Source organism: Rhodococcus sp. IEGM 1372, from assembly GCF_030056835.1.
Lineage (GTDB): Bacteria > Actinomycetota > Actinomycetes > Mycobacteriales > Mycobacteriaceae > Rhodococcoides.
In genome coordinates, this window is the sequence record NZ_JASHKS010000002.1 from 342,834 (window position 1) to 400,504 (window position 57,671).

Consider the following 57,671-nt stretch of genomic DNA (forward strand, 5'->3'; position numbering starts at 1 on the left):
ATCGACCCCATGATTGCGGCACGCAACACACTCGGCGACGGCCTGGCCACGATCCCGAACGCAACGAGCACGACGAACGCCACCGCAACCGTCGCGCGGGGCCCGATTCCGATACCTCGCAACACCAACAGAACCGCGCCGATCACGATGGAAAAATTTGCTCCGGACACAGCCGTCAAATGCGTCAGGCCTGCCGCCCGGAAGTTCTCGGCCACCGTCTCGTCCAGCCGCGAGACGTCTCCGACCACGAGCCCGGGTAACAGACCTGCACGATCCGGTGGCATCGAATTCTGCGCTACCGCTGCCAGATTCGACCGGAACGTGCCGGCGGTAGCGGAGATCGCCCCGGGCTCGGTCACGGTGACGGGCGCACCCGACGTGCGGATGACGGCCACACTCATGTCCGGTCTGATCGGCGCACCGAGCCGGCCCCGCACGGTGACCTCCTGACCCGGCAGCAGTGCCGACCAACTCGACTCCGGAGCAACGATCGACACCCGACCACCGACGTGCAGTGCCTTGCCGCTCACATCGACGCGCGTCATCTCGGCCTTCACCATCACCGTCGACGGTCCGGCGGACGACAACCGGCGTGGGTCCTCCTCCAACAGCACAGACGCGGTGATCCACGCTCGGTTCTCCGCGGCCGCTGCGACGGGATGTTCGGCCAACGAGCGCATCTGAAGCCAGATCGCACCGCCGAAGCACAGCGCCAGCACGATCACCGCGACCGCACCGGACCGACTCGAACCAGGCAAGGCGCGCCGAATCGACAACCGGTGCAGGGATACTGCGATGAGCAGCACCACCGCAACCGCAGACGCGGTAGCAGCGAGAGCAGCACCCGGGCCTCCGAGAATTCCGATCGCGGTGATCGACCAGCACACCGCAGCGGCCGGGACCAGTCGCACATCGAAGGGCTGACGATCCTCGGTCTGCTCGGCACCGGTCGTGGCGGCCTCGGTGGTCATCCGACGTGCACCAGGTCTCGGATCTTCGCCAGTCGGCCGGGCCCGATCCCGTCCACCTCGGACAGCTGATCCACGGTTGCGAAGCGGCCGTTGGTCTCTCGCCAACCGACGATCGAGGTCGCGGTGACCGGCCCGACCCCGGGCAACGCGTCCAGTTCTGCGACGGTCGCGGCGTTGAGGTCCACCGTCCCATCGGGTGTGGACCCTCCGACACCGACCGGTGCGCCGCTACTACCGTCTGTCGGTGTGCCGATCCCGGATGTCGTACTGCTGACCGGTGGAGGGGCATCCGGCGGCACTGCTCCGACGACGATCTGATCACCGTCGGCGACTCGCGCGGCCATGTTGAGTGCCAGCAGGTCGGCACCCTCCACTGCGCCGCCTGCCGAGGCCAGCGCGTCGGCGACTCGCGAACCCGGTTGCAGCCGAACCAATCCGGGGCTCGTCACGAGCCCGACGACGCTCACCACGAGTTCGGCGTCGGCACTCGGCACCGGATCGACCACGTCGTCGGCATCCGCCGTGTCGTCGGCATCAGCCGTGCCGGTCGCGACCACAGCGAGCGGTGGCGCAGGTGCCGGGGTCGGTGCGTCTCGAAGCACCGCGAATCCCGCCACGAGCACGACGAACACCCCGGCCGCCGCCATCGCCATCGCCCCCGGTTTCCCGGGGTCGACGCGGGCAGATCGCCATCGCGACGGCAGCAAGGCCGACCACGGGGTGCCCGATCGTTCCGCTTGCGGCAGCAGCCAATCCGGTCCGGTGTATCCGGCGTCGGGCCGTGGATCCTCGGGCGCGACGCGATCGCGGTCGGAATCGTGTTGTCTGCGCACGGAGTTCAATCGCGCCACCGTGTGCGCCCGATCGTCGTTGCCGCCCATGCTCGAGGACGCTAGTGCCCGCGATCGGCTCACTCCCCGGTGATTACAGGTCGCCGATTGCCCTGTGTACAACCCGGAGGCTGTGGATGAACCGAGGGCCGGGCCCGGTTATCGGCGTCCCGGAGCCACGACGACACCGACCGCGCCGGGGCCGACGTGAGCACCGAGAACGGCACCGAAGGGGTAGACGTCGATGCTGGTCGAGTGCGGAATTCGGGAGGTCAGCATCGCGGCTACGTCCTCGGCTCGCTCCGGGCACAGCATGTGGTGCACCGCGAGCGCAACCCCCGATTCGTCACCGACCTCGGTCGCGGCAGCGACGGCTGCGTCGACCAGCTTGTTCAAAGCCTTGGACGAGGTGCGCGCCTTCTCCTTCAACACGAGTTTGCCGTCGCTGATGTGCAGTACCGGCTTCATGGCCAGCGCAGTGCCGAGCAACGCCGCGGCGGCACCGATTCTGCCTCCACGTCGCAGGTGGTCCAGTCGATCGACGACGATGAAGCATCGCGAGGTCGCCGACGCGGCGACGGCGTCGCGGTACACCTCGTCCAGTTCTGCTCCCCCGGCGGCCGTCGCGGCCGCAGCGAGCACCGCGAAGCCCAGTCCCATGCCGGCCGAGGCGGAATCGACGACTCGGACGGCCGAGCCCACGTGATCTGCGGCCTGGCGTGCTGCCTCCCACGTGCTCGACAGTCCCCGGGAAATGTGCAGGGCCACCACACCGGCACCTCGACTGCGTTCGAGAGCCGCGGCATAGACCTCGGTCAGCTCGCCCGGGGAAGCCCCCGCTGTGGTCACGGGCTTGCCCGAGGTGGTCTGCTCGGGAATGTCGTCTACGCCCTCGCGATGGTCGATTCCGTCGACCAGCACGTGCAGTGGCACCAACGCGATTCCGCGTTCGGCGGCGAGTATGGCCGGCAGACAGGACGAGGAGTCGGTGACGACGGCGACGGTCATGGCGATCCGGTCACCGATCCGGCGGCGACAGGTCGCAGCACCTCCAGCATCGCCTCGGCGACCGCGACATGGGCGTCCCATCCCCAGTGGATGCCGTCGGGGTTCGCGTTCTCGGACTCGATGTTCGGTCGGACGGCGTCGGCGAGGTCGACCATGGGGACGTTCTTGTCCACGCTCCATGCGCGCAGTGCGCGTACGGCTGGTTCGCGACCCGAGTGCACCTTGCCGTAGGCATCGCAGCGGTGCACCGACGGATAGGTACCGATGACCGGAAGTTCGGGGCGCACGTACGCCAGTGCCGCGCGGGTCTGTTCCAGATACTCGACGCTGAGCCGCGGCGGCAGCGCCACGGGCCAACCGAGATGCGACAGAACAGGTTGCACCGCTTGGTATCCCGCGCGAACCACGCGCCGAAGGGCAGGCGGTCGGACGTATCTGATCTGTTCCCGGAGCGCAGTCGGCAACGGCGACGGGAGTGAATCCATGCCGCCGATTCCGAGTACGACAGCACCGGCACGGGGAATGGCTGCCCACACCCGCGGATCCTGGGTCAGAGCCCACCACGCGTCCCGACTCGTCCAGCCGATGCGCGCAACCAACTCGACCGTCCAACCGAGTTCCGCTGCAACGAGATTGGGCCAGAGCCGCGGATCGTCCACGGGCAGTCCGCCCTCGGGTCCGTAGTAGCTCAGCGAGTCCGCGAGCACGAGCAGCGCGGGCTGCGCCGTCGTGTCAGAGGACGTCACTGGCCACTCGCGCCGAGGCGTTCCACACGTCCAGTCGCCAGGACGGGTTCTCACCGGGCCCGTGCGCACCGAGTTGCACCCAGCTGGTGTTCGCGAGGCCACCGAGCACCGGCCAGCGATCGGTCGGCAGATCGAGCAGCGCGGCGGTCAGTGCCGCGATCAGACCTCCGTGCGCGACGAGGACGAGCGGTCGCTCACTGCCGTCGGCACCCCACTCGGGCACGCCTGCTGCGAGTTCACGAACCAGCGGCACGCTGCGTCGCGCGACGTCGATGCGGCTCTCCCCACCGGGCGGGGCGACGGTGGCGTCGGCGCGCCAGGCCGGTCGCGCACCGGGGGCGATGTCGTCTACCTCGGTGTGGGTGAGTCCCTGCCACTGACCGAGGTGAGTTTCGCGCAGACGCTCGTCCACCGAAACCGCGACACCGGCTGCATCTCCGAGCGCGTTCGCGGTGTCGAGAGCTCGCCGCAGATCCGAGGAGACGATCTTGATCGGCTCACGCGTCGCGAGCTCGGCGGCGGCCGTCTTCGCCTGGCTGCGGCCGAGTTCGGACAGATCGGTGTCGAGCTGACCCTGCATGCGGTCGGTGGCGTTGTATTCCGTCTGACCGTGCCGAAGCAGGATGAGCCGTCTGATCATTGCTCCGATTCCGGAGCCGGATGCTGTCCGAGACCGGGAACCTCGATCGTCGGGCAGTCCTTCCACAACCGCTCGAGAGCGTAGAAGTTGCGCTCTTCGTTGTGCTGGACGTGCACGACGATGTCGGAGTAGTCCAGCAGTGCCCAACGGCCTTCCCTGGTGCCCTCGCGACGGACCGGCTTGTGTCCGGCCTCACGCAGCTGATCCTCGATGTTCTCCACGATCGCGTTGACCTGACGCTCGTTCGGTGCCGAGGCGATGACGAAGCAATCGGTGATGTAGAGCTGATCGGAGACGTCGAGAATCACCACGTCGCCGGCCAATTTGTCGTCGGCTGCGAGCGCGGCGATACGCGCCATCTCGGCGGCTTCGGCTGTTGCAGTCACTTCGGTGTACTCCCACTCGTATGGCTCGGGTTCGCGGTCATTGCGCTGGTGACCGACCCTGCCGGTTGCTTCTTCTGGGGCGCTGGTTCCGACATGGTGACGGATCCGTCGAGACGCTGAGCGCCTCGTGGTCTGTAGAGATTCCTCTTCGAGATGTATTGCACGACGCCGTCCGGTACCAGGTACCAGACCGGCCGATTCTCACCGGCTCGAAGTCGACAGTCCGTCGACGATATCGCGAGTGCAGGGATTTCCATCAATGTGAGAGTGTCCGCGGGCAACGACCGAAGGTGATTGGCGAGATGTTCGACGCCCAGCTCGAACCCGGGACGCGAGACACCGACGAACTTGGCGAGCTCGAACAACTCCTCCCAGTTCTGCCACGTGAGGATCGACTCGAGCGCATCCGCCCCGGTGATGAAGTACAGCTCGGCGTTGGGATGCTGCGACCGCAGATCGCGCAGGGTGTCGACGGTGTAGGTCGACTTCTCCCGATCGACGTCCACCCGACTGACCGAGAAACGCGGATTGGACGCGGTCGCGATGACCGTCATCAGGTAGCGATCCTCTGCCGGGCTGACCGTCTTGCCTTCCTTCTGCCACGGGTTTCCGGTGGGGACGAAGATGACCTCGTCCAGACGGAACTTGTTCGCCACTTCGCTGGCCGCGACGAGGTGCCCGTGGTGAATCGGGTCGAAGGTGCCGCCCATCACGCCCAAACGGCGGACGGACTGCCTACCGGTGTCGTCGCCGGGGTCGGATTCGCGCTGCACAACCACCGATTCTACGGCCGGGGTGCCGCCGGCCGTCACACGCATCACACCGGCAGCAAACGCGAGACCACGGTGGCGAGCTGCTGAGCCGATCGGCACTCGTGCATCGCGATCACGTCGGAGTACACCTTGGCAGCCGAATCGCCGGAACCCCACTGCGATTTCGGTTCGGGATTGAGCCAGTACGCATGTTTGGCCACCGACACGATGTGCGCCAACGCCGGCAACTTCGGCTCGCGGTAGTTGGTGCGGGCGTCCCCGAGAATCAGCACCGAGCTGCGACTGGTGACCGCGTGCGCGTACTTCTCGTCGAACGTCGTCAATGCATGGCCGTAGTCCGAGTGGCCGTCGTACGTCACCAGATCGGACTCGCGAACGATGCGACTCATCGCCGCTCCGAGGTCGGCACCGGAATCGAAGAATCGCGTCACCTCGTCGGTGGAGTCGATGAACGCGAAGATGCGCACGCGCGAGAACTGCTCTCGCAGTGCATGCACCAACAACAGCGTGAAATTGCTGAATCCTGCCACCGAGCCCGAGACATCGCACAACACAACCAGTTCGGGGCGCGCTCGCCGCGGCTTGCGCTCGACCAGGTCGATCGGAATACCGCCGGTGGACATCGACTTGCGCAGCGTACGCCGCAGATCGATCGAGCCGTGCCTGCTTCGGCTGCGCCGCACCGCAAGTCGCGATGCCAACAACCGGGCGAGAGGGGTGACGTTGCGTCGCAGCGCCGCCATCTCCGTGTCCGAGGCCCGCAGGAAATCGACTTCCTCCGCGAGCTTGGGCACCCCGTAGCTCGCCACTCGCTCACGGCCCAGCTTTTCTGCCGACCGACGCCTCGTCTCGCTCTCGATCATCTTGCGAAGGTCTGCGATACGTTGCGCTGCAGTGCGTTTGGCAACCTCGGACTCGTAGTCGTCGGTGGGGCGATCGGGTGCGTCGTCGCTGCGCCCGAGCAATCCGTCGAGAATCTTGCGCAGCAACGTTTCCGGCGCTACGTCGCGCAGCGCCTGATATGCCGAGAACGACGGCCCGTTCGAGGACTTGTACTGTCCGAGTTCCTCGACCATCTGCGCCGCCAGCATCTGGGTCAACTCGGCGGCCTCGGCCGAATCGTCCGAGAGCAGATCGACCAACAGCTCACGGAGAGCATCGATGTCGACGTCGCCGGCATCGGTGCGGGGCAGGGCGGTATCGATCTGCCCCGAGTCCCTGGTACCCGATGCCACCGGAAACCACAGGTCGAACAGGGCGTCGAACACTCCGCGGTGCGTCGGACGGCGCAGCAGTGCACAGGCCAGACCCTCGCGCACGGCCTCCCGATCGAGCAGATCGAGAACCGACAGGACGCGTCCGGCATCGACCGTCTCCGACGGCCCGACCGAAATTCCACGCCGACGCAGTGCGTCGACGAAACCGACGAGGTGACCGGGAATTCCGTGTGGGGCCTGCATGTCAGTTGAGCCGGAGTTCGGCTGCCGCACGAACCTGGTCCGACTGATGCTTGAGCACCACACCGAGTGTGGAGCGAACCGCTTCGTCGTCGAGGGTGTCCATACCGAGCGCCAACAGAGTGCGTCCCCAGTCGATGGTCTCGGCCACCGAGGGCAGCTTCTTGAGCTGCATCGCGCGCAGTACCCGCACGGTCTTGATCATCTGCTCGGCGATCGCCTCGGGTAGGTCGGGAACCCTGCTGGCCAGAATCCGACGCTCGAGGTCGGCGTCCGGGAAGTCCAGGTGCAGGAACAGGCACCGACGCTTGAGGGCCTCGGACAGTTCACGGGTGGCGTTCGAGGTGAGCACCACGAACGGCGTCCGCTCGGCCACGATCGTGCCGAGTTCGGGAATGGTGATCGCGAAGTCGCTCAGTACCTCGAGCAGCAGTCCTTCGATCTCGACGTCGGCCTTGTCGGTCTCGTCGATGAGCAGAACCGTGGGATCGGTCCGGCGAATGGCCTGCAGAAGCGGGCGTGCAAGCAGGAACTCCTCGGAGAACACGTCCAGCTTGGTCGAGTCCCAGTCGGCAGCGGTACCGGACTGGATGCGCAGAATCTGCTTGGCGTGGTTCCACTCGTACAACGCGCGAGCCTCGTCGACACCCTCGTAGCACTGCAGCCGCACCAGTTCGGCCCCGGTCGTCTGCGCGACGGCACGGGCCAGCTCGGTCTTGCCGACTCCCGCCGGACCTTCGATCAGCAGCGGTTTGCCGAGGCGATCGGCGAGAAATACCGAGGTGGCAGTGGCCTTGTCGGCCAGATAGCCCGTCTCGGCCAGGCGCCTCTGGACGTCGTCCACGCTGGCGAACAGCGGGGGTGTCGTCGGTAGGGCACGATCCATGTCACAGCTCCTGATGATCGGGTCTGGCCGGTACTTCGAGGGTTGTCAGTCTCGGACGTGTCCGTCGCCCCACACGGTCCACTTGGTCGAGGTCAATTCGGGCAATCCCATGGGTCCACGCGCGTGCAGCTTCTGCGTCGAGATGCCGATCTCGGCCCCGAAGCCGAACTGCTCGCCGTCGGTGAACGCCGTGGAGGCGTTGACCATCACTGCCGCCGCGTCGACCCGCTGGGTGAACTCGCGCGCGGCACCGATGTCGGCAGCGACGATCGCCTCGGTGTGGCCGGTGCCGTATCGGTCGATGTGCTCGATCGCCTCGTCGATACCGCCCACCACCTTCAGCGCGATGTCGAGTGAGAGGTACTCCTGCGACCAGTCCTCGTCGTGTGCAGGCACGAGCCCGGGCAGATCCCCGTGCACCGTGACGCTGTGCATCTGGAAGGCCTGGAGCAAGCGCGGAACCATGGTCTCGGCGACCGCGGCATCGACCAATACTGTCTCGGCGGCGTTGCAGACACTGACTCGCCGGGTCTTCGCGTTGAGCACGATCTTCTCGGCCGTCTCCGGATCGGCAGAGGCATGGATGTACACGTGGCAGTTTCCGACGCCGGTCTCGATGGTCGGAACCGTGGCGTCGCGCACGACCGCAGCGATCAGACCGGCTCCACCACGCGGAATCACCACGTCGACCAAACCGCGAGCCTGAATGAGGTGCGTGACCGTGGCACGATCGGCACTTCCCAGAAGTTGCACCGCTGCCTCGGGCAGACCGTGACCGCGCAACGCTCCCTGCAGTGCCTCGACCAACGCCGCATTGGACTGCGCCGCCGACGACGAACCGCGGAGCAGCACCGCGTTGCCGGATTTGAACGCGAGGCCGAACGCGTCGACGGTGACGTTGGGCCGGGCCTCGTAGACCATCCCCACCACACCGAGCGGAACTCTCAGCTGACGAATCTCCAGCCCGTTGGGCAGCGTCGAACCGCGGATGACCTCGCCGATCGGATCGGGCAACCCGGCCACCTGACGCAGTCCCGCCGCGATGCCGTCGATGCGCGACGCGGTCAGCCGCAGCCGGTCGAGCAGACCCTCGTCGGTACCGGCCGCTCGCGCGTTCTCGATGTCGACTGCGTTCGCGGCGAGTACCGACTCCGAGGCAGCGACGACGGCATCTGCCGCAGCGTGCAGCACCGCGTCCTTCTCTGCGGTCGTCAGCAGCGCGAGCGCCCGCGATGCGGAGCGCGCTCGGCGTGCTGCGGCGTGCACGTTCTCTCGCTCGTCGGCAGTGCTGGTCACCGGTTCGGCCGAGACGGAAGCTGTCATGAACTACACACTAATAGGGGCCGGGAATGAAGCTGCATCGCCGCGTCGTTGCAGCACAGCGTGAAGATCGTCGACCGAACGTCGGCGCTGCCCGAAGACCGGAGGAACCCCTTGTGAGTGTGCTGTTCGAGCCTCTGACCCTGCGCAACGTCACCTTCCCGAACCGGGTGTGGATGGCACCGATGTGCCAGTACTCGGCCGACGAGGCGGGTGACAACGTCGGTGTCGCGGGCGACTGGCACCGCACCCACCTGGTGAGCCGGGCGATCGGCGGTGCCGGGCTGATCATCACCGAAGCCGCCGCCGTGAGCCCCGAGGGACGCATCAGCCCGTCGGACCTGGGCATCTGGAACGACACCCAGGCCGATGCATTGGCAAAAATCGTCGCCGAGATCTCGTCCTTCGGAACCGTCCCGGGCATTCAGCTGGCACACGCGGGGCGCAAGGCGTCGACCGCTGCTCCCTGGGTGGGTGGCAAGTCCTTGCCGGCCGAGGACCCCCGAAGTTGGGAAACCGTCGGCCCCAGCGAGGTTGCGTTCGGTGACTACGCGAGCCCGCGGGAGGCGACGACCGAGGACATCGCGAAGATCGTCGACGACTTCCGGACCGCCGCCCAGCGCGCGCTGAGGGCAGGATTCCAGGTGGCCGAGGTGCACGGGGCGCACGGATACCTGCTGCACCAGTTTCTGTCTCCCGCCAGCAACACCCGTACCGACTCGTACGGCGGAGATTTCGCGGGCCGCACGCGTCTGCTGATCGAGGTCGTCGACGCCGTGCGTGAGGTGTGGCCCGAGGAGCTGCCGCTGTTCGTCCGGCTGTCGGCCACGGACTGGCTCGACGAGCCCGAGAACAGCGAGCATTCAGCCGAATTGGAGGCTGCGAGCTGGACGTCGGATCAGACTGTCGCGTTGTCGCAGATACTCACCGAGCACGGGGTGGATCTGGTCGACACCTCCACCGGAGGCAACGTGCACGCCACGATCCCGGTCGGTCCCGGTTACCAGGTTCCGTTCGCCCGGCGAATCCAGAACGAGACCACGATGCCTGCCGCTGCGGTCGGCATGATCACCGAACCCAAGCAGGCCGAGGAGATCGTCTCGCTGGGCGAGGCAACGGCTGTACTGCTGGCACGCGAACTGCTGCGTGATCCGTACTGGCCGCGGCGCGCAGCTCGCGAACTCGGCGTCGAGATGCTCCCGGCCGTGGCACCGCAGTACGAGCGGGCCTACTGAGGGCTCACACCACGAACCCGAGCTTCTTGTCCACGACGTTGCGCAGGGGTTCGCCCTTAAAATGCCGAAGTGCGTTGTCCACGAACAACTCCGCGAGCCGCTGCTTCCACCCCAAGGCATCACCGCTCATGTGCGGGGTGACGATGACGTTCTCGGCCGTCCACAACGGGTGGTCGGCCGAGAGCGGCTCGGTGTCGAATACATCGAGTGCAGCCCCCGCGATGTGCCCGGTGGCAAGGTGTGCCAGCAGTGCATCGGTATCGAGCAACTCCCCACGGCCGACGTTGATCACCCGGGATCCGGGCGTCATCGCGGCCAACACCGCGTCGTCGACGAGTCCCCTCGTCTGTTCGGTGAGTGGCGCGACGAGCACCAGATAGTCGGCTCGTGCTGCCACGGCACCCAAATCGTCGCTGGCGTACACGGTTCCGAAGTCGCGATCACCCTCTCTCGCTGTTCGCCCCACGCCCGAGACCGACATCCCCACTGCAGTGAGCAGGGTGGCGATGGCCCGACCGATCGCTCCTGTTCCCACGATCATCGCGTGGGCACCGTCGATTCGTTCGGTCTCGCGGTGCTGCCAGACCTTCGATTGCTGCAGTGCGCGAGAACGTTCGGAGTCCTTGGCGAACGCCAGGATCTGGGCCAGCACGAACTCCGCGATCGGCCGATCGAACACGCCCCGCGAATTGGTCACGATCACACCGGAATCGACCAACTCGTCGAACATCAACGAGTCGACGCCTGCCGCGGCGATGTGTATCCATGTCAGCGAGCCGCAGCGGGGCCACGCGGATCGGACTGCGGGAGAGAAGAAGTCCCACAGCAGCAGCGCGTCGGCCCCGTCGACCGCATCACCGAGGGTGTCGGCGGTGGCGTACCGGACGTCGGCGACCTCCGCGACGGAGTCGAGACCGTCGGGAAGGTCGCCGGCGTGCAGAACGACGAGAACAGGTGCCACTACTTCTTCTTGTATCCGACGAGTTCGACGCCGGACGCGGCCACCTCGTCGTCGTTGTCGCCGGGGCACTGGGTTCCGCGCAACGAGCGGCCGGCGGTTTCCGGCATCAGCAGAATCGGCACGAAGGCGATGGCAGCCGCGATCATCATGTACCAACCCGGGACCAGGTTCGATCCGGTTCGGTCGATCAGGAACGTCAGGATCAGCGGAGCCGTACCGCCGAAGAGCGCCGTCGAGACGTTGTACCCGATGGCGAACGCTCCGTAACGCACCTGAGTCGGAAACAGTGCTGGCAGGGTCGACGACACACAGGAGCACATGATCACCAGCAACACTCCGAGACCGAGCAGGCCGACGCTCTGGCCGATCAGTCCGGTGTTGATGATCAGCAGGAACAGCGGAACGCTGAACACGAAGTACCCGATGCAGGCCGCCAGCAGCAACGGCTTTCGGCCCACTCGGTCGGACAGCGCACCGATGGGGTTGATGATCGCCATCATGATGATCATGATCGCCACGAGGGTGAAGTTGGACTGAGTCGTACTGTGCCCCAACGTGTCGCTGAGATACGAGGGCAAGAACGTCAGCACCGTGTAGTAGGCGATGTTGAGCAGCAGCACGAATCCCATCAGGATCAGGATCCGCTGCCAGTACGTCATCGTGGTCTTGAGCGAGGCCATGGCCCCACCTGCGCCTTCCTCGACCGTACCGCCGTCTTCCTTGGCCTCGGCGAACACGGGAGAATCCTCGAGCCGGGTACGCAACCACAGTGCGACGATGCCGAGCGGCAGAGTCACCAGGAACGGGATTCGCCAGCCCCACGCCTCCATCGTTTCGTCGCCGAGCGCGACGTTGAGCAGGGTGCACAGGGTGGCACCGCCCACGGTTCCTGCGAGGGTGCCGAATTCGAGGAACGATCCGAAGAATCCGCGGCGCTTGTCCGGCGCGTATTCGGCCATGAACACAGCTGCGCCGCCGTATTCACCACCGGTGGAGAAGCCCTGCACCAATCGGCAGACGAGCAGCAGCAGCGGTGCGGCGATGCCGATGGTGTCGAACGTCGGCAGCACGCCGATGGTCGCTGTTGCCAACGTCATCATCGAGACGGTCAGAACCAAGACCTTCTGGCGTCCGATGCGGTCTCCGAGTGGGCCGAGCACGATGCCGCCGATGGGGCGGATGATGAACGACGCGGCCAGCACGGCGAACGTGGAGAGCAGGCTCGCTCCCCCGTCCTCGGACGGGAAGAAGTTGGCGGCGATGTACACGGCAAGGTAGCCGTACACCGCGTAGTCGAACCACTCGACGGCGTTACCGAGCGCGGATCCGCCGATGGCGCGATGGAGAACCTTGGTCTCGTCCGGGCTCAGAGTGTCGGTGCTCGGGGGATATCCGGTCGGCGATGCTGCCGACCCTGATTTTTCGGTCACGGTCGAAATACCTCTCGCTTTTGTGGTCAAAGTGGAGCGTCGGTGTGGTACTTCGCAGCGTTCGACATTACGACGATGCGGAACATACGGTTCGGCCCACCCCCTCGTGCAACGCTAAAGCGCTGGTAGCGCAGCAATTCTGGTGGCGATCAACGCGTACGCCCTTGCGCTGTCGGTCAATTGCTGCACGGCGACGGACTCGTCCGGCCGATGTGCTTGGCTTTCGATCTCCCCCGGACCGAGCACGACGGTCTTGATACCCATCTGTTGTGCCACGAAACCACCATCGCACGATGCGGTCCAGATGTCAGTCGAACGTGCAGATCCGGTGTCGAGGACCGATTGCACTGCGGTGGTGACCAATCCATCGCTCACGCTGGTCAGAAAACCCGGCATCTCCATCGCGATTCCGATGCGGACGTCGATGTCGCGGCCGGTCACCCCGGCCGATTCGATGCGCGATCGCAGGTCGCCGACAACACCGGCAGCGCTCTCTCCCGGTACCAGACGGCGGTCGACGGTGAGCACGCAGCGATCGGCGACCATCGAGGTGCCGGTGCCTCCGGTTATCGTCCCCACATTCCACGTGGCCGGACCCAGATCGCGGTCGGGATTGGCATCCAACTCGGCCTGGGAGCCCTCGATGATCCCGATGATGCGCGCTGCCGCGGAAATTGCGTTGGCCCCGTTGCGTGGCTGCCCCGCATGCGCGGAACGGCCACGCACCTCGATCTCCAGATTTGCCGCCCCTCGGCATCCGACGATGGTGACCAGGTCCGTCGGCTCTGCCACCACGCAGCAGCTGTACTTCCGGTGCGGAAGCGCGGCGACGAATGCTCGGATACCGAGACCGGTGTCCTCCTCGTCGACCAGACACGCCAAGGTCATCGGATACTCGTCCGCGAGACCGGCACGGTGCACTGCCGTCATCGCCGCGACCACTGCGGCCAGGCCGCCTTTCATGTCGCAGGCCCCGCGGCCGAAGATTCGGCCGTCTCGAACGACTGCGGAGAACGGATCGGTGGTCCAGCCCGTACCCGCGGGAACCACGTCCGAGTGGCCGACGAACAGCACTCCCGGCCGCTCGTCGGATCCGATGGACACGATGACGTTGGGTCGCCCCGGAGCCACCTCGACGGTCCGCACGTCGAATCCCAGTGCGCGACAGTGCTCGGCGAGCACCTTCGCGGTCTTCTCCTCGGTGTCGCCGGGGTTCTCGCCGCCGGCGTCGATCAATGCCGTAGTCAGAGAGACGATCTCGTGCTCGTCGATCGAACGGAGAAGAGCGCCTTCGGAAGTCGAAACGGTCATCGGGTGGGATCGGAGGCGAGCAGGTGCTTCGACTTGTCCACCGCTGCCGCCAGCCGTCTGATTCCCTCGTCGATGCGTTCGGGCGTCGACGAGGCGAAGCACAGCCGCAGCGAATCGTGGAATTTCCCACCCACCGACAACGCCGGCCCGGGTATGTAGGCCACACCCTCTGCCAGCGCCGTCTCGAACAGGTCCTGCGTCGAGAAGTCGACGTCGTTGCCGCGCAACGTCGCCCAGAGAAAGAACCCACCCTCGGGATCCGTCGTGGACATCGACTCGCCGAAGTACTTGTCGATGCTGTTCTGCATCGCGACCTTGCGGGGCAGGTACACCGAGGCCAACGATCGAAGATGCTCGTCGAGCAGGCCGCGCCGGATGTACTCGGCCACCATCCGCTGACCGGGCAGGTTGGTGCACGTGTCCATGGCCTGCTTGGCGTTGACGATCAACTGCCGTGCCTCCGGTGCGGCGTCCACCCACCCCACGCGCAGGCCTGGGGCGATCATCTTGGAGAAGGTCCGCACAGAGAAGATCAACGGGTCGTTGGGACTGAGCGTGCCAAAACTGGGAATCGGATCACCCGAGAAGCGGAGCAGGCCGTACGGATCGTCGTCGAGAATCACCGATCCCCACCGGTGCGCCAGCTCGATCAGCAGCTGTCGGCGCTCGAGCGACAGGGTGACCCCGGACGGGTTCTGGAAGTTGGGGATCACGTAGATCATCTTCGGCACCCGACCAGCACGCTCGACGAGCTCCGGCAATGCCTCGACGATGAGGCCGTCACTGTCCATCGGGGCCTCGAGAATGTCGCCTCCGTAGCTGAGCACGGTGGCGGTTCCGTTGGTGTACGTGGGACTTTCGACGATCACCAGGTCGCCCGGATCGACGAACAGCTTGCACGCGATGTCGAGCCCCTGCATTCCGCCGGAGGTGATCACCACTCGCTCCTCGGACGTGGGTTCGCCGACCGAATCGAGGTACGAGAGCAACGCGTCGAGCAAGCCGGGATCGCCCTCGGTGGCACCGTAGTCGAACGCGTCGGCAGTCAGTACGCTGCCGGCGATCTCGGTGAACGCAGCGGCCGGAACGGTCTCGGCTGCAGGAGATCCCATGGCGAATCTGACGATGTCGTGCTTCTGTGCAGCGAGGAGCGATGTCGAGGAATCGATCACCGATCCCACCAGTTTGTCGGTCCGCAGGGCCCAGGGAATGGCAGGAGTGGAGCCTGCGGAACGACCGGTTGGGGCAGGAGTGGAGCCTGCGGAACGACCCTTCGTGGCAGGAGTGGAGCCTGCGGAACGACCCTTCGTTGATGCGGTCATGCTCACTCCTTCGTCAGTAGTTCTCGGGGGTATGCGGTGAAGGTTTCGAGGCCGGTTTCGGTGACGCGAACGGCCTCGGATACTTCGTATCCGTAGTCGTCCATCCACATTCCGCCGATGATGTGGAAGGTCATGTTCTCGGCGAGCACCGTCTCGTCGTCGGTTCGCAGGCTCACGGTGCGCTCACCCCAGTCGGGTGCGTAGGCGATGCCGATCGAGTAGCCGATGCGCGACGGTTTGTGCAGTCCGTGCTTGGCCAGGCTCGTGTTCCATACCTGGGCCAGTTCGGTCGCGGTGACGCCTGCCTGCACGGTCGCGAGCACGTCGTTCAGTGCTTCTCCGGTGGACTTGGCGAGGTAATCCATACGCGGACTCGGCTTTCCGAGCACGATCGTGCGGGCCATCGGGATGTGGTAGCGCCGAAACACTCCGGCCAGTTCGACGACGGTGGTCTCGCCGCGCACGAAGGGTTGATGCGACCAGGTCAGATGTGGGGTGTCGGCTCCGGCACCGGTGGGCAGCATCGGGACGATGGCCGGATGGTCGCCGCCGAACTCCTCGGTGCCGCGTACCTGTGCGTTCATGATGGCCGCGGCCGCGTCGCACTGCCGTTCACCGACCGAGATCGATTGGTACGCAGCCGACATCGCCGATTCGCAGACTTTCGCGGCGCCGCGCATCAGGGCGATCTCCGCGGGCGATTTGACCACGCGCACCCAGTTGATGAGCTCGTAGGAGTCGGTGAAGCGATATTCGGGCAGCGACTTCACCAGTGCCTCGAAAGCCTTGGGACTGAAGTAGTACGAGTCCATCTCCAGCCCCACCTGGCCGTGCTCGAAGTTGTTCACCAACCCCAGTTCGCGCAGTTTCGCGGCAACCCAGACGAACGGGTGCGTGTCCTTGCGCTGCACGAACGTTTCGGGATAGCCGAACGTCCGATCCTGCGGCAGCCACGACGTGCGGAACGCGCCGTTGGCGTCCATCTCGCGGGCGAAGAAGTACATCTCTCCCTCGAGGGGCACGTACAGCATCTGCGGGGTGTAGAACGAGAGCGCGTTGTATCCGAGCAGGTAGTAGAGGTTCGCGGGATCGGTGACGATGAGCGCGGTGAGGTTCTGCGCTGCCATCCGCTCGCGGACGGCAGCGAGCCGGAAGGCGTACTCCTCGTCGGTGAACGTGATCGGCGTGCTGTTCGGAACATCGGGGTACCGAGCGAGGCCGGGGGCGGCCCGTCCTGTGGTCTCGTCGGGTCCGAGTGCGGTGACGTAGGCGGCGTCGGGTGTGTCGTTCACGGGCACCCCCTTCAGTGAGGTCGGTTTAGTAGATTGTTGACAATCAGGCTAGGCGCTGGCGTGAGAGGTTCGCAAGACTTCGGATGTAAATGCTGTGTTGCCGAACCGGCGACTATCCAGGAGTGGCCAGTGCCGAGTGTTCGGCCTGCTCTTCGACCATGGCACGGGTCAGGTCGTGGATGGCGGTGTCCATGTGCTCGTGCACGCCCTTTTCCAGTGCGTCCCAATCCGATCCGAGCAACAGGTCGACGATCAGCTGGTGTTCCTCCACCAACGCCTCGGGCCGGTAGTACGCAGTTTCGAGGTTGGCCATGCAGATACGTGCCTCCGCAGCGAGCGTGGCGTACATGCGCGACATTCGGCTGTTGCGCGTCGCCGCAACCAGTGCGGTGTGAAACGCCAGATCCCGTTCGGCAAGACCTCGCCAATCCGCCCGATCGATGAACGGCTGCATCTGCATCACGATGGCCGAGAGCTCGTCGGCAGCCGACACCAGGCGCGCACGATCCCCGTGCACCAGAGTCCACGCGGCACCGACCTCGATGGCCGCGCGGGATTCGTAGATCTCGGTGACATCCTCACTGCTCAGCTCGACGACGAACACGCCGCGATTTCGGTAGCTGACGAGCAGCCCCTCCTGATTGAGGCGCTGCAGCGCCTCCCGCACCGGCCCCCGCGAGATCTCGAGTTCCGCGGCGACGTTGGCCTCGTTGATCTGCTCCCCGGGGGCGTAGGACCCGTCGATGATGCGGTCGCGAATCTGGTCGGCAATGACCATCGACGTGTTGCGTGCGTCGATGGGCGTCAATCGTCTCGAACTGGGCATGATCGAAAACCTCTCTCAGCCTCGGGGAATGGCGAAGTATTTGTACTCCAGAAACTCGTCTATTCCGACTTTTCCGCCCTCGCGGCCGAGTCCGGACTGTTTGACGCCACCGAACGGCGCAGCCGGATTGGACACCAGACCCGTGTTGAGGCCGACCATTCCCACCTCGAGGCGCTCCCCCATTCGCAGAGCCCGGTCGATGTCCTGGGTGAAGACGTATCCGACGAGTCCCCATTCGGTGTCGTTCGCGAGGGCGATCACTTCGTCCTCGGTGTCGAACGGGACGATTGCAGCCACCGGTCCGAAGATTTCCTGGGACATCAGATCCGACGTCGCATCGACGTCGGTGAGGACCGTCGGCGGGTAGAAGTAGCCGGGTCCGTCCGGGGCCGTTCCCCCGACGATCGCACGTGCGCCACGCCGAAGTGCGTCGTCGACGAGTGTCTGTACCTTGGCGCGGCCCGCCTCGTCGATCAGCGGACCCACCTCGGTTCCGTGCGCACTACCGGCCCCCACCGACAGCGCACCCATGCGCTCGGCGAGCTTGTCCGCGAACTGCGCTGTGACACTGCGGTGTACGAAGAACCGGTTGGCGGCGGTGCACGCCTCACCCATGTTGCGCATCTTGGCGACCATCGCACCGTCCACGGCGCGGGCGAGGTCGGCGTCGTCCATGACGATGAAGGGTGCGTTGCCGCCGAGCTCCATCGAGGTGCGCATCACCGTCGACGCAGCTTGCTCGAGCAGAATCTTGCCCACCGCAGTCGATCCGGTGAAGCTGATCTTGCGGGCCGCACCGCTGCTCATCCACGAGCCCACCACGCCCGACGCGTCGGTGGTGGTCACGACGTTGACCACTCCCGCCGGAACACCCGCGTCGTGCAGAATTTCCGCCAGAGCCAGTGCGGTCAGCGGCGTCTGCTCGGCCGGCTTGAACACCACCGTGCATCCCGCAGCCAACGCCGGTCCGATCTTGCGAGTTCCCATGGCCAACGGGAAGTTCCACGGAGTGACGAGAATGCACGGACCCACCGGTGCCCGGGTGACCACGATGCGGTTCTTGCCGTCTCCGGTGAGGGTGTGATCGCCCGAGATGCGCACCGCTTCCTCGGAGAACCAGCGGAAGAACTCGGCACCGTACGCCACCTCACCGCGAGCGTCGGCCAGTGGCTTTCCCATTTCCGCGGTGATGATCTCGGCGAGCTCCTCTTGCCGCGCCATGATCGATTCGTATGCTCTGCGCAGGATTTCGCTGCGTGCCCGCGGCGCAGTCGCGGCCCAGTCGGCGGCGGCATCGACCGCTGCGGCCATGGCGTTCTCGGCATCGACGATGCCGCCGTCGGCGACCCTGGCGATGACCTCGCCGCTGGCGGGATCGACGACATCGAATCGGGCATCGGATGCCGCGGCAGTCCACGCGCCCCCGACGAACAGTTCGGTCGGAGCGGTGATCGTGGGACGTGTGAGGCTGGTCGAACTGGCGGTCATGGCCGCGGTCCTTTCGTCGAACGTGGATCGAGTACTTGCGCCAGGTGTACGGACGCATCGCTGGTCAGGTCACCGGTGAGTTGACGCACCTGCATGTGGCAAGAGAATCCGTCGGTCAGAATCGGGGTGTCGGGCTCGGCTGCGCGAACCGCCGGGGCGAGGGCCTGCTCGGCCACGGCCATGCTGAGCTCGTAGTGCCGAGACTCGAAGCCGAAGTTCCCTGCCACGCCGCAGCATCCGGTGGCCTCGCGCACCGCCTCGATACCGACGGCGGCCAACGCCGTGCGCTGGGTGGCGTTGCCGAACACCGCGTATTCGTGGCAATGGGTCTGCACCGTCACCGAATCGGGAACCTCGGCCGAGGGCACCCACCCGGCAGCGGCCTGGTCGATCACCGCGCCGGCGAAACTCTGCACCCGCGCCGCGACCCGTCTCGCGGCCGCGGTGGGAACCAGCTCCGGCATGTCCTTGCGGAACGCCGCAGCGCAGCTCGGTTCGGTGACGACGATGGGTCGGTCGGTGCCGTCGTCCAGTGCAGCAACGGCTTTCGTGAGGTGCTTGCGGGCGGCCTTCAGCTGGCCCGTCGAAATCCAGGTCAGGCCACAGCACACGTCGGTCCGGCATTCGGTGCTGCGGCCGGAATCCTCGAGCACGCGCTGCGCCGCGCCAGCGACCTCGGGCCGAAAACCCTGGGTGAACGTGTCGACGACCAACACCACGTCGGCGGCGCGGCCTCCGCCGATCCGTATTTCGTCAGCAAGTTCCTTCGCCGACGCGAAGCGCGGCAACGGCCGCTCGGTGGTCAGCCCACCGAGTCGAGCCGCCAGCGCCGCGATGCGCGGGGTGAGCAGACGGTTGAGCAGCGGTGCCGTTCGATGTGTCACCTTCAGCCAGCGAGGCAACCAGCCCAGCGAGTAGTGCGAGAGCGGCCGCAGTCGCCCCGCATAGTGGTGATCGAGGAACTCGGACTTGTACGTCGCCATGTCCACGCCGACCGGACAATCCGACGAACAGGCCTTGCAGGACAGGCACAGGTCGAGCGATTCGGCTACGTCCTTCGATGCCCATCCGTCGGCAACGGTCGGCGAACTGCGCACCATCTCCTGCAGCACTCGGGCCCGGCCGCGCGTCGAGTCCTTCTCGTCGCCGGTCGCCCGGAAACTGGGGCACATGACGCCTCCCGACGTCGTACGACACTTGCCGACGCCGACACACGACTGAGTGGCGTGCACGAACGGATCCAGATCTGCCCGCGTTCCGATCTGGTGCAGATCGAAGGTCGTCTTCCATTCCCGCTGCGGGATGCCCTGCAGCATGAGGTTGTCCATCATCGGTTCCGGATCGGTGATCGAACCCGGGTTCAGAATCCCGCGGGGATCCCAGATGCGCTTGAACCGCGCGAAGGCGTCGAGCATGCGCGGCGAGTACATCACCGGGAGCAGTTCCGACCGGGCCCTGCCGTCACCGTGCTCGCCCGACAGGCTGCCCCCGTGCTTGACCACCACCCGCGCGGCGGCGCGCAGGAAGTCGTACATCACCCGTCGCCCGGCGTCGGTGCGCTGATCGAACGTGATGCGTACGTGCATGCAGCCGGCACCGAAGTGTCCGTACATCACGCCGGTCAGATCGTGTTCGGCCAGAAGCGAGTTCAGGTCGGCGAGGTAGGCGGACAGGTTCTCGGGTGCGACGGCGGCGTCCTCCCAGCCACCCCAGGACTCGACTCCGCTGGCGAGTCGAGTCGCCAGACCTGCGCCGTCCTCACGTACTCGCCACAGCGCTGTTCGATCGGCCGGGTCGGTGACGATGCGGCCTTCCTTGACGCGGCCGAGACGACCGAGCGCCTCGAGCAGACGGGCCGCTTTGTCCTCGACCTCGGCCGTATCGGCCCCGTCGAGGTCGACGTAGAGCCACGCGTTTCCCGCAGGCAGACCGCGGATGGAATCCGGTCCGCGCCGGTACTCCATCGTCTGGGCGATGTTGTCGTCGATGCCCTCCACCGCGGCAGGCGAGAACTCGAGGATGGCCGTCACGTCGGCGGCAGCAGCCACCACGTTCTCGTATCCGAGGCAGAGCAACAACGCCGCAGGAGGCACGGGAACGACGGCGACGGTGACCGAAACGATCACCGCGCACGTGCCCTCGCTCCCGACGAGTGCACGAGCAACGTCGAATCCGTTCTCGGGCAGTAGATGCGAGAGGTGAAATCCGGACACCTGTCGCGGTATGCGGCCCAACTCGACTCTGAAGAGCGCGAGGTTGTCGGCCGCGAGGGACTGCAACTCGCGCGAGATACGTTCGGCTGCATCGGTTGCCGCCGCATCCTCCGAATGCACTGCCTCCACACCGCTACGGGTCACCCGAAGCAGGTGCCCGTCGGCGGTGACCACGTCCATGGCCACCGTGTGGTCGGCTGTTCGTCCGTAGCGCACCGAGTGATTGCCGCACGCGTCGTTGCCGACTGCCCCGCCCACCGTCGCGCGTGTCTTGCTGGACGGGTCGGGTGCGAAGGTGAACGTCCCCGAGGTGCGCGCCACCAGTTCACGCTGCAACTCCGAGATCACGATTCCCGGCTCCACCACCGCGGTCCGCGCGTCGGTGTCCACCGAGATCACGCGGTTCATGTGGCGGGAGAAGTCGATCACGATTCCGCGGCCGATCGCGTTGCCAGCCATGGACGTTCCGCCGCCGCGGCCGATCACTGCGACTCCCGCGGCCCCGCACAGCACCATCACGGAGGCGACCTCGTCGGCGCTACGGGGGAAGACCACAGCCGCAGGCGGAATTCGGTAGTTCGAGGCGTCGTAGGAGTACTCGGCGAGCCGTCGAGACGAATCGTCGATCTCGATACCCATCTCCAGCACTCGCTGCACGAGTGCCGGCACCGGGGACCGCACCGGAGCAGACGTCACAGCACGTTCTTCAGCGTGCGCGACAACGCGTCCAGGCCCTGCCGCATCTCGTCGTCGCTCACGATCAGCGCCGGGATGATCCGGACCACGTTGCCGAGCGCGCCGCAGGTCAGCAGCAACAACCCCTCGTCGATCGCACCCTGTTGCACGCGCAGGGCGGCCGCAGCATCGGGATTGCCTGCGCTGTCGACGAATTCGAGTGCCTGCATCAGGCCGAGTCCACGTGCATCACCGATGGCGGAGTGCTCGGACTTCAGTGCCAGCAGGCCGTCGAGCAGAACTCGGCCCTGCGCGGCAGCGTTGTCGACCAGACCTTCCTCACGCACGACGTCGAGCGTGGCGACACCCGCGGCAGCGGCGACGGCATTGCCGCCGTACGTGCCGCCCTGCGATCCGGGCCACGCCTTGCCCATCAACTCCGTCGATGCCGCGATGGCCGAGATCGGGAATCCACTGGCCAGACCTTTCGCGGTGATGACGATGTCGGGTGTGATGGTCGAATGCTGGTGGCCCCAGAACTTTCCGGTGCGCCCGACTCCTGCCTGGACCTCGTCGACGATGAGGACGATTCCGTGGGTGTCCGCCCGTTCGCGAAGTCCCTCGAGAAACTCGGGAGGCGTAGGTAGGTAACCGCCGTCACCGAGTACCGGTTCGATGATGAACGCAGCGGTATCCGCGGGGCTGGACATCGTCATCAGCAGGTAATCGAGTTCCTTGAGCGCGAAGGCGACCGCGGTGTCCATGTCCCAGCCGTACCGGAAGGCGTAGGGAAACGGTGCGATGTGCACTCCGCCCATGATCGGTGAAAATCCGGAACGGAACTTGGTGCCCGCGGTGGTCAACGACGCGGCCGCTACCGTGCGTCCGTGGAACCCCCCGTGAAAGGCGATGATGTTGGGCCGTCCGGTTGCCATGCGCGCCAACCGAATCGATGCCTCGACGGCCTCGGACCCGGAGTTCGCGTAGAACACGCTGTCCAGCCCCGCGGGCAACACCTCGCCGAGCTTGTCGGTCAGCGCCAGAAGCGGCTGATGCATGACGGTCGTGTACTGCGCGTGGATGATCTTGCCCACCTGCTCGCGCGCGGCCTCGACCACGCGGGGATGGCAGTGCCCGGTACTGGTGACGCCGATACCGGTGGTGAAGTCGAGGTACTTGCGCCCGTCCGTGCCGATGATCCAGCTGCCCTTTCCGTGATCGACGACGATCGGGGTCGCCTGCTTGAGTGCCGGGCTGAGGTGGGTGCGAGTCGACGCTGTCATGCGTGCCATCGTCACCCACCGAATTCAGATTGTCAACAATCTGCAATTGGCAGTTCGGGGTCAGGGCCGACTGCCGGAGCGATACAGTTCGTCGGTGTCCGCTTCGAACCCCCGCATCGTCGTTCTCGGCAGCATCAACATGGATCTGATCACCCGGACTCCCTCCCTGCCCGACCCCGGTGAAACAGTGCTGGGCACATCGTTCACCACCTCACCGGGCGGCAAAGGCTCCAACCAGGCCATCGCCGCCGCCAAGGCCGGCGTTCCCGTGTCGTTCATCGGAGCGGTCGGAGACGACGAATTCGGTGAGACACTGCGCCGAACACTGTCCAGCGCGGGCGTGGACGACCGAGCGCTACGTACGGCACCGGGTTCGAGCGGAATTGCCGCCATTTCCGTCGACGATCACGCCGAGAACAGCATCGTCGTCGTCCCCGGGGCGAACGAACACGTTCGGGACCTCACCGACGACGACCTCGCCGTCATCTCTGACGCCGCTATCCTGTTGTGTCAGTTGGAAATTCCGCTCGATACCGTGGTGACCGCATTCCAGTACGCCCGATCTCGCGGCGTGGTGACGATGCTGAACCCGTCACCGGTTCAGGATTTGCCCGACGCCCTGGTGGCGGCCACCGACGTGCTCGTAGTCAACGAAGCAGAGGAAGCCCGTCTCGGAAACCGAGTGAACGAAGTGGCGCACGTGATCACCACACTCGGTGCCAGAGGCGCTCGATACCGCGGCTCGGAATCGTTCGAGGTCGCCGCTCCGCGCGTCGACGCCGTCGACACCACCGGTGCCGGCGATGCATTTGCCGGAGCACTGGCCGCGTCCTGGTTCGACGGCCCGCGAACGGCAGTCGAATGGGCCTGCGCTGCCGGGTCTTTCGCCGCGACAAGGCCTGGTGCGAGTACGTCCTCGGGTACTCGCGAAGACATCGACGCACTACGAGATGCGGCCGCAGGATGAATGCCCCCGACCTCGACGAGCTCCGACTTCTACGTCGCGCGCGAGACCGGATGGATCGCGAATTCGCCGAGCCACTCGACGTCCCCATGCTGGCACGCACAGCACTGATGTCCACCGCGCACTTCGGTCGCCGCTTCCGCGAGGCCTACGGCGAGACGCCCTACGCACATCTGATGACTCGACGGATCGAACGCGCCAAGGCCTTGCTGCGCCGCGGCGATGTGACCGTCACCGAGGCGTGCTTCGCGGTGGGCTGTACCAGTCTCGGATCGTTCAGTTCGCGGTTCACCGAGATCGTCGGCGAGACACCGAGCGCATACCGCGCCCGCGACCACCGTGACAGCCGGGCGGTGCCGACGTGCACGGCCATGATTCTGGGTCGGCCGATGCGCCGCACTGTGGCTGCCACCGAACCGAGCAGAATCGAAGAAGCATCGACGGCCGGAGCGTCCTAGCCTTTCCCCATGTCACTTTCACTGAGCCACGTACACGTCTACACCGACGACCCCGATGCCTCGTTGGCGTTCTATCGCGACGCTCTGGGACTCGAGGTCAAGAGCGAGGTTGCCAACGACGGCTACCGCTGGATCACTCTGTCCACCGACGACCAGCCCGAAATCGAGATCGTCCTGTCGCAGCCCCACGCGGGCCGGTCGCAGGAACTCGGCGATCAGATCGCGGCCCTGCTCGCCAAGGGCGAGCTTCCGGGCCTGCTGTTTCGTGCCGACGACCTCGATACGGCCTTCGAGAGAATTCGCGCGGCGGGCACCGCCGAGATTCTGCAGGAGCCGACGAGTCAGCCGTGGGGTGCGCGCGACGCGGCATTCCGTGACCCCGCCGGCAACATGGTGCGCGTCAGCCAGGCGTGAATTCGTCCTCGTATCGACCGTCCTACATCGACGACGCGAGCGCCAGGCCGCCTGCGCACGCGAGTACGGACGCGAGCACGGTGACTGTCACGTTGACGGCGGCATCGCGTCGACGCCCCTGCTGGAGCAACCGCACGGTCTCGACACTCGCCGTGCTGAAGGTGGTGTACCCGCCGCAGAACCCGGTACCGATGACGGCTTGAACGTCGGTGGAGCCGGCTCGGAACATCACCCATCCGGCCAGCACACCCAGCAGAAACGATCCGGACACGTTGATGCCGACCGTCGCCCAGGGAAAGCTCGTCCGCGCCGCGAGACGTGATTTCACTTCAGCGTCGACGACGAAGCGAAAGACTGCCCCCAAACCGCCGGCCGCCGCGATCCACAGAGCGATCATCGAACCACCCTGCCTGCCAGCACGATTCCAGCCCAGGCCGCAAGTATTCCGAGAATCACGCTGACCACTGCGTATGCCATTGCCAGTCCGGTGAACCCACCTCGAATCCCGTCCACCGTCTCAAGGGCGAAGGTGCTGTACGTGGTGAACGCGCCGCAGAAACCGGTACCGAGCAGCAGCCGTAACCTGCGCCGAACTCCTGCATCGGGCCCGCCGCGAACCAGCGACTCGAGCAGAAGTCCGAGCACGAACGCACCGGCGATGTTGATTCCGAAGGTGGCCGTCGGCCATTGCGACGCCGAGTGCGGAAGCTGCTCCTCGATCACGTAGCGGACCGCCGTGCCCGCCGCACCACCGACGAACACCACGGCCAGTGCCCAGAGGTGACGGTGCACGGGCCCCTGGTCGGCCGGCATCGAATCGGAATCGGGATCGATCACCGCTGGTCCTCTCGGGCTGCACGGTCCGACCGTTTCCGACCGGCCCGCGTTGGATGTCGGATGCTTGCTGCACGATGGAGCCTATGACAACGACCACGGAGCCCACGACCGGGAACTTGCGCGCGAGCGCCGAAGAGTTGTTGCGCGAACTCGCCGGCCCGGCTGCGGTGCTGCGGGAAGACCAGTGGACGGCCATCGAGGCCCTCGTCGTGCACCGGCGGCGGGCGCTGGTGGTGCAGCGGACCGGTTGGGGCAAGTCGGCGGTCTACTTCATCGCGGCGAAACTGCTTCGCGCACAGGGCCTCGGTCCGACGGTGATCGTCTCTCCACTGTTGGCGTTGATGCGCAACCAGGTTGCGTCCGCCGAGCGGGCGGGCGTCCGGGCTGCCACCATCAACTCGGGCAACATGACCGAGTGGGACGACATCCATCAGCAGGTCGCCTCGGGCGAGCTCGACGTGCTGCTGGTCAGTCCGGAGCGATTGAACAATCCAGATTTCCGCGATCAGGTGCTGCCGTCCCTGGCAGGCGATGCGGGCCTGGTCGTGGTCGACGAAGCACATTGCGTCTCCGACTGGGGCCACGATTTCCGGCCCGACTATCGACGTATCAGAACCCTGATCGCCGAGTTGCGTGACGGTATCCCCGTGCTCGCGACCACAGCGACGGCGAACGACCGCGTGGTGGACGACGTCGCCGCACAGCTGGGTGTCGGCGGCGGCGACACGCTGGTACTGCGCGGCGGGCTCGCACGCGACTCTCTGCGCATGGCGGTGGTGAAGATCGACAACGCCACCGAACGGGCCGCGTGGCTCGCCGATCACCTGAAAACCCTGCCGGGTTCGGGAATCATCTACACGCTGACGGTCTCGGCCGCGAAGGACCTCGCGGCGCTGCTCACCGATCAGGGCCACGTCGTAGCGTCGTACACCGGTCAGACGGATCCGACCGAGCGCGAATCGCTCGAAGGTGACCTGCTGGCCAACCGAGTCAAGGCCCTCGTCGCCACGTCCGCACTGGGCATGGGCTTCGACAAGCCCGATCTCGGCTTCGTCGTGCACATGGGGGCACCGTCGTCCCCGATCTCGTACTACCAGCAGGTCGGCCGAGCCGGTCGCGCCACCGAGCGCGCCGATGTGGTGCTGCTACCCGGTCACGAGGATCGCCAGATCTGGAGCTACTTCGCCTCCGTCGCGTTCCCCCGCGAGCATCTGGTGCGGCAGGTCATCGATGCCTTGAACACCGACAAGGCCCAGTCGACGCAGGCGCTGGAGCCTCTGGTGGAACTCAATCGCAGCAGGCTGGAGATGGTGCTGAAGGTCCTCGACGTCGACGGCGCGGTCAGACGCGTTCGTGGCGGCTGGATGGCCACCGGGGAACAGTGGACGTACGACGCGGGACGCTACGAGCGTCTCGAACAGGCCAGGGACCGCGAACAGCAGGCCATGATCGACTACCAGGGCACCGACGGCTGCCGGATGGAGTTCCTGCGGAGGCAGCTCGACGACCCGGATCTGGGCGCACCCGGTAGCGAGTCCGACAAGTGCGGACGCTGCGACAACTGCACCGGTGAGCACTTGTCGGCATCGGTGGATGCGGCCGCAGTCGACTCGGCACGGGCACGATTGGACCGGCCTGGCATCGACTTGCAGCCCAGAAAGCAGTGGCCCAGTGGCATGAAGAAGCTGGGTGTGTCGCTCTCGGGCAAGATCGCCGACCCACACGAACCCGGGCGCGTGCTGGGTCGACTCACCGACCTCGGCTGGGGCAGCCGGCTGCGTGCCCTGCTCGATGCACCCGATGCTCCGGCCACCGACGCATTGGAGAAGGCGTGCATCACCGTGCTCGCCAACTGGGACTGGAAGCAGCGACCCACTGCGGTTCTGGCTCTCGACTCCCCCACCCATCCGGTGCTGGTGCGATCGATCGCCGAGCGATTGGCTGCCGTCGGAAAATTGGACGATCTCGGTGTCATGCAGGTCAGGGCCGGTCATCCGCCGGTCTCGGCGGCCAATTCGGCGTTCAGGGTCGCCGGGCTGGTGGACTCGTGGGACGTTCCGGACGTATCGTCCGTGACAGGGCCGATTCTGCTGATCGATCTGCTGACCGACACTGGGTGGACGTTCACCTGCGTCACGTCGGCTCTGCGATCTGCGGGTGCCGAAGCGGTACTTCCGTTCGCTCTGGCGACACCCAAGTAGCGGTCCGTCGGAAGCGAGTGGTTTGAATTCCGTCGTTGCGGGTACAGCCAGCCGGGCGCCGATGAAGTGACCAGCATCACATTGACGGGTTAACCTGGGGAAGCATGTCCGATTCCGGGGTCGATTTCCCGGCGCACTCGATATGCCTCGGCGACCTTGTTACGTTTGTATTTCCTATGAAGCCCGCATTGCTGAGAGGTACCCCGCTCACTGCGCCGGACGCAGTGAAGTTTCGTAAGCCACAGATCTCCGACGGAGTCCGGCTCTGGGAGATCGCAAGAGATTCGCGAGTTCTGGATCTCAATTCCAGCTACTCGTACGTGTTGTGGTGCCGTGATTTCGCGGCCACCACCGTCGTATCCGACATCGACGGCCGCGCAGTCGGTTTCGTCACCGGATACATCCGCCAGGACGCCCCGCGCACACTGTTCGTGTGGCAGGTCGCCGTGGATGCGGATCAGCGTGGCAAGGGACTTGCCGGTCGCATGCTGATGGAGCTGCTCGACCGCCTCGAGCCACAGGGCATCACGCATCTGGAAACGACGATCAGCCCGGACAACGAAGCGTCGATCGCAACCTTCACGAGCCTCGCACGTAAGCGAGGCACCGATATCGTCAGGTCGGATTTGTTCGCGCCCAACGATTTCCCTGATAGCCACGAAGCCGAGGAGCTCTACACAGTAGGCCCCGACGCGTCGCGGAATTACGAAAGGAACAAGCAGAACATGACCGAAAAGAACACCGTGACAACAGAGAAGCCCGATGTATTCGAGACCGTCGAGTCCGGCGTGCGTAGCTACAGCCGCCAGTGGCCCGCCGTGTTCACCACCGCGAAGAACTCGGTCATCACCGACGAGAACGGCAACGACTACCTCGACTTCTTCGGTGGCGCAGGCGCTCTCAACTACGGCCACAACAACGACTTGATCAAGAGCGCATTGGTCGACTACATCACCAGCGATGGCATCACGCACGGACTCGACATGTCCACCGTCGCCAAGCGGGAGTTCCTCGAGTCGTTCAAGAAGAACATCCTCGATCCCCGCGGCCTGGACTACAAGGTTCAGTTCCCCGGGCCGACGGGCACCAACACCGTCGAGGCCGCACTCAAGCTCGCTCGCAAGGTCACCGGCCGCGAGGCGATCATCAACTTCACCAACGCATTCCACGGCATGACCCTCGGCGCGCTGTCGGTCACCGGCAACTCGATGAAGCGAGCGGGAGCCGGAATTCCGTTGGTGCACACCACTCCGATGCCGTATGACAACTACTTCGGCGGCGTCACCGAGGACTTCCAGTGGTTCGAGCGCGTGCTCGACGATTCCGGCAGCGGATTCAACCGCCCGGCCGCAGTGATCGTGGAGACCATCCAGGGTGAGGGCGGCATCAACGTCGCGCGCCCCGAGTGGCTGCGCGCCCTGGCCGAGCTGTGCTCGCGCCGTGAGATCCTGCTGATCGTCGACGACGTGCAGATGGGCTGCGGACGCACCGGCCAGTTCTTCTCGTTCGAGGAAGCAGGCATCACCCCGGACATCGTCACGCTGTCCAAGTCCATCGGTGGCTACGGCATGCCGCTGGCGCTGACTCTCTTCAAGCCCGAGCTGGACGTGTGGTCGCCGGGCGAGCACAACGGCACCTTCCGCGGGTTCAACCCGTCGTTCGTCACGGCGAAGGCCGCCATCGACCACTACTGGTCCGACGACAAGTTCGAGAAGGAAACCCTCGTCAAGGGCGAGCACATCCAGGACCGGTTCATGAAGCTGTGCGCCAAGTTCGACGGCATCTCCACCCGCGGCCGTGGCATGGTTCAGGCCCTGGTGTTCGACGACGCAGAACTCGCCGGCAAGGTGTCTCAGCTGTGCTACGACGAGCGTCTGCTCGTCGAGACCGCCGGCCCCAAGGACGAGGTCGTCAAGCTGCTTCCCCCGCTGACCACGACGATCGACGAGCTCGATCGCGGCCTGGACATCATCGAAAGTGCCGTCGCGAAGGTCCTCTCCTAGAGACCCGTTCGCACGCACCGATATCGAAGGAGGACATCGACATGATCGTTCGCACCACGCAGGAGATCACCGGTACCGACCGCGACATCTCGAGCGAAGACGGCAACTGGCGCAGCAAGAGAATCATTCTCGGCGGCGACAAGGTCGGATTCTCGTTCCACGAGACGACGATCCAGGCCGGCACGGTGAACAACTTCCACTACGCCAATCACGTCGAGGCCGTCTGGCTCATCGAGGGCGAGGGAACGCTCACGGACCGCGAGACCGGCGAGACCTACGAGCTCGGTGCGGGATCGATGTACCTGCTCAACGGACACGAGCGCCATACTGTCGAACCGCGCACCCAGATGCGCATGCTCTGTGTGTTCAACCCTCCCGTCGTCGGCAACGAGACGCACGACGAGAACGGTGTGTACCCCCTCGTCGAGGTACCCGCGTAACACTGGCACGTCCTCACGGCCCGCACCGACGCTATCCAGGTCGGTGCGGGCCGTTGGCGTATCCACGGTGCCCATCCGGCGAGGGATCGCTATCCTGGACGAAGTGAATGCAACCCCTGTGTCCGCGGCACCGTACGAGCAGCTGACTTCCCTGCTCGATGGGAAGACCGTCACCGTGGTCAGCGGTGCGGGCATGTCCACCGACTCCGGGATTCCCGACTACCGCGGTCCGCAGTCACCGCCTCGAAATCCGATGACGTTCCAGCAGTTCATCGGTGACGCCGAATTCCGTCGGCACTACTGGGCACGCAACCATGTCGGGTGGCGACACATGGACGCCGCCGTGCCCAACGACGGCCACCGAGCTCTCGCCCGACTCGAACGGGCGGGCGTCGTCACCGGGATCATCACCCAGAACGTCGACATGTTGCACACCAAGGCGGGCAGCCGACGCGTCATCGACCTGCACGGCGTCTACGCCCGAGTTCGCTGCCTGAACTGCGAGCGGTTGATCTCGCGTTTCGAGTTGGCCCGCCGACTCGATCGCGCCAATCCCGGTTTTCTCGAGTCCGTTGCGCCCGCGGACGGCGTCGAGATCGCCCCCGATGCCGACGCCATCATTTCCTCGACCGCGCACTTCCGCATGGTCGACTGCGAATCATGTTCGGGCATACTCAAACCCGACATCGTCTACTTCGGTGAGAGCGTGCCCAAGCCGCGCGTGGCCGAGGCATACGATCTCGTCGACCGAAGCGACGCGCTGCTGGTGCTCGGATCCTCACTGACCGTGATGTCGGGCCTGCGGTTCGTCAGACACGCGTCCAAGACGTCGAAGCCCATCGTCATCGTCAACCGCGGCACCACTCGGGGCGACGAATTCGCTTCTCTCACACTGCACGCCGGGTGTTCCGAGGTAGCGACCGCGTTGGCCGACGACGTCGATCAGGCAGGAACCAGATCGTCGGCATGAACCACCGGGCGCTGTAGCTCTGCGGCCAACTCCCCTGTCGACCGCCCGAGCATCCCGGCGAGTTCCCCCGAGTCGTACGCGACGACCCCGCGAGCCACCAGTACGCCCGCGTGATCGACCAACGACACCACGTCTCCGCCGTGGAAAGAACCCGTCACCGACGTGATACCAGCGGACAACAGCGATCGTCGCCGCTCCACCACGGCACGCACTGCCCCGGCGTCGAGGTGCAGTTCTCCGGCAGCATCGGCGGCATGACGGACCCAGAACTTGCGCGCCGACAACCGCGTCGGCCGGGCAGCGAAAGCGGTACCCACCGCGGACGTAGTCAGCGCATGAGCAGCATCGGATGCCGCGGCCAGCAGCACCGGAACGCCGGCGTCGGCCGCGAGACGCGCAGCGGACAGCTTGGAGGCCATTCCGCCGGTGCCGAGCGCTCCCCCCGAACCGGCGACGACACCGTCGAGATCCTCGGGGCTGGTCACCTCCGGGATCAGTGTCGCTTTGCCCTTGCGGGGATCACCGTCGTACAACCCGTCCACGTCCGAGAGCAGGAACAGTGCGTCCGCACCGACGAGGTGGGCGACCAGAGCAGCCAGGCGATCGTTGTCGCCGAACCGGATCTCTGCGGTGGCGACCGTGTCGTTCTCGTTGACGATGGCCACGGCACCGAGCGAGCGCAACCGATCCAGGGTGCGCTGAGCGTTGCGGTGGTTGGTTCGTCGCGCGATGTCCTCGGCGGTCAGCAGAACCTGTCCGACCGTGCGCCCGTACCGGTGGAACGACGAGCTCCATGCATGAACCAGAGCGAGTTGACCGACGCTCGCAGCGGCCTGCTTGGTGGCCAGGTCCCGTGGACGCTTGGTCAGGCCCAACGGTGCCATCCCTGCGCCGATCGCACCGGAGGACACGACCACCACATCGGTGCCGCTGCGCATCCGAGACTCGATGGCGTCGGCGAGCAGATCGAGTCGAGTCAGATCCAGACCGGTGTCGAGGCTGGTGAGTGCCGAGGAACCGATCTTGACCACGATGCGCTTGGCATCGGCGATCGTGCGACGGGTATCGGTGAGAGCCTCTGCGAGCGAATCGGATTCACGCACCGCCGCCACGTCTACTCCTGTTCGGTATCGAGCCCGCGACGTACCTGGCGGGCATGCTTGCGTTCGGATGCGCCGATGCGTTCGACCTGATCGAGACGGGCATCGGTGCCACGGCCTGTCATGGTGATCTCGACACCGGCCGGAGTCTGCGGCTCCCAGTCGAACGACACGTCGCCGATGGTGACCGAAGCACCGGGCTGAGCGCCGGCCTTGATGAGTGCGTCCTCGACTCCGAGCCGCGCGAGGCGGTCGGCGAGGTAGCCGACGGCCTCGTCGTTGGTGAACTGCGTCTGACGCACCCAACGCTCGGGTCGGGTACCGCGAACAATGAAGCCGTCCGGGATGTCCGGATCCTTGACGACCTTGAAGCTGTCGTCGTTCCGAGCGACCGGGCGCAGCACCTGACGCCGCGGCTCGGGAGCCGGATGCGCGGTGCGGTACTCCTCGACGAGCTTGGCCAATGCGAATGTCAGCGGCTTGAGACCGGCACGCGTCACCGCGGAGATGGTGTACACGGGCCAGCCACGGGATTCGAACTCGGCGGTGACCATCTCGGCCAACTCGGCACCCTCGGGAATGTCGGCCTTGTTCAACACCACGATGCGGGGCCGATCGGCCAGATCGCCGAGGCTGGCGTCTCCGGACAGCGCCGGCTTGTACGCGGCCAACTCGGCTTCGAGGGCGTCGACGTCGGAGATCGGATCGCGGCCGGGATCCAGTGTGGCGCAGTCGACGACGTGCGCGAGAACGGCACACCGTTCGAGGTGACGCAGGAAGTCGAGACCGAGACCTCGGCCCTGACTCGCGCCGGGGATCAGCCCGGGAACGTCTGCGACGGTGAAGGTGGTGTCTCCGCTGGAGACCACGCCGAGGTTGGGCACCAATGTGGTGAAGGGGTAATCGGCGATCTTCGGCTTCGCTGCGGACAGCACCGAGACCAGCGACGACTTACCGGCCGACGGAAAACCGACGAGGCCCACGTCTGCGACGGACTTGAGTTCGAGGACGAGCTCGCGTTCGATGCCCTCTTCGCCGAGCAGCGCGAATCCGGGTGCCCGCCGAGCCTTCGAGGCCAGAGCTGCGTTGCCCAGGCCGCCGCGGCCGCCGGGGGCGGCGTCGAAACGTGTTCCCTCGCCGATCATGTCGGCGAGCACGTTGCCCTTCTTGTCGAGCACGACGGTGCCGTCGGGAACCTTGAGAATCAGGTCCTCGCCGTTGGCACCCTCACGGTTGCCACCCATGCCCTGAGTTCCGTTGCCCGCCTTGGCATGGCTGGAGAAGTGGAAGTCGAGCAGAGTGTGGACGTTGCTGTCGACGACGAACACGACTCCGCCGCCCTGCCCTCCGTTACCGCCGTCCGGGCCGCCGAGAGGCTTGAACTTCTCGCGGTGAACCGAAGAGCAGCCGTTGCCACCTTTGCCGGCGCTGACGTGCAGCACCACGCGGTCGATGAATCGTGACATAGCTGTCTTCGATCCTTTCGTGAAAGAGAAAGCGGGAGAAAAAAGCGATAGGGGCGGACCGGTCTCATGACCCTGGTCCGCCCCTATCGGGAGCTGTGAACGTACGCCGTGGATGGTCGACACGAGCAGTTGCCCGGTCGCGTCGGCCATTGTGAGCGCCAGCGCTGCAGAAGGACTAGGCCTCTACAGCAACCGGAACGATGTTCACGGTCTTGCGACCGCGCTTGGCACCGAACTCGACTGCGCCGGGGGCGAGTGCGAACAGGGTGTCGTCGCCGCCACGGCCGACGTTGACGCCGGGGTGGAAGTGCGTGCCACGCTGACGAACCAGGATCTCGCCTGCGCCTACGGTCTGGCCGCCGAAACGCTTGACGCCGAGGCGCTGAGCATTCGAGTCGCGACCGTTACGGGAGCTTGATGCGCCCTTCTTATGTGCCATGTTGCATACCCTCCTCGGGGTGAATCAGCTTGGAAGAACTCAGGTCCTGAGGGGACCTGGTTACTTGATGCCGGTGACCTTGAGGACAGTGAGCTTCTGCCTGTGTCCCTGACGCTTGTGGTATCCGGTCTTGTTCTTGAACTTGTGGATGCGGATCTTCGGGCCCTTGGTGTGCTCGACGATCTCACCGGCGACCGAGATCTTCGCCAGCTTGTCTGCATCTGTGGTCAGGTCGGATCCGTCTACGACGAGGACCGGAGCAAGCGAGACAGCAGTGCCGGGCGCTCCCTCGATCTTCTCGACCTTGACGAGGTCACCAACAGCGACCTTGTACTGCTTTCCGCCGGTCTTGACGATCGCGTACGTTGCCATCGGAGGGCTACCCCTTGCTTCTTCGAACTTGCTCGCGTTGCGCATGGCAACACGACTGGTCTGGTAAAACGTGTTTGCTTGCTCCCTATCGGCCGGCCACGGCGATGTTCACCTAGGCCCGCTCGAGAACCGTTGTTTCCTGCAAGGCCACTACGGCACAGCAGAACGGTGTCACCGGGAGCGACTTATCAAGGTTACGGCAGAGAGACGGCCAGGGTCAAACTGCCCCGCGCTGCTAGGCATCGATGTCCACCGGAGGCCCTGCAGGCCGCGCTGCTGCGCGCCGTCTGCGAGGACGTGCCGCCGGCACCTCCACCGGCTCCACGGACTGTTCGGCCGCCGCCGTGAGCGGAGCCGCCACCTCGTCGGGTGCCGTCCCCGCCTGGTCGGAGGTCGTGTCGTCCGCGGCAGGAACGACGATCACCATGCCCGCGTCGGGCGCTGTGCCGGTCGGCGCGGCTGCCTTGCGCGCCACCCGCCGTCCGCGTCGAGCCTTCGGTGCCACCGGCTCGACGGAAGGCTGTTCGGCCTCGGTCTCGGTGGCCGAATCGACTGCCGTGACGTTCGTCTCCGCGTCGGCCACCGCAGCAGCCGCAACGTCCACATCGTCGGCGGAGACCACGGTCACCTCGGCGTCGCCGCCGGGAGCTTCGGGGGCAGGTGTCTCGACATCGGCGGGGCTGACGTCGGCCACCACGTCGTCGTGGTGCGCCGCCATGGCCAGTGCCACCGGATGCGCCCGCTTGATCGACGGATCGACCACGGGGTGGTCCTGACCGTCTGCCGCACCGGCCCGATCGTTCGAGGAGGCCCGCTCGTTGCCGTCGGACCGATCGTTGCCCTCGGCCTTGTTGTCCTTGCCACGACGACGCCTGCTGCTCGTTCCCGAGTTGCCCGATTCCGAACGCGACGAGTTCGACCGACCGCCGTCGTTGTCCGGCTTGGCGTCGATGGGGAACGGGTGCACGACGATGCCACGACCCTGGCAGTGCTCACACGTGGTGGAGAACGCCTCGACGAGGCCCGTGCCGAGCTTCTTGCGGGTCATCTGCACCAGACCGAGCGAGGTCACCTCGGAGACCTGGTGGCGAGTCCGGTCGCGTCCGAGGGACTCGGTCAGTCGCCGGAGTACGAGATCGCGGTTGGACTCGAGCACCATGTCGATGAAGTCGACGACGATCATGCCGCCGATGTCTCGCAGCCGCATCTGGCGCACGACTTCCTCGGCGGCCTCGATGTTGTTGCGAGTGACCGTCTCTTCGAGATTGCCACCCGACCCGGTGAACTTGCCGGTGTTGACGTCGACGACGGTCATCGCCTCGGTGCGATCGATCACCAGGGTGCCGCCGGACGGCAGCCAGACCTTGCGATCGAGGGCCTTGGCCAGCTGCTCGTCGATGCGGTGCGCGGCGAAGACGTCGACGGAACTGTCGTCGGCCTCGTATCGGTGCAACCGCTCCATCATGTCCGGGGCCACGGTCTCGACGTAGTTCGACGTCGTCGTCCATGCCTTGTCGCCCTCGATGACGAGCTTGGAGAAGTCCTCGTTGAACAGGTCACGGATGACCTTGACGAGCATGTCGGGCTCTTCGTACAGCGTCTGTGGTTGCACGCCCTTGCCGGTTTCGGCGTTGGCCGAGCGTTCTTCGATGCTGGCCCACTGCGCCTGCAGGCGAGTCACGTCGCGTGCGAGCTCTTCTTCGCTGACGCCCTCCGCTGCGGTGCGGATGATGACGCCGGCCTCGGGAGGCACGATGTCGCGGAGAATTTCCTTGAGCCGCTTGCGCTCGGTGTCGGGCAGCTTGCGGCTGATGCCGGTGGAACTTCCACCGGGCACGTAGACGAGGAATCGACCCGCGAGCGACAGCTGCGTGGTCAGGCGAGCACCCTTGTGCCCCACCGGGTCCTTGCTGACCTGGACGAGAACCTGATCGCCCGGCTTGAGAGCCTGCTCGATCTTTCGTGAGTTTCCACCCAACCCCGCAGCGTCCCAGTTGACCTCGCCCGCGTACAGCACGCCGTTGCGGCCACGCCCGATGTCGATGAAGGCTGCTTCCATGCTGGGCAGCACGTTCTGTACGCGGCCCAGGTAGACGTTGCCGACCATCGACGCGGTGGCACTGCTGGTGACGAAGTGCTCGACGAGCACACCGTCTTCGAGCACGGCAACCTGAGTGGTCAGCGGGTGATCCGGAGTCGCTTTCTCACGCACGACCATGACGCGGTCGACGGATTCGCGGCGAGCCAGGAACTCGGACTCGGTGAGGATCGGCGGCCGACGACGACCGGCATCGCGCCCGTCGCGGCGGCGCTGACGCTTGGCCTCGAGACGCGTCGAGCCCGTGATTCCCTGGACCTCGTCCCGGGGTGCCCGGCTCTTGTTGCGCGGCTCGCGCTCGTGCACGACGGTGTTGGGCGGATCGTCCTCGGACGACGCGCCCTCGGCAGCGGCCTCTGCTCCGGTCTTGCGCCGGCGACGGCGTCGACGACGACGGCTCGAGCCGTCTCCGTCCGAACCGCCGTTGTCGGAGTCGTCGTAATTGTCCTGGGCACCCGAATCGGACTCGTCGTCGCCGTCCTCGGCCGAGGAGTCCGCGGTGCGCGTGTCGTCGGAGGAATCGGTCGAATCGGAGTTCTGCCGGTCCGAGGTGCGGCTGCGCGTGCGCGATCGACGCGAGCGTCGTCCCGAGTTCGACTGCTGCTCGTCACTCGACGAGGACTCGTCCGAGTCGGAATCGGTCGATTCTGCGTCGGCCGAATCGGTGGTCTCCGAGTCGCCGTCGGAATCGTCGTCGGAATTGTCGTCGTTCGAGTCGTCCGAGGACTGCTCGCCGCGACCACGGCCGCGGCCACGGCGTCCACGGCGGCGGCGTCGAGGCTGAGATTGATCGTCGTCCCCGTCACCGTCGGTCGATCCCTCGGCGGCGCTCGACTCGTCGGCCTCGGAAGAGGACCGGTCGGTCGAGACTGCAGAGGTCTCCGGTACAGAGGTCTCGGGTGCAGCAGTCTCCGACGTCACCGCGGACTCACTGCCGTCGGTGTCCGCGCTGGTGTCGGTGCTGGCGATCTCGTCCTTGGGCGCTGCCTTGCGGCTGCGGCGACGGCGCGCCGGGGGCTCCGCCGGTGACTCCGCCGATTCCGTCGCTGGGGCGTCCACGGCTGCGGGCTGCAGAAACAGCGGGGTGGCGAACGTCGTCGCGGTGGGCTGGTCGGTCGTTGCCGCGGACCGATCGGCCTCCGGCTCCGGAGCGGGCGCGCTGGTGAACAGCTGCGGCTCGGACCACGGGGCCTCGACGGGTTCCTCCGCAACCGGCTCCGGCTGCGCGGCAGTCGACGACTCGACTGTCTGCCCGGTGGGCGCTGTGGGCGCGTTGACCGAGTCACGAACGGACTCCGCGACGTCACGGCTCAGGCTCGACTGTGCACTGCGCGCTTCGATCCCGAGCTCACCGAGGGTGACGAGCAACTGCTTGCTGGTGACGCCCAGAATCTTTGCCAGAGCGTGCACGCGCAGCCTGGTCGGCAGCTCGATCGTGTCGGGTTGCGCCGACGACACCGTGTCGGTTTCCGCAGACGACACCGCGCCGGAGGGCTCCGTACGATCTGCGTTTGCGTTCTGTACATCTTCGGGCGGGCTTTGATCGGCCACGTAGTCTCCTCGGGCCCCCGGGCGCGTCCATCCGACTTCGGGTGTGACGCGGCCACGCGAGGGCAATCCTTGTGTACTCACGTCGGGTTGGACGTCAGCTGTTCGGTCTCGCTCCGCACCCGAGCCGATGACCACTTCGTAGTTCTCGATGGTCGACGACAGCGTGTGCGGTGCCTGGCTGGATGGTGGTATACCGGCGATCCGAGCGCCTGATCATCAAGCAAGAACGCGAACGAGCCTGTCTCTCGTTCGAGCATCTGCGATGACGGGCAGCGGATAGACGACAGTCATCCGATCGAATCCACGACACCGGTCTAGCGAACTTCGGTGAAGCCTGGGCTTCGGGTGGAGCGTGAAACCTGTACCTACTGGCGACGTGGAGTCGATCTGTTGTCGAGTATCCCACACGCTGTGATGCGTGCTCGCCACGCCGCACCGATCGGGTTCCGAGCGGATGCGGCGTGACGACGAGAACGCTGCTTTTTCTGTCGAGGGTGGAACGGTCAGGCGAGACCGGGGAACCAGAGTGCGATCTCGCGCTCGGCCGATTCCACGGAATCCGATCCGTGTACCAGGTTCTGCTGACCGTCCAGCGCGAGGTCACCGCGGATGGTGCCGGGAACCGCCTTGGCCACGGGATCGGTGCCGCCTGCGATCTGGCGGAACGCAGCGATGGCGCGGGGGCCTTCGAGTACCGCGGCCACCACCGGTCCGGACGTGATGAACTCGAGCAGCTCGAGGAAGAACGGCTTGCTCTCGTGCTCCGCATAGTGAGCCGAGGCCAATTCGCGGGAGACGGTCTTGAGCTCGAGTGCGACGATGCTCAGACCCTTCTTCTCCACGCGGCCGAGGATCTCTCCTACGTAACGCCGGGCAACTCCGTCGGGCTTGATCAGTACAAGGGTGCGGTCGGTCACGTCGACGACACTAATGGAACACGGCGATGCGGCGCGCGGCGCATCGCCGAAACCGACAGGTTTCCCCTGTCAGTCGCGCTGCCCCGGCAGCATCCCACGTCGGATGCGCTCGGTGATGTCACGGCGCAGGTACAGCAGATACAGCCACACGGCGATGAAGATCAAGCCGACGATGCCGATGGACAGATGGAACACCGTTCCGAACAGAACGAACACTTGCAGAATCAGATTGAACTTCATCGCCCAGGGCTCACCCTGCTTGCCGGCGCCTGCGATCATCGCGACCGCGAGGAGAACGATGTACGTGGTCGAAAACCACGTTGCACCGCCGCCCACGACGGCGACAACAGGCAGCGAGAGCAGAACGACGATGGCTTCGAGTACCAACGTTCCTGCACAGACACCGCGGAACCCCTTCCACGGATCGTTCGTGGGTGGTCTGAACTCTGTCTCGCTCACGCGGGGTCCTTTCCGAACAGAGTGCGAGCTGCACCGACGGTCACCACGGATCCGGTCACCACGACTCCGGCACCGGACACGGCCTCACCCGGCTCGGCCACTTCCTCGGCCAACCCGATCGCCGTTTCCAGCGCATCGGGCAGGGTCGACGCCACCACGACGCGTTCGTCGCCGAATTTGGCCACCGCGATGTCGGCCAACGCGTCCACGTCCATCGCCCGCGCGGACCCGTTGTGGGTGACGACGATGTCGTCGAACACCGGTTCCAGTGCCTCGAGAATCGCTCCGACATCCTTGTCCGCCATGACGCTGACGACGCCGACGAGTTTGCGGAAATCGAATTCGTCGGTGAGGGCGGCTGCGAGCGCTGCTGCCCCGTGCGGGTTGTGCGCGGCATCGAGGAACACTGTCGGGGCGTTGCGTACCCGCTCGAGTCGACCGGGGTTGACGATCGTGGCGAACGCAGCGCGCACGGTGTCCTGATCGAGCTGGCGATCCGGCCCGGCACCGAAGAACGCTTCGACCGCAGCGAGTGCAAGGGACGCGTTGTGCGCCTGATGCTCGCCGTGCAACGGAAGGAAGACGTCGGTGTACACCCCGCCGAGCCCCTGCAGTTCCAGTTGCTGGCCACCCACGGCGATCTGCCTGCCGAGCACGGTGAATTCCGATCCGGCCCGCGCCACCGCGGCGTCCGCCTGCACTGCTGCCCGCAGCAGGACCTCGGATACCTCGGGCTTCTGCTGGGCCAGAATCGCGACGGTATCGCGCGGCACCAGCGATTCCGGTGCCTTCTTGATGATCCCCGCCTTCTCTCCCGCGATCGTCGCGAGATCGTCGCCGAGGAACTCGACGTGATCGAGGCCGATCGGGGTGATGACGGCAACCTCGCCGTCGACGACGTTGGTGGCGTCCCAACGCCCGCCGAGTCCGACCTCGATGACGGCAACCTCGACCGGGGCCTCGGCGAACGCCGCGAACGCCATGGCCGTGACCACCTCGAACTTGCTCATGCGGGGTCCGCCCGCAGCCTCGGACTGCGCGTCGATCATGTCCACGAACGGAGCGATCTCGTTGTAGGTGTCGACGTAGAGCCGCGGCGAGATGGGCCTGCCGTCGATGCTGATCCGCTCGGTCGCCATCTGCAGGTGCGGACTTGTGGTGCGGCCCGTGCGCCGATGGAACGCGGTGAGGAGCGCATCGATCATGCGGGTCACCGAGGTCTTGCCGTTCGTGCCCGCGACGTGAATCGACGGATACGCCCTCTGCGGCGAGCCGAGCAGGTCCATCAGCGCCGAGATCCGAGCCGTCGACGGCTCGATCTTCGTTTCGGGCCAACGCTTGTCGAGCTCGGCCTCCACGAGTGCGAGCTCGGCCAGATCGACCGGGCTCGGCGGAGGCAGGGGCAGGGCCTCGTCGGATTCGGTCACTTAGGTTCCCATCGATTCGAGCCGCGCCGTGATGCGGGCGATCTCTTCGCCTGCGATCGTCTGGCGTGTTCTGATCTTGTCCACCACCGCATCCGGTGCCTTCGCGAGAAACGCTTCGTTGCCGAGCTTGCCGGTGGTCTGCGCGAGTTCCTTCTCCGCAGCCGCGAGATCCTTCACCAGTCGGGCCCGCTCGGCGACCAGGTCGACGGTGCCCGAGGTGTCGAGTTCGACGACCACGGTGGCCTTGCTCAGACGCACCTCGACCGACGCCGTCGCCGCGAAGTCCTCGGCCGGCTCGGTCAGTCGAGCCAATGCGGTGACCGCCGAAATCTGCCCGTCCAGATCCGATTCGGAGACTCCGACGATGCGGGCCGCCACCTTCTGGGACGGCTTGAGTCCTTGATCGCTGCGGAACCGGCGAATTTCGGTGATGAGTCGTTGCATGTCTTCGATACGCTGTGCCGCAACAGAATCCAGCGAATCGGTGGAGGCAGTGGGCCACGCGGCGATCACCAGCGACTCGCCGCCGGTGAGCACCTTCCACAGCGTTTCGGTGACGAACGGAATCACCGGATGCAGCAATCGCAGCAAGGCGTCGAGGACGTTACCGAGAACCCCGCGCGTGGTGGCGGCGATGGTCTCGTCGGCGAATTGCACCTTGGCGATCTCGAGGTACCAGTCGCAGACCTCGTCCCAGGCGAAGTGATACAGCGCCTCGCAGGCCTTACTGAACTCGTAGCGATCGAACGCCGAATCCACCTCTGCCCGAACCTCTTCGAGTCGATCGAGAATCCATCGGTCGGCGTCGGTCAGCTCGGCACGGGCAGGCAGATCTGCCGGTGCCGCGCCGTTCATCAAAGCGAACTTGGTGGCGTTGAACAACTTGTTGGCGAAGTTGCGCGAGGACTGCGCATGGTCTTCGCCGACCGACATGTCGGCACCCGGGTTCGCACCGCGAGCGAGCGTGAAGCGCAACGCGTCGGCACCGAAACGATCGACCCAGTCCAGAGGATCGATTCCGTTGCCGCGCGACTTCGACATCTTCTTGCCGAACTGGTCACGAATCAGGCCGTGCAGAAACACATCTCGGAACGGAACCTGCGGCCCCTGCTTACCTGCGGTGATCGCGTCGTCCGCTCCGACGTAGGTGCCGAACATCATCATGCGGGCGACCCAGAAGAACAGGATGTCGTATCCGGTGACGAGAACGCCGGTGGGATAGAACTTCTCGAGATCGGCCGTGGCGTCGGGCCACCCCATCGTCGAGAAGGGCCACAGCCCGGACGAGAACCAGGTGTCGAGGACGTCGGGATCCTGCTCCCAGCCCTCCGGTGCGCTCTCCCCCGGTCCGAGGCAGACGGTCTCGCCGTCGGGTCCGTACCAGATCGGGATCCGATGACCCCACCACAGCTGACGCGAGATGCACCAGTCGTGCATGTTGTCGACCCAGGCGAACCAGCGCGGTTCCTGACTCTTGGGATGAATGACGGTGTCGCCGTTACGCACTGCGTCACCGGCCGCCTTCGCCAGGGTGTCGACCTTGACCCACCACTGCAGCGACAGACGTGGCTCGATCGGCTCGCCGCTGCGCTCGGAGTGGCCGACGCTGTGCAGGTAGGGGCGCTTCTCGGCGACGACGCGGCCCTGCTCGGCGAGTGCTTCACGCACCTTCACGCGCGCCTCGAAGCGATCCATACCGTCGAATTGCGTTCCGGTATCGGTGATCCGGCCTGCCTTGTCCATGATCGAGGGCATCGGCAACGAGTGCCGCACGCCCATCTCGAAGTCGTTGGGGTCGTGTGCCGGGGTGATCTTCACTGCTCCGGTGCCGAATTCGGGGTCCACGTAGTCGTCGGCGATGATCGGGATCTGCCGTCCGGTGAACGGGTGCTCGAGGGTGGTGCCGACGAGAGCCTTGTATCGTTCGTCATCGGGGTGGACCGCGACTGCGGTGTCGCCGAGCATCGTTTCGACTCGGGTGGTCGCGACGATGACGTGTGGCTCGGAATCGTCGAGCGAGCCGTAGCGCAGCGACACCAGTTCGCCGTCGACGTCCTCGAACTTGACCTCGATGTCGGAGATGGCGGTCTGCAGCACCGGCGACCAGTTGACCAGTCGCTCGGCGCGGTAGATCAAACCGTCGTCGAACATCCGCTTGAACATCGTCTGCACGGCCTCGGACAGGCCGTCGTCCATGGTGAATCGCTCGCGGCTCCAGTCGACGCCGTCGCCGATGCGTCGCATCTGCCCACCGATGGTTCCGCCGGATTCACGCTTCCAGTCCCAGACCTTGTCGATGAACGCCTCGCGGCCGAACTCTTCCTTGGTCTTTCCGTCGGCGGCGAGCTGCTTCTCCACGACGGTCTGCGTGGCGATGCCCGCATGGTCCATGCCCGGCAACCACAGCACCTCGTACCCGAGCATCCGCTTGCGACGACTGAGCGCGTCCATCAGCGTGTGGTCGAGAGCGTGGCCCATGTGCAGGCTGCCGGTGACGTTGGGCGGGGGCAACACTATGGAATAGGGCGGCTTGCCGCTGGTCGCGTCGGCTTCGAAGTACCCGGCGTCGACCCAGGACCGGTACAGCTCCGCCTCGACCGCACTGGGATCCCAGCTCTTGGGCAGGTCGATCGAATCGGCGGGGTTCTCTGAGTGCTCTGGCGCTGAACTGGTCACCGGTCGATTCTAGTGGCCGAGGATTCGGGGCATCGACACCCTCTCGCCCAGCACGTGCTGGGCCAGGAATGCCAGCACCACCTCGTACCAGACCTTGGCGTGCTGAGGACTCAGAATCCAATGGTTTTCGGCCGGGAAGTAGAGAAAACGATGCTCGGTGTTGCCCTCGTCGTCGGCGGGCAGGCCGGATTCGCTGAGCAGTTCGTACCACAGCCGTAGGCCCTCACCGATGGGCACGCGATAGTCCTTGTCGCCGTGGATCACCAGCATCGGCGTCGCGATGTCCGCGACGAACAGGTGTGGGGAGTTCTCGACCGCCATCTCCGGAGACATTTCCCGCGCCCAGTACCACGGTGCATCGGTCGTCGGGCCGAATTGATCGAGCGCCCAGAGGCTCGCATGGGTGACGATGGCGTCGAAACGATCGGTGTGTCCGGCGATCCAGTTGGCCATGTAGCCGCCGAAAGATCCGCCCATCGCCGCGGTGCGGGTCTCGTCGATCTCGGGTAGCGCGACCGCGACGTCGGTCAACGCCATCAGATCGGTGAACGGAGCTTTGCCCCACGCTCCCCAGCCGCGCTGTACGAACTCTTGGCCGTACCCGGTGGACAGCGCCGGGTCCGGCAGCAGCACGGCGTACCCGCGAGCGACCATCAGCCACGGATTCCACCGCCACGACCAGGTGTTCCACGAGCCGAGCGGGCCACCGTGCACCCACAGCAGCAGCGGTGCGGGTGCCGCGTCCGAGGCACCCTCGGGCAGTGCCAGCCAGCCGCGCACCCGAGCACCGTCGTCGACGACGGTGTCGATCTCGGTGAGAGTTCCGGGCACAGGACAGCGGTCGACGGAGGTGTCGAGGTCGTCGACGGTGCCGTCGGACAGGTCGATCGAGACCGGATGCGGGGCGGCCAGATACGACGCGGCGAGGGCCAGCACCCTGGTTCCGTCCGAGGACACGTGGACGTGGGTGTACGCGTCGTTCGTGTTCGTCAGCCGACGCGGCTCCGCGCCCTCACGCACGACGAAGATCGGGGACCGGCCGTCGTCGTCCGCGGTGACCAGTACCCCCGACCCGTCCGGCAGCCACACCGGGTCGATCGGCCACCGATCCCAGCCGGGAGCGAGATCGACGACCGAAGCAGACTCGAAATCGTAGCGCTGCAGCGTCATTCGAGGCGCGTCCTCGGGAGTGGAGAGCGATTCACGCACGAACACCACGGACGCTCCGTCCGGCGAGATCGCAGGTGCGCCCAGGTCGGCATCGACGTCGTCGACGATCGTCGTACGCTCCCCCGTCGCGGTGTCGATACGCACCAGCACCGTCCGCACGGTCGCCAGGGTCATTCCGCAGGCTCCACTCCCGCCGCCCGCCCTCAGTCCTCGCCGAGGTCCTCACGCAGCTGAGCGAGCGTGCGAGCCAGGATTCGCGAGACGTGCATCTGCGAAATCCCCACCTTCTCCGCGATCTGAGTCTGGGTCATCGACCCGAAGAATCGGAGCACGACGATTCGACGCTCACGCTCGGGCAACTTCTCGAGTGCAGGCCGCACCGCGAGGTAGCTCTCCATCTTCTCGAGTTCGGGATCATCGGCACCGAGGGTGTCCATCAGCGGCAACCGATCCTCGCTGACCACCGAGTCGACCGAAACGGTCTGATACGCGCTGCGCGCAAGCAATGCCTGCGAGGCTTCCTTGACGTCGATCCCCAGTTCGGCCGCGATCTCGCTGGCGGTCGGAGCTCGGCCGAGCTTCTGCGACAGCGATCCAACCGCCTGGGAGATCATCGAGTTCAGTTCCTTCATGCGCCGCGGCACTCGAACTGACCATCCGGCGTCGCGGAAGTAGCGGCGAGCTTCGCCCATGATCGTGGGCACCGCGAACGACACGAAGTCCGAACCGCGTTCGATGTCGAATCGGTCGACCGCGTTCACCAGACCGAGACGTGAGACCTGCAGCAGGTCCTCGTGTGCTTCGCCGCGGCCGCCGAAGCGGCGTGCGATGTGTTCTGCGAGAGGCAGGCAGCGGGTGATGATGCGATCGCGCAGCACTCGGCGCTGCGGTGAATTCTCGTCGAGCGCCTGCATCTGCTGGATCAGTGCGACAACGTCGCTGTAATCGTCGGACTCTCGCCGTGTGCTTCGTTCGTGCGGCACAGGCACTAGACCTTGCTCCTCCGCTTGACCACGTCGATCGCGACCGTGTGACCGGCCTCGCCCTCGACGGCGTCGTCGGCGCGCAACTCGATGGCGTCGGTCAGCGTCTGCAACACGTGCCAGCCGAAACTGTCCTTCTTCGGCACGGACGTGGAGGTCAACGTGGAGGTGACGACGATCCGGATTCCGGAGTCGCTCACCGCGAACGTGCACGAGAGCTCTGCATCGGTGACCGAGCCCTTGATCAACTGCGAACACACCTCGTCCACGACCAACTTGACGTCGGCGATGTCGTCGAGCGTGAAGTCGCTGAGCACTGCGAGTGTTTCGGCGACTGCACGGACCACCGGAAGCTGGTCGGCCTCGGCGCGCACCCTCAGCTCGACCGGTGCACCGGAACCTCGCTCCAGTTCTTCGATCTTGCTGACCCCAGCCATCCGCACTTCCTATCGTCGCCGAGCAGTCGTTTTACCGTTCGCCGACCCAGACTACCCAGCGCGGCGTGTTTCAATCCTGGCAGTCGAGCAACCGGACCCGCCCGTCGTTCGGATCGGAGCGGTGGCCGGTGAACGAAGGCCCGGCCGGCATGACGCGGGCGCGGCGAACTGGCACGATCATCGGTGTGGACTACTCGCAGGCACTTCGCTCTCTCGCCCGACGCCTCGGCACATCGACCTCGTACCGAGGCTGGGACGACACCGAACACGAAGTGAGTGACGACACCCTGCGTCAGGTCCTCGCCGCGCGCGGCTACGCGACCGAATCGACCGAGGACGTCGACCGAGCTCTGGCCGACATCGAGAACGCACCGTGGCGGCGCCTGCTTCCGCCGGTGGTGGTGGCCACGCAGGGCACCGATGCCGTGGTGTGGGTCCATGTGCCACACGGCAATCCGGTCGAGGTCTCGATGGTCTCCGAGGACGGCGAGACCATCGAGGTGACCCAGGCCGAGGTCTGGGTCGATCCCCGTGAGGTCGACGGCCGCCTCATCGGTCGTGCCACGTTCGTCGTTCCGAGCAGTGCACCGCTCGGTTGGCACAGCCTGACCGCGACGACGATCAGCGAGGACAACACGGTCCGGACATCGGACACGGTTGTGGTCGTCACTCCGAAGTCGTTGTCACCCAATGCAGAACTGGCAGATCGGCAGCGGACGGGTTTGCTCACCCAGCTGTATTCGGTGCGATCGAGACGGTCATGGGGAATCGGTGATCTCGGTGATCTCGAGGACATGGCCGACATCGTCGGCCGCGAGCACGGCTTCGACTATCTCCTCGTCAATCCGCTGCACGCCGACCGACCCACCACACCGGTCGAGGCGTCGCCCTATCTGCCGACCACCCGCCGGTTCTTCAACTCGCTCTACATCCGAGTGGAGAACATTCGTGAAACCGCGCTGCTGTCACCGGAACAGTTCGGCAAGGTCCGGAAGGCGGCAAAGCGGTTCGACAAGGCCAACAAGCGAACCGGAAAGCTGAACAGAGACTCGACCTTCACGGCGAAACTGCGTGCCCTGGAACGTGTTCACAAGGTGGAACGGAGCCCGGCGCGCGAATCCGCATTCCGCGCGTTCGTCGAACGCGAGGGTTCCGGACTGCGCGATTTCGCGGTGTGGAGCGCCCTGGCGGAGAAGTTCGGACCCGAGAATTCGGCCTGGACCGACAAGGCAGCACACCCGCGGACCGACTTCGTGCTCGAACAGCGCACCAAGCTCGCCGAGCGCATCGACTTCCACATGTGGCTGCAGTGGATCTGCGACGAGCAGTTGGCCGCCGCGCAACGCTCGGCACTCGATGCTGGGATGGACATCGGCATCATGCACGACCTCGCCGTGGGCGTGGCGCGCGGCGGAGCCGATGCCTGGGCGCTCGGTGACGTGTTGGCGTCGGGAGTCACGGTGGGCGCGCCGCCGGACAACTTCAACCAGCAGGGCCAGAACTGGAACCAACCCCCGTGGGATCCGGACCGACTACGCGAACTGGCGTACGTCCCCTACCGCGACATGCTGCGCACGATCCTTCGTCATGCCGGCGGTATCCGCGTCGACCACATCCTGGGCCTGTTCCGCCTGTGGTGGATTCCGCAGGAGGCCGAGAATGCCGGCGGCGGAACGTATGTCGAGTACGACCACGAGGCGCTGATCGGCATCCTGGCCCTCGAGGCCGAGCGGGCAGGCGCGGTGGTGGTCGGTGAGGATCTCGGTGTCTTCGAGCCGATGGTGCAGGAGTACCTCACCGAGCGCGGCATCTTCGGCACCTCGATCCTGTGGTTCGAAGCGGACGAGTCCGGGCCCATTGCACCCGAGGACTACCGCACCCTGTGCCTGACGTCGGTGACCACACACGATCTGCCCCCGACGGCCGGATACCTCGAGGGTGAACACATCGACCTGCGGTCCCGTCTCGGCCTGCTCGAACGAGACATCGAGGCCGAGAAGGACATCGACGCAGCCAAGCGCGAGGCAGTTCTCGACCTGGCGCGCGAGCGCGGATTGCTCGGTGCCGACGCCGACAACCACGAGACGGTGGAAGCTCTGCATCGCCTCGTCCAGCGCAGCCCGTCCCTGCTGATCGGTGTCGCTCTCGTCGACGCCGTCGGCGAACACCGAATTCAGAACCAGCCCGGTACCGACGAAACCCAGTACGAGAACTGGAAGATCCCGTTGGCCGACGCGAAAGGCAAGCGTGTGCTCGTCGACGACCTCGTCGATCACCCGCGCCTGGTCTCGTTGGTGAGCGCAATGGCCGACCGAGTCGACGGCCGAACAACACCGGGGTCCACAATCGAAGAATGAGTCACCCACGTCACCGCGAATCCGGCCGATACTGATGGGCCGCATCACCACCCGCAGGCCCGTTGTCCGACTCCGAGGTGAGCACCGCGTCGAACGTCCGGACACTCTCGTGGTGGAGGAGCCGCTCGAGTTGCGGGTGAACGGCGCAGCGCTGGCCGTCACCATGCGCACTCCCGGCCACGACGTCGAGCTCGTTCACGGCTTCCTGCTGACCGAGGGTGTGATCGCCTCGGGAGCCGATATCGCAGCGGCTCGCTACTGCGACGGTGTCGACGACGAGGGCGCGAACACCTACAACGTCCTCGATGTCACCCTGGCCGCGGGAGTCGCTCCGCCCGAGACCGGCGTCGAACGCAACTTCTACACGACGTCCTCGTGTGGGGTGTGCGGCAAGGGATCGTTGGACGCGATTCGCTTGCGCACCAAGCATTCCCCCGTGGCCGATTCCGTCGTCGTGACCTCGGACACTCTCACCGGGTTACCCGACACGTTGCGGGCTGCGCAGAAGGTCTTCGATGCGACCGGCGGCCTGCACGCCGCCGCCCTGTTCACTGCGGACGGCGAGATGCTCGTCCTGCGTGAGGATGTCGGACGCCACAATGCCGTCGACAAGGTCGTCGGCTGGGCGGTGACCAACGATCGAATTCCCCTGCAGGGCACGGTGCTGATGGTCAGCGGCCGCGCCTCGTTCGAGTTGGCCCAGAAGGCGGTGATGTCCGGAATACCGATTCTCGCGGCGGTCTCGGCCCCGTCCTCGCTGGCGGTCGACCTCGCGACCGAATCCGGTCTGACGGTCATCGGCTTCCTCCGCGGCCGGTCGATGAACATCTACTCCCACGCCGACCGCGTCCTCGTCTCAGACGGCGACGTCGACCAGTAGTTCGGCCGCGGTCGCGTTTCTGACCTCGTCCACGGACACACCCGGTGCGGTCTCGACGAGACGGAGACCGTTCTCGGTGACGTCGAGAACGGCCATGTCCGAGATGATCCTGTGTACGCAGCCCTTACCGGTCAGCGGCAGGGTGCACTGCTCCAGAATCTTCGGCTCGCCCTTGCGGGAGACGTGCTCCATCATCACGATGACGCGTCGCGCTCCGTGCACCAGATCCATCGCGCCACCCATGCCCTTGACCATGTGCCCGGGAATCATCCAGTTCGCCAGATCACCGGTGGCGCTGACCTGCATCGCCCCCAGTACGGCGACGTCGACCTGGCCGCCGCGGATCATTCCGAACGACTGCGCGGAATCGAAGTAGGACGCACCGGGAAGAACCGTGATGGTCTCCTTGCCCGCGTTGATGATCTCGGCGTCGAGTTCGTCCTCGGTGGGATACGGTCCGACGCCGAGCACGCCGTTCTCCGAATGCAGGATCACCGAGACGTCGTTGGGGATGTAGTTGGGCACGAGGGTCGGCATACCGATGCCGAGATTGACGTACTGACCGTCGCCGAGTTCCTGTGCCACCCGTGCCGCCATCTGTTCGCGGGTCATCTTCTCGCTCATGCTCGTACCGTCCTCTGCTCGATGCCGACCTCGACCGGTCCGACGTGGACCACCCGCTGTACGTGGATACCCGAGGTGTGCACCTCGTCGGGTCCGATCTCACCCGGCTCGACGAGATGCTCGACCTGCGCGATGGTGATGCGCCCCGACTCCGCCGCGGGCGGATTGAAGTTTCGCGCACTGGCGTGGAACACCAGGTTCCCGTGACGGTCTCCCTTCCACGCGTGCACGAGCGCGTAATCTGCGACGATCCCGCGCTCCATCACGTAGGTGACGCCGTCGAACTCGCGTGTCTCCTTCGGTGGACTGGCCAGTGCGATTCCGCCGCTACCGTCGTAGCGCAGCGGCAATCCCCCGTCGGCGACCTGGGTGCCGACGCCTGCGGGGGTGAAGAACGCGGGGATCCCGGCACCGCCTGCGCGCAGCCGCTCGGCGAGCGTGCCCTGCGGAGTGAGCTCGACTTCGAGTTCTCCGGACAGGTACTGCCGTGCGAATTCCTTGTTCGAGCCCACGTAGGAGCTGATGGTTCTCCGAATGCGGTGCTGCATCAACAGAACGCCGAGACCGAAGCCATCGGTTCCGCAGTTGTTGCTGATGGTCTCCAGATCTGTCGCACCCTGCGCGAGCACGGCGTCGATCAGTATTTCCGGCACTCCGACCAATCCGAATCCCCCGACGGCGATCGAGGACCCATCAGGGATGTCCGCTACGGCTTCGGTGGCGCTGGCCACGACTTTGTCCAACATGAGATGCACGCTACAGCATTTCGTGCGGAATATGAACAGTTTGCCACAATGCGAACACTTCGCTATTCTGGCTGTTGCGTAGATCACCCACAATCGTGAGGAACCGTCGATGCTTCATCTCCCGCCCGAGTACCGGGACCAATCGGGTGTCCATGCCCCACGCGACTTCGCCGAGTACCGGACCACCGCCCTTCGGCATCCGGCACAGCCATTGACCCTGCTCCCCCAGCGACTGACCGAGATCACCGGACCGGTACTGGGCGAGGGACGAGTCACCGCCGCCGACGCAGACCTCACCCTGGCGAACGACGGTGAGGCACAGGGGCAGCGGATCATCGTGCACGGCCGGGTACTCGACAGCGACGGCAAGGCGATTCCGAACACCCTCGTCGAGGTATGGCAGGCCAATGCAGGCGGTCGGTACCGGCACACCGGTGACCGGTGGCCCGCACCACTGGATCCACACTTCGACGGCACCGGTCGCGTTCTCACCGATGCCCAGGGCAGGTATCGCTTCACCACGATCAAGCCGGGCGCGTATCCGTGGGGCAATCACCACAACGCATGGCGGCCCGCTCACATTCACTTCTCCCTGTTCGGCCAGGCGTTCACCCAGCGCCTCGTGACACAGATGTACTTCCCGGACGACCCCATGTTCTTCCAGGATCCGATCTTCAACGCCGCCCCCGAGGACTCGCAGGCCCGAATGATCGGCGCATTCGATTACGAGGCGACACAGGACAACTGGGCCCTCGGATTTCGATTCGACATCGTGCTCCGCGGCCGAAACGCCACCCCCTTCGAGGAAGACGACCACGATGACTGATCCCGAGTTCGCCCCGCGCTACCCCGTGGTCGCCGGAGCCGATTTCACCACCGCCTCCTTCGGGCAGACCCCCTCGCAGACCGTGGGCCCGTACGTGCACATCGGATTGTTGTGGCCCGACGGCGAAAACGTGGTGCCGCCGGGCACCGAAGGCGAGATCACCGTGTCGTTCACACTGATCGACGGAGCCCGAAACCCCATGTCCGACGCCATGATCGAGACCTGGCAGGCCGATGGCGACGGCCGGTTCGATCACCCCGACGATCCGCGTGGCGCGGTGCCGTCTCGCATCGCAGGCTTTCGTGGCTTCGGGCGAGCGTTCGCCGACGAGACCGGAACGATGACGATCACGACGATCAAGCCGGGACCGCTTCCCGCCGAGAACGGTGCCGTGGAGGCACCGCACATCGACGTCGGGATCTTCGCCCGCGGGATGCTCGAGCGGGTCGTGACGCGGGTGTACTTTCCCGACGAGGCCGAGGCCAACGAGCTCGATCCGGTGTTGTCCGCCGTGCCGGAGCACAAGCGTGCCAGACTCGTCGCAGCACCGGTGCACGGTGGGTACCACCTCGACATCGTGCTGCAGAACACCGATCCGGACGGCGACGAGACTCCGTTCTTCGCGCTGTGACACACCGATGGCGAGAGGGGACGATGGAATCCGAGCGAGGGGCACTGTTCGATCCGACGTTCGGTAGCGACGCGCTCGCACCGCTCGTGGGCGACCGGGCTTGGGTGACAGCGATGTTCGCCGTCGAGGCGGCGCTCTCGAGGGCCGCAGCAACGGTCGGTCTCGTGGAGGCCGGTCACGCCGAGATCGTCACCACCACTGCGACCGAACTCGGGGCGAACCTGGACATCGCGCGGCTCGGAGCAGATGCCGCGGCCGGGGGTAATCCGGTGATCCCGCTGGTGAAGATTCTTCGGAACGAGGTGGCCGAGGCCGAGGTTCCTGCCACGGCAGTGCATCCCGGTGCCACCAGCCAGGACATCATGGACACCGCGCTGATGCTCCTCTCCCGCGACGCGCTCGGTGTGATCGAGGCCTCGCTCGACGCTGCAAGTGCGGCCGCGAGAAGTCTCGCCCTGACCCATCGCACCACCCCGATGGCGGCCCGCACTCTCGGCCAGCAGGCCTTGCCCACCACCTTCGGCCTGGTGGCTGCGAACTGGTTCTCGGGGCTGCACCGCGCGCGGACAGGAGTCGCAGCCGTTCGACGCGCATGCACCGTCCAGTACGGCGGCGCTGCAGGCACTCTCGCCGCCGTGCATCCACACGGACCGGCCATCGCCGCCGCGCTCGCCGTCGAACTGGGGTTGGCTCGACAGACCGCGCCCTGGCACACCGACCGCACCGCGATTGCCGATATTGCGTGCTCGTTGGGTGTCGCAGCAGGAACGATCGGCAAGATCGCCGGGGACATCGTGTCGATGTCCGCCACCGAGCTGGGCGAGGTCTCGGAGGACGCGCCGGGCGGATCGTCTGCGATGCCGCACAAGCGCAATCCCGTTGCCGCCGTCACGGCTCGCGCTGCGGCCCGGCGGGTCCCGGGTGCAGTGGCCACCGTGCTCTCCAACATGGACCACGAACACCAGCGCGCCGCTGGAGCGTGGCATGCCGAGTGGGAGACGATCACCGATCTGCTCCGCCTCACCGGTGGTGCCGCCCACCGAATCACGCAGAGCCTGAGCGGGTTGCACGTTCATCCCGAGGAAATGGCCCGCAATCTCGACGCGACGGGCGGAGCGCTGCTCGCCGAACGTGTCACCGCGGCATTGGCAGCGCACACCGAGCAGGCCCGCGAAATCGTCACTGCGCGATGCGCGACGGGAGCGCCGCTGGACGGCGACCCTGCCATCACAGCATTCCTTCCACCGTCGACGGTGCGCGAACTACTCGACCCGGCCGCGTATCTCGGCCACGCACCCGAGCTGGTCGACGCGATCCTCGCCGAGCACGACCTCGACACCGAACACACCACAGATTCGAAGGATTCACGATGACTGTCGCACTTGCTCACGAACGCATCGAAGGACCGAGCGCCGACGCGGAGACCGTCGTGCTGATCGGTTCGCTCGGCTCCGACCGATCGATGTGGAACCCCCAGATCGGAACTCTGTCCGCCGCCGTTCACGTTCTCGCCGTCGACCTTCGCGGGCACGGACGATCACCGGTGCCACCCGGTCCCTACTCGGTGGCCGAACTCGCCGAGGACGTGGTGGCGCTGCTGGATTCACTCGAGGTGGAGCGTGTGCACCTCGTCGGTCTGTCCCTCGGCGGTGCGGTCTCGCAGTGGCTCGCCATCCATCGCCCGGAGCGAGTACGGACTCTGACGCTGCTGTGCACCTCGGCGAAGTTCGGTGAGCCGGCGCAATGGCTCGACCGTGCCGCGGCGGTCCGGGCTGCGGGTACCGCGTCGCTGGCGGATGCCGTACTCGAGCGTTGGTTCACCCCCGAACTGGCCGCGCGCGACGCCGATCTCGTCGAGCGGCATCGCCGCATGATCGCCGACACGTCCGACGAGGGCTACGCAGCATGCTGTGAGGCGTTGTCCGAGTGGGATTCTCGATCGGATCTGAACCGGATCACCGCTCCGACCCTGGTGATCGCGGGCCGGCAGGATCCCTCGACCACCCCCGAGGACCTGAAGATCATCGCCGACGGCGTCGCCGGATCGACGTTCCGGGTTCTCGACCCGGCCGCTCATCTGGCCAATGTGGAGCAAGCCGGGCCCGTCACCGCGGCCGTTGCCGCACACATCGGGTCGGATGCGTATGCCGTCGGACGCGCAGCGGCCCACGATGCCGGTATGACGGTGCGGCGCAGCGTCCTCGGCGATGCGCATGTCGACCGCAGCATCGCCGGCCGCACCGAGTTCACCGCACCGTTCCAGGATTTCATCACCCGTACCGCATGGGGTGACATCTGGAACCGACCGGGACTCGATCACCACACCCGCAGACTGCTGACCCTGGCGATCCTGACGGCGGTGGGCAATCAGCACGAACTCGACATGCACATCCGCGCAGCGCTGCGCGCCGGACTGGAACCGGACGAACTGGCCGAAGTCTTCTTGCACACCGCGGTGTACGCGGGTGTTCCGAACAGCAACAGCGCATTCGCTCTGGCGAACGCGGCCATCGCCGAGTCCTCCGCCGAGACCGAATCGGGTACCTCGTGAACCCCGCGGAATCACCGCCGCCGTCCTCGGACTACGTCCAGTCGCTCGGCCGGGGCCTCGCGGTGATCCGAGCCTTCGACGCCGAGCATCCGCGTCGAACACTCTCCGATGTCGCCCGAGCAACCGACCTCACCCGCGCCACTGCCCGACGGTTCCTGCTAACACTCGTCGAACTCGGCTACGTCCGTACCGACGGCTCCATGTTCTGGCTCACCCCGCGGGTGCTCGAACTGGGCTACAGCTACCTGTCGAGCCTGTCCCTCCCGGAAGTGTCGGGGCCGCATCTGGAAGCTCTCGCCGAACGGGTCCGAGAATCGTCCTCGGTCTCGATTCTCGACGGCGACGACGTCGTGTACGTCGCCCGAGTTCCGGTCAGCCGCATCATGACCGTCGGCATCAACATCGGCACCCGATTCCCTGCATTCGCCACATCGATGGGACGAGTGCTGCTCGCCGGCCTACCGGCCGACGAACTCGCTGCCTACCTCGATCGAGTCCGGCTGACTCCGCTCACCGGGAAGACGATCACCACTGCCGACGCACTCGGACGCGAACTCGAACGCGTGCGGACCGACGGTTTCTGTCTGGTGGATCAGGAACTCGAAGAGGGCCTGCGATCGATCGCAGCTCCCATCCACGACAGCAACGGGACGGTCGTCGCTGCGGCGAACGTCTCCACCCAGGCTGCGCGTCATACCGCCGACGCCGTCCGCACCGAACTACTCCCGGCCTTGCTCGACGCCACCCGCGCCATCGAGACCGACCTGCTCCGGGTGAGTACCGGACCCAACGACAAACGAGGAACCACCCATGCCTGACGCCGTCATCTGCGAACCCCTTCGGACCCCGGTCGGCCGCTTCGGCGGTCAGTTCCGCGATATCTCCGCCCAGGCCCTGGCCGCCACCGTCATCGCCGAACTCGTTGCCCGAACCGGCATCTCCGGTGCCGACATCGACGACGTCATCCTGGGTCAGGCATCCCCCAACGGCGACGCACCCGCGATCGGACGCATCGCCGCGCTCGATGCAGATCTGGGTATCGACGTCCCCGGAATGCAGGTCGACCGACGCTGCGGCTCCGGTCTGCAAGCAGTACTGCAGGCGTGCATGCAGGTCCAGTCCGGCGGTAACGATCTGGTTCTGGCGGGCGGCGTCGAGAGCATGAGTCAGACGGAGTTCTACGCCACCGGCATGCGCTGGGGCGTCAAGGCCGAGGCCGTGGCCCTGTCCGATCGACTCGCCCGAGCGCGAGTGACCGCGGGCGGCAAGAACTTTCCGGTTCCCGGCGGCATGATCGAAACCGCGGAGAATCTGCGCGCGGAATTCTCGATCGCCCGCGCCGATCAGGACGCACTCGCAGTGCAGTCTCACCAGCGCGCAGTCGCTGCGCAGAACAGCGGCGTGTTCGCCGAGGAGATCGTGGGAGTGTCGGTCCCCCAACGCAAATCGGATCCGACACTCGTCACCACCGACGAGCATCCCCGTGCCGACACCACCGTCGAGTCGTTGGCGAAGTTGAAGGCGATTCGTGCGTCGATCGACCCCGAGTCGACGGTCACGGCCGGAAATGCCAGCGGACAGAACGACGGTGCCGCCATCGCGATCGTCACCACCTCGGAAAAGGCTGCAGCACTGGGTCTTCGGCCGCTGGCCAGACTGGCCGGCTGGGGAGTCGCCGGAGTCGCTCCGCGCACCATGGGTATCGGACCGGTACCGGCCAGCGAGAAGGCGCTCGGACGCCTCGGATTGAGCCTGGACGACATGGGCATCATCGAACTCAACGAAGCGTTCGCCGCTCAGGCTCTCGCCGTCACTCGGTCGTGGGGCATCGAGTCCGACGATCCGCGGCTGAACCCACACGGTTCCGGCATCTCGCTCGGCCATCCCGTCGGTGCCACCGGAGCCCGCATCCTGGCGACGCTGTTGCGCGAGATGGACCGACGCGAAGTTCGCTACGGACTCGAGACCATGTGCATCGGCGGCGGACAGGGACTTGCGGCGGTGTTCGAGCGAATCGGCTGATCACCGAGATCAGTACTGCAGTTGCGCCGCCAGTCGCACAGCCGAATTGGTCTCCCCGTAGCCCTCGTAGCCACCCACTCGCTGGACCACCTCGAAGAACAGGTCGTCACCCACGGTTTCGGTGAAGAAGTGGAAGAACTCACCGCCGGTCCCGTCCGCGTCGTACAGGATCCCGAGGCGCTGCATCGCGTCCAACGTCTCGGAGCCGAGTCCGAATCGCGCGTCGAGATCGCGATAGTAGTTGGGCGAGATCCGCAGCGGGGTGAGGCCGCGTTCGGTCATTGCACTCGCAGCGGCGTAGATGTCCTCGCACCCGAACGCCACATGTCCGACGCCTCCGCGCCGGGCCGCGGGCAGAGGGTCCGAGTCCGACGGGCGGCCGGGAACCATGTTGAGCGAGAGTCGAATCGTGCCGTTGGCCGTGGCGAGGGTGAGTGCTCGGCTACGAACCAGGCCGATCGCGTCGACGACGTCCTGGCCCTCGTGCGGCACCATGCCGAACACCGAGCGCAGCAGCAGCATCACGCCGTCCCAGCTCTCGGCAGGCACGGCGAGTGCGATGTGATCCACGTGCGAGACGCACGCCCGGTTCTCCTGCA

The 57,671-nt window shown here is 65.8% G+C and carries 51 protein-coding genes and 2 pseudogenes (2 of these 53 cut by a window edge); 17 read left to right on the forward strand and 36 right to left on the reverse strand.

The features are described from left to right. The 10 genes from QM590_RS04135 to QM590_RS04180 form a co-directional block, all read right to left on the reverse strand. On the reverse strand, positions 1-971 hold the 5' portion of the coding sequence (locus QM590_RS04135) for a ComEC/Rec2 family competence protein (RefSeq protein ID WP_269593794.1). 622 nt of this gene lie to the left of the window's left edge; 971 of the gene's 1,593 nt are visible here — the first part of the coding sequence; the start codon lies at positions 969-971; its stop codon lies off the left edge, out of view. Further along, positions 968-1,852, reverse strand: a complete 885-nt coding sequence (locus QM590_RS04140; protein ID WP_269593793.1) for a helix-hairpin-helix domain-containing protein — start codon at positions 1,850-1,852, stop codon at positions 968-970. The genes QM590_RS04135 and QM590_RS04140 overlap by 4 nt, the downstream gene beginning before the upstream one ends. 108 nt (positions 1,853-1,960) lie before the next feature. Then, on the reverse strand, positions 1,961-2,809 hold the full coding sequence (locus QM590_RS04145; RefSeq protein WP_269593792.1) for a DegV family protein: 849 nt from the start codon (positions 2,807-2,809) through the stop codon (positions 1,961-1,963). After that, entirely contained in the window at positions 2,806-3,555 is a 750-nt protein-coding gene (octT, locus tag QM590_RS04150) for a diglucosylglycerate octanoyltransferase (RefSeq protein WP_269593791.1), read from the reverse strand. Before octT ends, QM590_RS04145 begins: the two co-directional genes overlap by 4 nt. After that, entirely contained in the window at positions 3,542-4,195 is a 654-nt protein-coding gene (locus QM590_RS04155; protein WP_269593790.1) for a histidine phosphatase family protein, read from the reverse strand. The genes octT and QM590_RS04155 overlap by 14 nt, the downstream gene beginning before the upstream one ends. After that, positions 4,192-4,581, reverse strand: coding sequence for a ribosome silencing factor (gene rsfS / locus QM590_RS04160; RefSeq protein ID WP_032394567.1), 390 nt, complete (start codon positions 4,579-4,581; stop codon positions 4,192-4,194). Before rsfS ends, QM590_RS04155 begins: the two co-directional genes overlap by 4 nt. Continuing rightward, positions 4,578-5,291, reverse strand: coding sequence for a nicotinate-nucleotide adenylyltransferase (gene nadD / locus QM590_RS04165; RefSeq protein ID WP_068052425.1), 714 nt, complete (start codon positions 5,289-5,291; stop codon positions 4,578-4,580). The genes rsfS and nadD overlap by 4 nt, the downstream gene beginning before the upstream one ends. A gap of 107 nt (positions 5,292-5,398) precedes the next feature. Continuing rightward, positions 5,399-6,814 carry a vWA domain-containing protein gene (locus QM590_RS04170; RefSeq protein ID WP_068052413.1) on the reverse strand — a complete coding sequence of 472 codons (1,416 nt, stop codon included), beginning with the start codon at positions 6,812-6,814 and terminating at the stop codon, positions 5,399-5,401. Position 6,815: 1 nt separating this feature from the next. Beyond that, the gene (locus tag QM590_RS04175) at positions 6,816-7,697 is read right to left on the reverse strand and encodes an AAA family ATPase (RefSeq protein ID WP_269593789.1); all 882 of its coding nucleotides are present in this window, start codon (positions 7,695-7,697) and stop codon (positions 6,816-6,818) included. A gap of 45 nt (positions 7,698-7,742) precedes the next feature. After that, positions 7,743-9,020, reverse strand: a complete 1,278-nt coding sequence (locus QM590_RS04180) for a glutamate-5-semialdehyde dehydrogenase (protein ID WP_269593788.1) — start codon at positions 9,018-9,020, stop codon at positions 7,743-7,745. A 113-nt stretch (positions 9,021-9,133) separates the two neighbouring features. Between QM590_RS04180 and QM590_RS04185 the strand changes: the two genes are divergently transcribed. Beyond that, on the forward strand, positions 9,134-10,252 hold the full coding sequence (locus tag QM590_RS04185; RefSeq protein ID WP_269593787.1) for an NADH:flavin oxidoreductase/NADH oxidase: 1,119 nt from the start codon (positions 9,134-9,136) through the stop codon (positions 10,250-10,252). Positions 10,253-10,256: 4 nt separating this feature from the next. Here QM590_RS04185 and QM590_RS04190 read toward each other — a convergent pair whose 3' ends face one another. From QM590_RS04190 to QM590_RS04230, 9 genes are all read right to left on the reverse strand, one after another. Continuing rightward, positions 10,257-11,213, reverse strand: coding sequence for a D-2-hydroxyacid dehydrogenase (locus tag QM590_RS04190; protein WP_269593786.1), 957 nt, complete (start codon positions 11,211-11,213; stop codon positions 10,257-10,259). Continuing rightward, complete coding sequence (locus QM590_RS04195; protein ID WP_231911481.1) at positions 11,213-12,643, reverse strand: MFS transporter; 1,431 nt, start codon at positions 12,641-12,643, stop codon at positions 11,213-11,215. Before QM590_RS04195 ends, QM590_RS04190 begins: the two co-directional genes overlap by 1 nt. Before the next feature lie 114 nt (positions 12,644-12,757). Beyond that, positions 12,758-13,954: a M20 family metallopeptidase gene (locus QM590_RS04200; protein WP_269593785.1), complete on the reverse strand. Its 1,197-nt coding sequence runs from the start codon at positions 13,952-13,954 to the stop codon at positions 12,758-12,760. Beyond that, positions 13,951-15,276, reverse strand: coding sequence for an aminotransferase-like domain-containing protein (locus tag QM590_RS04205; protein WP_269593784.1), 1,326 nt, complete (start codon positions 15,274-15,276; stop codon positions 13,951-13,953). Before QM590_RS04205 ends, QM590_RS04200 begins: the two co-directional genes overlap by 4 nt. Positions 15,277-15,278: 2 nt before the next feature. Beyond that, positions 15,279-16,457: a M24 family metallopeptidase gene (locus QM590_RS04210; protein ID WP_176460303.1), complete on the reverse strand. Its 1,179-nt coding sequence runs from the start codon at positions 16,455-16,457 to the stop codon at positions 15,279-15,281. Between the two features lie 223 nt (positions 16,458-16,680). Further along, entirely contained in the window at positions 16,681-17,394 is a 714-nt protein-coding gene (locus tag QM590_RS04215; RefSeq protein ID WP_230596661.1) for a GntR family transcriptional regulator, read from the reverse strand. Between the two features lie 15 nt (positions 17,395-17,409). Beyond that, positions 17,410-18,882 (reverse strand): NAD-dependent succinate-semialdehyde dehydrogenase, encoded by a 1,473-nt coding sequence (locus QM590_RS04220; protein WP_269593783.1) that lies wholly within the window; start codon positions 18,880-18,882, stop codon positions 17,410-17,412. Next, a complete protein-coding gene (locus QM590_RS04225; protein WP_269593984.1) occupies positions 18,879-21,734 on the reverse strand; it encodes an FAD-binding and (Fe-S)-binding domain-containing protein in 2,856 nt (951 codons plus the stop codon). The genes QM590_RS04220 and QM590_RS04225 overlap by 4 nt, the downstream gene beginning before the upstream one ends. Before the next feature lie 53 nt (positions 21,735-21,787). Beyond that, complete coding sequence (locus tag QM590_RS04230) at positions 21,788-23,053, reverse strand: aspartate aminotransferase family protein (protein ID WP_068052448.1); 1,266 nt, start codon at positions 23,051-23,053, stop codon at positions 21,788-21,790. 94 nt (positions 23,054-23,147) lie between these two features. On the opposite strand from QM590_RS04230, the gene QM590_RS04235 reads away from it, so the two are divergent. From QM590_RS04235 to QM590_RS04245, 3 genes are read left to right on the forward strand one after another with little or no spacing between them, the layout of a single operon-like run. Further along, positions 23,148-24,020 (forward strand): ribokinase, encoded by an 873-nt coding sequence (locus QM590_RS04235; protein ID WP_269593782.1) that lies wholly within the window; start codon positions 23,148-23,150, stop codon positions 24,018-24,020. Then, positions 24,017-24,475: a helix-turn-helix transcriptional regulator gene (locus QM590_RS04240; RefSeq protein WP_269593781.1), complete on the forward strand. Its 459-nt coding sequence runs from the start codon at positions 24,017-24,019 to the stop codon at positions 24,473-24,475. Before QM590_RS04235 ends, QM590_RS04240 begins: the two co-directional genes overlap by 4 nt. Before the next feature lie 9 nt (positions 24,476-24,484). After that, on the forward strand, positions 24,485-24,889 hold the full coding sequence (locus tag QM590_RS04245) for a VOC family protein (protein ID WP_269593780.1): 405 nt from the start codon (positions 24,485-24,487) through the stop codon (positions 24,887-24,889). Positions 24,890-24,911: 22 nt separating this feature from the next. On the opposite strand, the gene crcB (QM590_RS04250) is transcribed toward QM590_RS04245, so the two are convergent. Next, complete coding sequence (gene crcB, locus QM590_RS04250; RefSeq protein WP_149406230.1) at positions 24,912-25,286, reverse strand: fluoride efflux transporter CrcB; 375 nt, start codon at positions 25,284-25,286, stop codon at positions 24,912-24,914. Further along, entirely contained in the window at positions 25,283-25,702 is a 420-nt protein-coding gene (crcB, locus tag QM590_RS04255; RefSeq protein WP_269593983.1) for a fluoride efflux transporter CrcB, read from the reverse strand. Before crcB (QM590_RS04255) ends, crcB (QM590_RS04250) begins: the two co-directional genes overlap by 4 nt. A 107-nt stretch (positions 25,703-25,809) precedes the next feature. Between crcB (QM590_RS04255) and QM590_RS04260 the strand changes: the two genes are divergently transcribed. The 5 genes and pseudogenes from QM590_RS04260 to QM590_RS04280 all read left to right on the forward strand — a co-directional run bounded on the left by QM590_RS04260 (position 25,810) and on the right by QM590_RS04280 (position 31,340). Then, complete coding sequence (locus QM590_RS04260) at positions 25,810-27,927, forward strand: RecQ family ATP-dependent DNA helicase (RefSeq protein ID WP_269593779.1); 2,118 nt, start codon at positions 25,810-25,812, stop codon at positions 27,925-27,927. Positions 27,928-28,103: 176 nt separating this feature from the next. Continuing rightward, positions 28,104-28,604: pseudogene (gene ectA, locus QM590_RS04265) on the forward strand (diaminobutyrate acetyltransferase); the annotation flags it as partial. A gap of 48 nt (positions 28,605-28,652) precedes the next feature. Continuing rightward, positions 28,653-29,930, forward strand: a complete 1,278-nt coding sequence (gene ectB, locus QM590_RS04270; protein ID WP_256980928.1) for a diaminobutyrate--2-oxoglutarate transaminase — start codon at positions 28,653-28,655, stop codon at positions 29,928-29,930. 41 nt (positions 29,931-29,971) lie between these two features. Next, entirely contained in the window at positions 29,972-30,370 is a 399-nt protein-coding gene (locus QM590_RS04275) for an ectoine synthase (RefSeq protein WP_032379201.1), read from the forward strand. A gap of 118 nt (positions 30,371-30,488) precedes the next feature. Continuing rightward, positions 30,489-31,340: a Sir2 family NAD-dependent protein deacetylase gene (locus QM590_RS04280; RefSeq protein WP_094640217.1), complete on the forward strand. Its 852-nt coding sequence runs from the start codon at positions 30,489-30,491 to the stop codon at positions 31,338-31,340. On the opposite strand, the gene proB is transcribed toward QM590_RS04280, so the two are convergent. From proB to QM590_RS04340, 12 genes and pseudogenes are all read right to left on the reverse strand, one after another. Continuing rightward, positions 31,313-32,452, reverse strand: coding sequence for a glutamate 5-kinase (proB, locus tag QM590_RS04285; RefSeq protein WP_188078663.1), 1,140 nt, complete (start codon positions 32,450-32,452; stop codon positions 31,313-31,315). The genes QM590_RS04280 and proB overlap by 28 nt on opposite strands. A gap of 2 nt (positions 32,453-32,454) precedes the next feature. Beyond that, positions 32,455-33,906 carry a GTPase ObgE gene (obgE, locus tag QM590_RS04290; protein ID WP_037193128.1) on the reverse strand — a complete coding sequence of 484 codons (1,452 nt, stop codon included), beginning with the start codon at positions 33,904-33,906 and terminating at the stop codon, positions 32,455-32,457. A gap of 175 nt (positions 33,907-34,081) precedes the next feature. After that, the gene (gene rpmA, locus QM590_RS04295) at positions 34,082-34,345 is read right to left on the reverse strand and encodes a 50S ribosomal protein L27 (protein ID WP_032379202.1); all 264 of its coding nucleotides are present in this window, start codon (positions 34,343-34,345) and stop codon (positions 34,082-34,084) included. Between the two features lie 60 nt (positions 34,346-34,405). Then, positions 34,406-34,717, reverse strand: a complete 312-nt coding sequence (gene rplU / locus QM590_RS04300) for a 50S ribosomal protein L21 (protein ID WP_032394581.1) — start codon at positions 34,715-34,717, stop codon at positions 34,406-34,408. A 235-nt stretch (positions 34,718-34,952) separates the two neighbouring features. Beyond that, positions 34,953-38,366 carry a translation initiation factor IF-2 N-terminal domain-containing protein gene (locus QM590_RS04305; protein WP_317812982.1) on the reverse strand — a complete coding sequence of 1,138 codons (3,414 nt, stop codon included), beginning with the start codon at positions 38,364-38,366 and terminating at the stop codon, positions 34,953-34,955. A 503-nt stretch (positions 38,367-38,869) separates the two neighbouring features. Beyond that, positions 38,870-39,283 carry a nucleoside-diphosphate kinase gene (gene ndk / locus QM590_RS04310; RefSeq protein ID WP_269593777.1) on the reverse strand — a complete coding sequence of 138 codons (414 nt, stop codon included), beginning with the start codon at positions 39,281-39,283 and terminating at the stop codon, positions 38,870-38,872. Between the two features lie 69 nt (positions 39,284-39,352). Further along, positions 39,353-39,742 (reverse strand): DUF4233 domain-containing protein, encoded by a 390-nt coding sequence (locus tag QM590_RS04315; RefSeq protein ID WP_094670662.1) that lies wholly within the window; start codon positions 39,740-39,742, stop codon positions 39,353-39,355. Next, complete coding sequence (gene folC, locus QM590_RS04320) at positions 39,739-41,169, reverse strand: bifunctional tetrahydrofolate synthase/dihydrofolate synthase (protein ID WP_269593776.1); 1,431 nt, start codon at positions 41,167-41,169, stop codon at positions 39,739-39,741. The genes QM590_RS04315 and folC overlap by 4 nt, the downstream gene beginning before the upstream one ends. Next, positions 41,170-43,845, reverse strand: a complete 2,676-nt coding sequence (locus QM590_RS04325) for a valine--tRNA ligase (protein WP_269593775.1) — start codon at positions 43,843-43,845, stop codon at positions 41,170-41,172. It abuts the gene before it with no gap. A 9-nt stretch (positions 43,846-43,854) separates the two neighbouring features. Continuing rightward, positions 43,855-45,183: pseudogene (locus tag QM590_RS04330) on the reverse strand (S9 family peptidase); the annotation flags it as partial. Between the two features lie 35 nt (positions 45,184-45,218). Beyond that, positions 45,219-46,004, reverse strand: coding sequence for a SigB/SigF/SigG family RNA polymerase sigma factor (locus tag QM590_RS04335; protein WP_037193137.1), 786 nt, complete (start codon positions 46,002-46,004; stop codon positions 45,219-45,221). Further along, positions 46,004-46,435, reverse strand: a complete 432-nt coding sequence (locus tag QM590_RS04340) for an ATP-binding protein (protein ID WP_149406237.1) — start codon at positions 46,433-46,435, stop codon at positions 46,004-46,006. Before QM590_RS04340 ends, QM590_RS04335 begins: the two co-directional genes overlap by 1 nt. 149 nt (positions 46,436-46,584) lie before the next feature. Here QM590_RS04340 and malQ point away from each other — a divergent pair, with 149 nt between their 5' ends. Beyond that, positions 46,585-48,792, forward strand: a complete 2,208-nt coding sequence (malQ, locus tag QM590_RS04345; RefSeq protein ID WP_269593982.1) for a 4-alpha-glucanotransferase — start codon at positions 46,585-46,587, stop codon at positions 48,790-48,792. Between the two features lie 34 nt (positions 48,793-48,826). Beyond that, a complete protein-coding gene (gene fdhD, locus QM590_RS04350; RefSeq protein ID WP_269593773.1) occupies positions 48,827-49,672 on the forward strand; it encodes a formate dehydrogenase accessory sulfurtransferase FdhD in 846 nt (281 codons plus the stop codon). On the opposite strand, the gene QM590_RS04355 is transcribed toward fdhD, so the two are convergent. Next, a complete protein-coding gene (locus QM590_RS04355) occupies positions 49,649-50,296 on the reverse strand; it encodes a CoA transferase subunit B (protein ID WP_269593772.1) in 648 nt (215 codons plus the stop codon). The genes fdhD and QM590_RS04355 overlap by 24 nt on opposite strands. Then, entirely contained in the window at positions 50,293-51,042 is a 750-nt protein-coding gene (locus tag QM590_RS04360) for a CoA transferase subunit A (RefSeq protein WP_179272194.1), read from the reverse strand. Before QM590_RS04360 ends, QM590_RS04355 begins: the two co-directional genes overlap by 4 nt. Positions 51,043-51,151: 109 nt before the next feature. Here QM590_RS04360 and pcaH point away from each other — a divergent pair, with 109 nt between their 5' ends. From pcaH to QM590_RS04390, 6 genes are read left to right on the forward strand one after another with little or no spacing between them, the layout of a single operon-like run. Continuing rightward, on the forward strand, positions 51,152-51,868 hold the full coding sequence (pcaH, locus tag QM590_RS04365) for a protocatechuate 3,4-dioxygenase subunit beta (RefSeq protein WP_269593771.1): 717 nt from the start codon (positions 51,152-51,154) through the stop codon (positions 51,866-51,868). After that, positions 51,861-52,499 carry a protocatechuate 3,4-dioxygenase subunit alpha gene (gene pcaG / locus QM590_RS04370; RefSeq protein WP_094640223.1) on the forward strand — a complete coding sequence of 213 codons (639 nt, stop codon included), beginning with the start codon at positions 51,861-51,863 and terminating at the stop codon, positions 52,497-52,499. Before pcaH ends, pcaG begins: the two co-directional genes overlap by 8 nt. Before the next feature lie 23 nt (positions 52,500-52,522). Next, positions 52,523-53,872, forward strand: coding sequence for a 3-carboxy-cis,cis-muconate cycloisomerase (gene pcaB, locus QM590_RS04375; protein WP_269593770.1), 1,350 nt, complete (start codon positions 52,523-52,525; stop codon positions 53,870-53,872). After that, entirely contained in the window at positions 53,869-55,050 is a 1,182-nt protein-coding gene (gene pcaDC / locus QM590_RS04380; RefSeq protein WP_269593769.1) for a bifunctional 3-oxoadipate enol-lactonase/4-carboxymuconolactone decarboxylase PcaDC, read from the forward strand. Before pcaB ends, pcaDC begins: the two co-directional genes overlap by 4 nt. Then, positions 55,047-55,868 (forward strand): IclR family transcriptional regulator, encoded by an 822-nt coding sequence (locus QM590_RS04385; protein ID WP_269593768.1) that lies wholly within the window; start codon positions 55,047-55,049, stop codon positions 55,866-55,868. Before pcaDC ends, QM590_RS04385 begins: the two co-directional genes overlap by 4 nt. After that, a complete protein-coding gene (locus tag QM590_RS04390; protein ID WP_269593767.1) occupies positions 55,861-57,072 on the forward strand; it encodes an acetyl-CoA C-acetyltransferase in 1,212 nt (403 codons plus the stop codon). Before QM590_RS04385 ends, QM590_RS04390 begins: the two co-directional genes overlap by 8 nt. Before the next feature lie 9 nt (positions 57,073-57,081). On the opposite strand, the gene QM590_RS04395 is transcribed toward QM590_RS04390, so the two are convergent. Next, on the reverse strand, positions 57,082-57,671 hold the 3' end of the coding sequence (locus QM590_RS04395) for a sugar phosphate isomerase/epimerase and 4-hydroxyphenylpyruvate domain-containing protein (protein WP_269593766.1). Its footprint extends 1,300 nt past the window's final position; 590 of the gene's 1,890 nt are visible here — the last part of the coding sequence; its start codon lies beyond the right edge, outside the window — the gene reads right to left on this strand; the stop codon is at positions 57,082-57,084.

Excerpts from the sequence above, each read along its gene's own strand:
- QM590_RS04140 (WP_269593793.1), bottom strand. The coding sequence starts at position 1,852 with ATGGGCGGCAACGACGATCGGGCGCACACGGTGGCGCGATTGAACTCC.
- QM590_RS04145 (WP_269593792.1), bottom strand. The coding sequence starts at position 2,809 with ATGACCGTCGCCGTCGTCACCGACTCCTCGTCCTGTCTGCCGGCCATA.
- QM590_RS04155 (WP_269593790.1), bottom strand. The coding sequence starts at position 4,195 with ATGATCAGACGGCTCATCCTGCTTCGGCACGGTCAGACGGAATACAAC.
- nadD (WP_068052425.1), bottom strand. The coding sequence starts at position 5,291 with ATGGGCGGCACCTTCGACCCGATTCACCACGGGCACCTCGTCGCGGCC.
- QM590_RS04170 (WP_068052413.1), bottom strand. The coding sequence starts at position 6,814 with ATGCAGGCCCCACACGGAATTCCCGGTCACCTCGTCGGTTTCGTCGAC.
- QM590_RS04175 (WP_269593789.1), bottom strand. The coding sequence starts at position 7,697 with ATGGATCGTGCCCTACCGACGACACCCCCGCTGTTCGCCAGCGTGGAC.
- QM590_RS04180 (WP_269593788.1), bottom strand. The coding sequence starts at position 9,020 with ATGACAGCTTCCGTCTCGGCCGAACCGGTGACCAGCACTGCCGACGAG.
- QM590_RS04200 (WP_269593785.1), bottom strand. The coding sequence starts at position 13,954 with ATGACCGTTTCGACTTCCGAAGGCGCTCTTCTCCGTTCGATCGACGAG.
- QM590_RS04205 (WP_269593784.1), bottom strand. The coding sequence starts at position 15,276 with ATGACCGCATCAACGAAGGGTCGTTCCGCAGGCTCCACTCCTGCCACG.
- QM590_RS04215 (WP_230596661.1), bottom strand. The coding sequence starts at position 17,394 with ATGCCCAGTTCGAGACGATTGACGCCCATCGACGCACGCAACACGTCG.
- QM590_RS04220 (WP_269593783.1), bottom strand. The coding sequence starts at position 18,882 with ATGACCGCCAGTTCGACCAGCCTCACACGTCCCACGATCACCGCTCCG.
- QM590_RS04225 (WP_269593984.1), bottom strand. The coding sequence starts at position 21,734 with ATGGGTATCGAGATCGACGATTCGTCTCGACGGCTCGCCGAGTACTCC.
- QM590_RS04230 (WP_068052448.1), bottom strand. The coding sequence starts at position 23,053 with ATGACAGCGTCGACTCGCACCCACCTCAGCCCGGCACTCAAGCAGGCG.
- QM590_RS04240 (WP_269593781.1), top strand. The coding sequence starts at position 24,017 with ATGAATGCCCCCGACCTCGACGAGCTCCGACTTCTACGTCGCGCGCGA.
- QM590_RS04245 (WP_269593780.1), top strand. The coding sequence starts at position 24,485 with ATGTCACTTTCACTGAGCCACGTACACGTCTACACCGACGACCCCGAT.
- crcB (WP_149406230.1), bottom strand. The coding sequence starts at position 25,286 with ATGATCGCTCTGTGGATCGCGGCGGCCGGCGGTTTGGGGGCAGTCTTT.
- crcB (WP_269593983.1), bottom strand. The coding sequence starts at position 25,702 with ATGCCGGCCGACCAGGGGCCCGTGCACCGTCACCTCTGGGCACTGGCC.
- QM590_RS04260 (WP_269593779.1), top strand. The coding sequence starts at position 25,810 with ATGACAACGACCACGGAGCCCACGACCGGGAACTTGCGCGCGAGCGCC.
- ectB (WP_256980928.1), top strand. The coding sequence starts at position 28,653 with ATGACCGAAAAGAACACCGTGACAACAGAGAAGCCCGATGTATTCGAG.
- QM590_RS04275 (WP_032379201.1), top strand. The coding sequence starts at position 29,972 with ATGATCGTTCGCACCACGCAGGAGATCACCGGTACCGACCGCGACATC.
- obgE (WP_037193128.1), bottom strand. The coding sequence starts at position 33,906 with ATGTCACGATTCATCGACCGCGTGGTGCTGCACGTCAGCGCCGGCAAA.
- rpmA (WP_032379202.1), bottom strand. The coding sequence starts at position 34,345 with ATGGCACATAAGAAGGGCGCATCAAGCTCCCGTAACGGTCGCGACTCG.
- rplU (WP_032394581.1), bottom strand. The coding sequence starts at position 34,717 with ATGGCAACGTACGCGATCGTCAAGACCGGCGGAAAGCAGTACAAGGTC.
- QM590_RS04340 (WP_149406237.1), bottom strand. The coding sequence starts at position 46,435 with ATGGCTGGGGTCAGCAAGATCGAAGAACTGGAGCGAGGTTCCGGTGCA.
- malQ (WP_269593982.1), top strand. The coding sequence starts at position 46,585 with ATGACGCGGGCGCGGCGAACTGGCACGATCATCGGTGTGGACTACTCG.
- fdhD (WP_269593773.1), top strand. The coding sequence starts at position 48,827 with ATGGGCCGCATCACCACCCGCAGGCCCGTTGTCCGACTCCGAGGTGAG.
- QM590_RS04355 (WP_269593772.1), bottom strand. The coding sequence starts at position 50,296 with ATGAGCGAGAAGATGACCCGCGAACAGATGGCGGCACGGGTGGCACAG.
- QM590_RS04360 (WP_179272194.1), bottom strand. The coding sequence starts at position 51,042 with ATGTTGGACAAAGTCGTGGCCAGCGCCACCGAAGCCGTAGCGGACATC.
- pcaH (WP_269593771.1), top strand. The coding sequence starts at position 51,152 with ATGCTTCATCTCCCGCCCGAGTACCGGGACCAATCGGGTGTCCATGCC.
- pcaG (WP_094640223.1), top strand. The coding sequence starts at position 51,861 with ATGACTGATCCCGAGTTCGCCCCGCGCTACCCCGTGGTCGCCGGAGCC.
- pcaB (WP_269593770.1), top strand. The coding sequence starts at position 52,523 with ATGGAATCCGAGCGAGGGGCACTGTTCGATCCGACGTTCGGTAGCGAC.
- pcaDC (WP_269593769.1), top strand. The coding sequence starts at position 53,869 with ATGACTGTCGCACTTGCTCACGAACGCATCGAAGGACCGAGCGCCGAC.
- QM590_RS04390 (WP_269593767.1), top strand. The coding sequence starts at position 55,861 with ATGCCTGACGCCGTCATCTGCGAACCCCTTCGGACCCCGGTCGGCCGC.